The 57,671-nt window shown below is 44.0% G+C and carries 51 protein-coding genes and 3 pseudogenes (2 of these 54 running past the window's edge); 34 read left to right on the top strand and 20 right to left on the bottom strand.

Annotated elements, in window-relative coordinates; genetic code table 11:
• The 5 genes from mpl to trmB form a co-directional block, all read left to right on the top strand.
• Positions 1–970, top strand: partial view of a UDP-N-acetylmuramate:L-alanyl-gamma-D-glutamyl-meso-diaminopimelate ligase gene (gene mpl / locus B1L02_RS14340; RefSeq protein WP_088531564.1) — the 3' portion only. 374 nt of this gene lie to the left of the window's left edge; 970 of the gene's 1,344 nt are visible here — the last part of the coding sequence; its start codon lies beyond the left edge, outside the window; the stop codon is at positions 968–970.
• Between the two features lie 5 nt (positions 971–975).
• Complete coding sequence (locus B1L02_RS14335; RefSeq protein WP_088531563.1) at positions 976–1,599, top strand: flavin prenyltransferase UbiX; 624 nt, start codon at positions 976–978, stop codon at positions 1,597–1,599.
• 6 nt (positions 1,600–1,605) lie between these two features.
• Positions 1,606–2,526, top strand: coding sequence for an ABC transporter ATP-binding protein (locus tag B1L02_RS14330; protein WP_088531562.1), 921 nt, complete (start codon positions 1,606–1,608; stop codon positions 2,524–2,526).
• A 2-nt stretch (positions 2,527–2,528) separates the two neighbouring features.
• Positions 2,529–3,296 carry an ABC transporter permease gene (locus B1L02_RS14325; RefSeq protein ID WP_010605731.1) on the top strand — a complete coding sequence of 256 codons (768 nt, stop codon included), beginning with the start codon at positions 2,529–2,531 and terminating at the stop codon, positions 3,294–3,296.
• Between the two features lie 104 nt (positions 3,297–3,400).
• Positions 3,401–4,066 carry a tRNA (guanine(46)-N(7))-methyltransferase TrmB gene (gene trmB, locus B1L02_RS14320; protein WP_088531561.1) on the top strand — a complete coding sequence of 222 codons (666 nt, stop codon included), beginning with the start codon at positions 3,401–3,403 and terminating at the stop codon, positions 4,064–4,066.
• Between the two features lie 43 nt (positions 4,067–4,109).
• Here the strand turns inward: trmB and B1L02_RS14315 are convergent, their stop codons facing one another.
• A complete protein-coding gene (locus B1L02_RS14315) occupies positions 4,110–6,032 on the bottom strand; it encodes an EAL domain-containing protein (RefSeq protein ID WP_088531560.1) in 1,923 nt (640 codons plus the stop codon).
• A 471-nt stretch (positions 6,033–6,503) separates the two neighbouring features.
• Here B1L02_RS14315 and panP point away from each other — a divergent pair.
• Both panP and B1L02_RS14305 read left to right on the top strand, forming a co-directional pair.
• Positions 6,504–7,765: pseudogene (panP, locus tag B1L02_RS14310) on the top strand (pyridoxal-dependent aspartate 1-decarboxylase PanP); the annotation flags it as partial.
• 567 nt (positions 7,766–8,332) lie between these two features.
• Entirely contained in the window at positions 8,333–9,376 is a 1,044-nt protein-coding gene (locus B1L02_RS14305; RefSeq protein WP_088531559.1) for a sensor domain-containing diguanylate cyclase, read from the top strand.
• Positions 9,377–9,428: 52 nt separating this feature from the next.
• Here the strand turns inward: B1L02_RS14305 and B1L02_RS14300 are convergent, their stop codons facing one another.
• Positions 9,429–10,130: a transglutaminase-like domain-containing protein gene (locus tag B1L02_RS14300; protein WP_088531558.1), complete on the bottom strand. Its 702-nt coding sequence runs from the start codon at positions 10,128–10,130 to the stop codon at positions 9,429–9,431.
• Between the two features lie 336 nt (positions 10,131–10,466).
• Here B1L02_RS14300 and B1L02_RS14295 point away from each other — a divergent pair, with 336 nt between their 5' ends.
• On the top strand, positions 10,467–10,766 hold the full coding sequence (locus B1L02_RS14295; RefSeq protein WP_223191996.1) for a hypothetical protein: 300 nt from the start codon (positions 10,467–10,469) through the stop codon (positions 10,764–10,766).
• Between the two features lie 15 nt (positions 10,767–10,781).
• Here B1L02_RS14295 and B1L02_RS14290 read toward each other — a convergent pair whose 3' ends face one another.
• Positions 10,782–11,471: a helix-turn-helix transcriptional regulator gene (locus tag B1L02_RS14290; RefSeq protein WP_088531557.1), complete on the bottom strand. Its 690-nt coding sequence runs from the start codon at positions 11,469–11,471 to the stop codon at positions 10,782–10,784.
• A gap of 35 nt (positions 11,472–11,506) precedes the next feature.
• On the bottom strand, positions 11,507–12,430 hold the full coding sequence (locus B1L02_RS14285; RefSeq protein ID WP_088531556.1) for a manganese-dependent inorganic pyrophosphatase: 924 nt from the start codon (positions 12,428–12,430) through the stop codon (positions 11,507–11,509).
• A gap of 207 nt (positions 12,431–12,637) precedes the next feature.
• On the opposite strand from B1L02_RS14285, the gene B1L02_RS14280 reads away from it, so the two are divergent.
• Positions 12,638–13,123, top strand: a complete 486-nt coding sequence (locus B1L02_RS14280; protein WP_088531555.1) for a hypothetical protein — start codon at positions 12,638–12,640, stop codon at positions 13,121–13,123.
• A gap of 31 nt (positions 13,124–13,154) precedes the next feature.
• Positions 13,155–13,964: a bifunctional DNA-formamidopyrimidine glycosylase/DNA-(apurinic or apyrimidinic site) lyase gene (mutM, locus tag B1L02_RS14275; protein ID WP_088531554.1), complete on the top strand. Its 810-nt coding sequence runs from the start codon at positions 13,155–13,157 to the stop codon at positions 13,962–13,964.
• 13 nt (positions 13,965–13,977) lie between these two features.
• On the opposite strand, the pseudogene B1L02_RS14270 reads toward mutM, so the two are convergent.
• Both B1L02_RS14270 and B1L02_RS14265 read right to left on the bottom strand, forming a co-directional pair.
• A pseudogene (locus B1L02_RS14270) lies at positions 13,978–15,596 on the bottom strand (DUF342 domain-containing protein).
• Positions 15,597–15,762: 166 nt separating this feature from the next.
• On the bottom strand, positions 15,763–16,656 hold the full coding sequence (locus B1L02_RS14265; protein ID WP_088531553.1) for a LysR family transcriptional regulator: 894 nt from the start codon (positions 16,654–16,656) through the stop codon (positions 15,763–15,765).
• Positions 16,657–16,766: 110 nt separating this feature from the next.
• Between B1L02_RS14265 and B1L02_RS14260 the strand changes: the two genes are divergently transcribed.
• The 8 genes from B1L02_RS14260 to B1L02_RS25185 all read left to right on the top strand — a co-directional run bounded on the left by B1L02_RS14260 (position 16,767) and on the right by B1L02_RS25185 (position 28,779).
• On the top strand, positions 16,767–18,335 hold the full coding sequence (locus B1L02_RS14260) for an NADH-quinone oxidoreductase subunit L (RefSeq protein WP_088531552.1): 1,569 nt from the start codon (positions 16,767–16,769) through the stop codon (positions 18,333–18,335).
• Complete coding sequence (locus B1L02_RS14255; RefSeq protein WP_088531551.1) at positions 18,335–20,767, top strand: YbcC family protein; 2,433 nt, start codon at positions 18,335–18,337, stop codon at positions 20,765–20,767. The genes B1L02_RS14260 and B1L02_RS14255 overlap by 1 nt, the downstream gene beginning before the upstream one ends.
• A gap of 137 nt (positions 20,768–20,904) precedes the next feature.
• Complete coding sequence (locus B1L02_RS14250) at positions 20,905–22,788, top strand: hypothetical protein (protein ID WP_088531550.1); 1,884 nt, start codon at positions 20,905–20,907, stop codon at positions 22,786–22,788.
• Positions 22,789–23,161: 373 nt separating this feature from the next.
• Positions 23,162–23,452, top strand: coding sequence for a helix-turn-helix domain-containing protein (locus tag B1L02_RS14245; RefSeq protein WP_088531549.1), 291 nt, complete (start codon positions 23,162–23,164; stop codon positions 23,450–23,452).
• Positions 23,442–24,791 carry a type II toxin-antitoxin system HipA family toxin gene (locus tag B1L02_RS14240; RefSeq protein WP_088531548.1) on the top strand — a complete coding sequence of 450 codons (1,350 nt, stop codon included), beginning with the start codon at positions 23,442–23,444 and terminating at the stop codon, positions 24,789–24,791. The genes B1L02_RS14245 and B1L02_RS14240 overlap by 11 nt, the downstream gene beginning before the upstream one ends.
• A gap of 615 nt (positions 24,792–25,406) precedes the next feature.
• Positions 25,407–25,622: a hypothetical protein gene (locus B1L02_RS14235; RefSeq protein WP_088531547.1), complete on the top strand. Its 216-nt coding sequence runs from the start codon at positions 25,407–25,409 to the stop codon at positions 25,620–25,622.
• Positions 25,623–25,657: 35 nt separating this feature from the next.
• On the top strand, positions 25,658–26,869 hold the full coding sequence (locus B1L02_RS25190) for a DEAD/DEAH box helicase family protein (protein WP_410477296.1): 1,212 nt from the start codon (positions 25,658–25,660) through the stop codon (positions 26,867–26,869).
• Positions 26,866–28,779: a DUF3427 domain-containing protein gene (locus B1L02_RS25185; protein WP_410477297.1), complete on the top strand. Its 1,914-nt coding sequence runs from the start codon at positions 26,866–26,868 to the stop codon at positions 28,777–28,779. The genes B1L02_RS25190 and B1L02_RS25185 overlap by 4 nt, the downstream gene beginning before the upstream one ends.
• 18 nt (positions 28,780–28,797) lie before the next feature.
• On the opposite strand, the gene B1L02_RS14225 is transcribed toward B1L02_RS25185, so the two are convergent.
• Positions 28,798–29,343, bottom strand: a complete 546-nt coding sequence (locus tag B1L02_RS14225) for a DUF6933 domain-containing protein (protein WP_223191999.1) — start codon at positions 29,341–29,343, stop codon at positions 28,798–28,800.
• Positions 29,344–29,472: 129 nt separating this feature from the next.
• Positions 29,473–30,333 carry a YicC/YloC family endoribonuclease gene (locus B1L02_RS14220; RefSeq protein ID WP_088531545.1) on the bottom strand — a complete coding sequence of 287 codons (861 nt, stop codon included), beginning with the start codon at positions 30,331–30,333 and terminating at the stop codon, positions 29,473–29,475.
• 153 nt (positions 30,334–30,486) lie between these two features.
• Between B1L02_RS14220 and rph the strand changes: the two genes are divergently transcribed.
• Together rph and pyrE are read left to right on the top strand one after the other, a co-directional pair.
• On the top strand, positions 30,487–31,200 hold the full coding sequence (gene rph, locus B1L02_RS14215; RefSeq protein ID WP_010377321.1) for a ribonuclease PH: 714 nt from the start codon (positions 30,487–30,489) through the stop codon (positions 31,198–31,200).
• A 21-nt stretch (positions 31,201–31,221) separates the two neighbouring features.
• A complete protein-coding gene (gene pyrE / locus B1L02_RS14210) occupies positions 31,222–31,866 on the top strand; it encodes an orotate phosphoribosyltransferase (RefSeq protein WP_017217061.1) in 645 nt (214 codons plus the stop codon).
• A gap of 92 nt (positions 31,867–31,958) precedes the next feature.
• On the opposite strand, the gene B1L02_RS14205 is transcribed toward pyrE, so the two are convergent.
• Both B1L02_RS14205 and B1L02_RS14200 read right to left on the bottom strand, forming a co-directional pair.
• Positions 31,959–32,672: a response regulator transcription factor gene (locus tag B1L02_RS14205; protein ID WP_088531544.1), complete on the bottom strand. Its 714-nt coding sequence runs from the start codon at positions 32,670–32,672 to the stop codon at positions 31,959–31,961.
• A 131-nt stretch (positions 32,673–32,803) separates the two neighbouring features.
• Entirely contained in the window at positions 32,804–33,964 is a 1,161-nt protein-coding gene (locus B1L02_RS14200) for a M23 family metallopeptidase (protein ID WP_088531543.1), read from the bottom strand.
• 180 nt (positions 33,965–34,144) lie between these two features.
• Between B1L02_RS14200 and B1L02_RS24045 the strand changes: the two genes are divergently transcribed.
• The gene (locus tag B1L02_RS24045) at positions 34,145–34,306 is read left to right on the top strand and encodes a hypothetical protein (protein WP_167651259.1); all 162 of its coding nucleotides are present in this window, start codon (positions 34,145–34,147) and stop codon (positions 34,304–34,306) included.
• 6 nt (positions 34,307–34,312) lie between these two features.
• Here B1L02_RS24045 and B1L02_RS24940 read toward each other — a convergent pair whose 3' ends face one another.
• From B1L02_RS24940 to yegQ, 6 genes and pseudogenes are all read right to left on the bottom strand, one after another.
• On the bottom strand, positions 34,313–34,525 hold the full coding sequence (locus B1L02_RS24940) for a diguanylate cyclase domain-containing protein (RefSeq protein WP_250644908.1): 213 nt from the start codon (positions 34,523–34,525) through the stop codon (positions 34,313–34,315).
• Positions 34,526–34,569: 44 nt separating this feature from the next.
• Positions 34,570–35,250: a GGDEF domain-containing protein gene (locus B1L02_RS14195; RefSeq protein WP_250644907.1), complete on the bottom strand. Its 681-nt coding sequence runs from the start codon at positions 35,248–35,250 to the stop codon at positions 34,570–34,572.
• A gap of 2 nt (positions 35,251–35,252) precedes the next feature.
• A complete protein-coding gene (locus B1L02_RS14190) occupies positions 35,253–35,657 on the bottom strand; it encodes a response regulator (protein WP_088531542.1) in 405 nt (134 codons plus the stop codon).
• Positions 35,658–35,659: 2 nt separating this feature from the next.
• Positions 35,660–38,347: a PAS domain-containing sensor histidine kinase gene (locus B1L02_RS14185; protein ID WP_088531541.1), complete on the bottom strand. Its 2,688-nt coding sequence runs from the start codon at positions 38,345–38,347 to the stop codon at positions 35,660–35,662.
• Between the two features lie 233 nt (positions 38,348–38,580).
• Positions 38,581–38,826, bottom strand: a complete 246-nt coding sequence (locus B1L02_RS14180) for a YfhL family 4Fe-4S dicluster ferredoxin (RefSeq protein ID WP_088531540.1) — start codon at positions 38,824–38,826, stop codon at positions 38,581–38,583.
• A gap of 2 nt (positions 38,827–38,828) precedes the next feature.
• Positions 38,829–40,186: pseudogene (gene yegQ, locus B1L02_RS14175) on the bottom strand (tRNA 5-hydroxyuridine modification protein YegQ).
• A gap of 584 nt (positions 40,187–40,770) precedes the next feature.
• Here yegQ and ndk point away from each other — a divergent pair.
• The 10 genes from ndk to B1L02_RS14125 all read left to right on the top strand — a co-directional run bounded on the left by ndk (position 40,771) and on the right by B1L02_RS14125 (position 51,820).
• Entirely contained in the window at positions 40,771–41,202 is a 432-nt protein-coding gene (gene ndk / locus B1L02_RS14170) for a nucleoside-diphosphate kinase (protein WP_010377338.1), read from the top strand.
• 214 nt (positions 41,203–41,416) lie between these two features.
• Entirely contained in the window at positions 41,417–42,553 is a 1,137-nt protein-coding gene (locus B1L02_RS14165) for a bifunctional tRNA (adenosine(37)-C2)-methyltransferase TrmG/ribosomal RNA large subunit methyltransferase RlmN (RefSeq protein ID WP_088531539.1), read from the top strand.
• Between the two features lie 141 nt (positions 42,554–42,694).
• Positions 42,695–44,188 carry a type IV pilus biogenesis/stability protein PilW gene (pilW, locus tag B1L02_RS14160; protein WP_088531538.1) on the top strand — a complete coding sequence of 498 codons (1,494 nt, stop codon included), beginning with the start codon at positions 42,695–42,697 and terminating at the stop codon, positions 44,186–44,188.
• A gap of 8 nt (positions 44,189–44,196) precedes the next feature.
• Positions 44,197–45,048: a RodZ domain-containing protein gene (locus B1L02_RS14155; protein WP_223192000.1), complete on the top strand. Its 852-nt coding sequence runs from the start codon at positions 44,197–44,199 to the stop codon at positions 45,046–45,048.
• Between the two features lie 5 nt (positions 45,049–45,053).
• Entirely contained in the window at positions 45,054–46,172 is a 1,119-nt protein-coding gene (ispG, locus tag B1L02_RS14150) for a flavodoxin-dependent (E)-4-hydroxy-3-methylbut-2-enyl-diphosphate synthase (protein ID WP_010377346.1), read from the top strand.
• A gap of 178 nt (positions 46,173–46,350) precedes the next feature.
• The gene (gene hisS / locus B1L02_RS14145; RefSeq protein WP_088531536.1) at positions 46,351–47,628 is read left to right on the top strand and encodes a histidine--tRNA ligase; all 1,278 of its coding nucleotides are present in this window, start codon (positions 46,351–46,353) and stop codon (positions 47,626–47,628) included.
• Positions 47,629–47,637: 9 nt separating this feature from the next.
• The gene (locus B1L02_RS14140; RefSeq protein ID WP_088531535.1) at positions 47,638–48,255 is read left to right on the top strand and encodes a YfgM family protein; all 618 of its coding nucleotides are present in this window, start codon (positions 47,638–47,640) and stop codon (positions 48,253–48,255) included.
• Positions 48,256–48,264: 9 nt separating this feature from the next.
• Complete coding sequence (gene bamB / locus B1L02_RS14135; RefSeq protein ID WP_088531534.1) at positions 48,265–49,446, top strand: outer membrane protein assembly factor BamB; 1,182 nt, start codon at positions 48,265–48,267, stop codon at positions 49,444–49,446.
• A gap of 74 nt (positions 49,447–49,520) precedes the next feature.
• Complete coding sequence (der, locus tag B1L02_RS14130) at positions 49,521–50,990, top strand: ribosome biogenesis GTPase Der (RefSeq protein ID WP_088531533.1); 1,470 nt, start codon at positions 49,521–49,523, stop codon at positions 50,988–50,990.
• Positions 50,991–51,433: 443 nt separating this feature from the next.
• On the top strand, positions 51,434–51,820 hold the full coding sequence (locus tag B1L02_RS14125) for a VOC family protein (RefSeq protein WP_088531532.1): 387 nt from the start codon (positions 51,434–51,436) through the stop codon (positions 51,818–51,820).
• A gap of 43 nt (positions 51,821–51,863) precedes the next feature.
• Here the strand turns inward: B1L02_RS14125 and B1L02_RS14120 are convergent, their stop codons facing one another.
• From B1L02_RS14120 to B1L02_RS14105, 4 genes are all read right to left on the bottom strand, one after another.
• Positions 51,864–52,220 carry a DUF2750 domain-containing protein gene (locus B1L02_RS14120; RefSeq protein WP_167651280.1) on the bottom strand — a complete coding sequence of 119 codons (357 nt, stop codon included), beginning with the start codon at positions 52,218–52,220 and terminating at the stop codon, positions 51,864–51,866.
• Positions 52,221–52,231: 11 nt separating this feature from the next.
• Entirely contained in the window at positions 52,232–52,810 is a 579-nt protein-coding gene (locus B1L02_RS14115) for a glutathione S-transferase family protein (RefSeq protein ID WP_088531530.1), read from the bottom strand.
• 99 nt (positions 52,811–52,909) lie between these two features.
• Entirely contained in the window at positions 52,910–53,191 is a 282-nt protein-coding gene (locus B1L02_RS14110) for a peptidylprolyl isomerase (RefSeq protein ID WP_010377362.1), read from the bottom strand.
• Between the two features lie 64 nt (positions 53,192–53,255).
• On the bottom strand, positions 53,256–53,807 hold the full coding sequence (locus B1L02_RS14105) for a glutathione peroxidase (RefSeq protein WP_174694558.1): 552 nt from the start codon (positions 53,805–53,807) through the stop codon (positions 53,256–53,258).
• 67 nt (positions 53,808–53,874) lie between these two features.
• On the opposite strand from B1L02_RS14105, the gene B1L02_RS14100 reads away from it, so the two are divergent.
• From B1L02_RS14100 to B1L02_RS14090, 3 genes are all read left to right on the top strand, one after another.
• Complete coding sequence (locus B1L02_RS14100; RefSeq protein WP_088531528.1) at positions 53,875–54,363, top strand: GNAT family N-acetyltransferase; 489 nt, start codon at positions 53,875–53,877, stop codon at positions 54,361–54,363.
• 154 nt (positions 54,364–54,517) lie between these two features.
• Entirely contained in the window at positions 54,518–56,485 is a 1,968-nt protein-coding gene (locus tag B1L02_RS14095) for a sensor histidine kinase (RefSeq protein WP_088531527.1), read from the top strand.
• A 156-nt stretch (positions 56,486–56,641) separates the two neighbouring features.
• Positions 56,642–57,671, top strand: partial view of a response regulator gene (locus B1L02_RS14090; RefSeq protein ID WP_088531526.1) — the 5' portion only. Its footprint extends 104 nt past the window's final position; only the first 1,030 of its 1,134 coding nucleotides appear in the window; its start codon is at positions 56,642–56,644; its stop codon lies beyond the right edge, outside the window.

Below are 57,671 nucleotides of genomic sequence, written 5' to 3'. Positions count from 1 at the left end.
ACTCGAATACGCAGGATTACGCCCGGGCTTTTTGATTGGTGGCATAGTGCAAAACTTTGGTGTGTCGGCGCGCACGTCAGATACGCCATTCTTTGTTATCGAAGCCGACGAATACGATACGGCGTTTTTCGATAAACGCAGCAAGTTTGTCCATTACTTACCTCGCACGTTAATACTTAATAATCTTGAATATGATCATGCTGATATTTTTCCAGATTTAAATGCCATTCAAACCCAGTTTCATCATTTAATTCGCACGCTACCCAGCCAAGGTAAAGCCGTATATCCAGCGGATGATACTGCGCTACAAAACGTTATTGAACGCGGTTTTTGGAGCGAGCAGGAATCGCTTGGTAAAGAATGGTCGTATAACTTGCTCAAGGCTGACGGCTCTCGCTTTACAGTGTTATTTGAAGGCGAAGAAAAAGGCGAAGTAAATTGGCAAGCGATTGGTTTGCATAATGTCAAAAATGCCATGATGGCGATTGCGGCGGCAAGACATGTGGGCATTTCAATCGAGGTGAGTATCGAAGCGCTAGGGCAATTTATTTCTCCCAAACGCCGGATGGAAGTCAAAGGGGAGGTCAATGGCGTTACTGTCTATGATGACTTTGCGCATCACCCCACGGCAATAGCAACGACCCTAGCAGGGCTTAGAGCCAAAGTTGGAGATGCACCTATCATTGCTATTTTAGAGCCGCGCTCAAATACGATGAAGCTGGGCATTCATCAAGAAACCTTATTGCAATCACTTGATGTTGCAGATGAAGTGTATCTATTCGAACCAGATGGCTTATCTTGGTCTCTTAAAGCACAAGCCGAAGCCGCGGGTCGTCAGTGTTTTGCAAGCGTAGATGAGATTGTCGCACAGGTTGTGACAAATCAAGCACCAAACCAACATGTGCTGATCATGAGTAATGGTGGTTTTGGTGGCATCCACGACAAACTTTTAACTGCATTGAAAAAGTAATCATTATGTCAGAACAAACATTTAATGGGCCAATTACGCTGGCCTTTAGTGGTGCGTCGGGTGCCCCTTACGGACTGAGATTACTCGAGGTATTGGTGTCGTTAAACTATCAAGTTTACGTGCTAATCTCGAGCGCAGCCAGAGTGGTGCTGGATACTGAGTCCAATCTAAAACTCTCTGGTAACGAACAAAAAGCAACAGAGCAACTACAGGCGCTTTTCTGTGCTAAAGAAAAGCAAATTCAGGTATTTGGTAAAGATAACTGGTTTAGCCCTGTGGCATCTGGCTCGGCTGCACCAAAGCAGATGGTGGTGTGTCCGTGTAGTGCAGGAAGCGTGTCAGCCATTGCACTTGGAGCATCTGACAATTTGCTTGAGCGTGCGGCAGATGTGGTGATCAAAGAACGTGGCCAATTAATATTAGTGCCGCGCGAGACACCCTTTAGTCCAATTCATCTTGAAAACATGCTCAAGCTTAGCCGCTTGGGGGTGACTATCATGCCTGCAGCGCCTGGTTTTTATCATCAGCCACAAAGTATCGACGATTTGGTCGACTTTATGGTGGCCCGTATTTTAGATCATCTACACGTCGAGCATACCTTAGCTAAGCGCTGGGGTTATGGAGAATAATAAAATATGAGAATAGCACTGAACATCAAAGGGTTAAAAAAAGTTTATAGTAACGGCGTTGAAGCCGTTAAAGGTATTGATCTCGAAGTTCAAGAAGGGGATTTCTTTGCGTTGCTTGGGCCAAATGGGGCAGGTAAATCGACCACAATAGGGGTTATTGCCTCACTGGTGAATAAAACCCAAGGCAGCGTAGAGGTTTTTGGTCATAGTATTGACACTCACTTGGAAGACGCTAAATCGAACTTAGGTTTAGTACCACAGGAGTTCAACTTTAGCCAATTCGAGACGCTTAACCAAATTCTAGTCACGCAGGCGGGTTATTATGGTGTGCCAAGAGATGTTGCCCATCAGCGAGCCGAGAAGTATCTTAAGCAGCTTGGACTATTTGATAAGAAAGATAAGCAAGCTCGCACGTTATCTGGCGGTATGAAACGTCGCTTGATGATTGCAAGAGCATTGATGCATGAACCTAAGCTTCTTATTTTGGATGAACCTACGGCAGGCGTGGATATTGAACTGCGTCGTTCCATGTGGGATTTTTTGCGTGAAATTAATAAACAAGGCGTAACGATTATTCTCACAACGCATTACTTAGAAGAAGCAGAGCTGTTGTGCCGTAACATTGCGATTATCGATAAAGGCACAATTGTTGAGCACACGACCATCAAGGCATTACTCGCAAAGTTGGACAAAGAAACGTTTATACTTGATCTTAAACCACCCATGCAGCCAGTGGCACTCGATGGTTACCAATATAGCACCGTCGATGACCATACTATTGAGGTTGAAGTCGCTAAGTCGCAAGGGCTCAATGGAGTGTTTACACAGCTCACAGAGCAAGGTAATCAAGTATTAAGTATGCGTAACAAAGCTAACCGCTTAGAAGAGTTGTTTGTTGGCTTACTGGAGCAGGGGAGAGGGGCATAACTGTGTTGAAATATGGCGTCGCGTTAAAAAGTATTTGGATAAAAGAGTGTATTCGTTTTTTGCGTATTTGGGTGCAAACCTTAGTGCCGCCAGCGATCACAATGACACTGTATTTTGTGATCTTCGGTAGTTTAATCGGCTCGCGCATTGGTGATATGGGTGGCTTTAGCTACATGGAGTTTATTGTACCGGGCTTAATCATGATGTCGGTGATCACCAACTCTTATTCTAATGTCGCTTCGAGTTTTTACTCCACCAAGTTTCAAAAGAGCATTGAAGAGCTGCTCGTTGCCCCAGTGCCTAACTATATTATTGTACTTGGCTATATGGGCGGTGGTATGGCGCGAGGCATGTTAGTCGGGCTTATTGTTACTATCGTCAGCTTGTTTTTTGTGGATATTCAAATTCACAACTTAGCGGTTATCGTCATTACGGTTATTTTAACGTCTGCCGTGTTTGCATTAGGCGGTTTGATCAATGCCGTGTTTGCCAACAGTTTTGACGATATTAGTATTATACCGACTTTTGTGCTGACACCCCTGACTTACCTTGGTGGTGTATTTTACTCAATCACATTGCTACCAGAGTTTTGGCAAGGCGTGTCGCAGGTAAATCCGATTATCTATATGGTAAATGCGTTCCGCTTTGGCTTTTTAGGTGTATCGGATGTTGATATTGGCGTTGCCTTCACGGTATTAGGTGTATTTATATGTGGTCTATTTTGGTTGTCACTGCACTTAATTAAACGCGGTGTTGGACTAAGGCACTAGCGTAAATAGTCTGAATTTAGAAAAATAAGCGCTGTCATCAATTGCAGCGCTTTTGCGTTATTTCAGGTAAAATCCCTACCATTCCTCCTTAATAACGACTGGTTATGACAGAAGCAAACTCTCGTAGTATCACCACTAATCAACAAGGGCTACACGAAAAGCTCGATGAAATAGTTACTAAGCATCTAACCGCTGAGTTTAAAAAGCCCATAGCGGCACATACACAAAGCGCTTTCGATGAGGTTAATGCGCGAGTACAGGCCTATAATGGACCGATTATTTTGGACTCATGTTGTGGTGTTGGTGAAAGTACGGCAAATTTGGCGAAGCGACACCCTGATGCGTTGGTAATTGGCATCGACAAGTCTGCGTATCGACTAGATAAACACGATGTTGAATATAAACAAACGGAACAAGGCCAATATATTTTGGTGCAGGCCGATCTTAATGACTTCTGGCGACTAGCGCTGGAAGCTGATTGGCAGCCAAGTCATCATTATTTGCTTTATCCTAATCCGTGGCCGAAAGCTAAGCACATTCAAAGACGCTGGCATGGTAGCGCCGTGTTTCCTTTTATCGTCAAGTTAGGCGGTCAGTTGGAGCTGCGCAGTAATTGGGATATTTATGTACAAGAGTTTGCTAGAGCTTTAGCGCTTAGCGGCGTTGATGCTGAAGTGGAAGCCTACGAAAGTGATGAGGCCATTACGCCCTTTGAGCGCAAGTATTGGGCAAGTGGTCAATCAAGTACCCGCCTAGTCGTAACGCTTTGATTTAACTCATTGTAAATCTAGCCTTCAGGTTGGGATAAGCGGCTTAAAGATGGCCGCTTGCTTTCCCTATCCAACTCCCTTCTAATCTAGCTACGCCTGCAGCTTCCAATTGTTTTGCCTGTTTGCTGGTGGCAACACAGGGCACAATCAAGTCGATCCGCTTGGCATTGCAATGACTTGCAAGATATTCAATGGAGCTCAGTAGCATCTCATCTTCATCCAAGTTTTCACAAATACTGGCTTCTAAACAGATGGCATCAAGTGGGAGTTTTAAGATCCGGTTGATGGTAAGAAAACCGCTATTCACACCCGTTACCGCAACATTTGCACCTTTTGCTTTTAACGACTGCATCATCAAGTTCATATCGCTAAAGTTTTTTAGCACATCGGCTTCATTAAACTCAAATGTGATGAGCTGCGGCTGCGGGTAACGGCGTAGGATTTGGCTAATATATTCAAAATACTCTGCATCCGCGATTTCACTGTGGCTTAGTTGCATGCTCCAAGCATGGTTCGATTTACGAAAACGCGTAACGCATAACTCAAGCAGCTTCATGCTAATTTGTGCGCGGAGTTTTGGCTGCTTCATCACTGGATAAAAATGTTCGGCATCGATGATAGCGCCGCGCTCGTTAAGGACGCGTGCCGTGCAGTGGTATTGAATGTCAGTTTGGTCATGACAAGCTTTACGTGGAGTGAAAAAAGGAATGATGCGGTCTGACTCACACGCGCTTTGCAGCAAGCGAGTGAGGTGGAGGTTTTTTGATTGTTGCTGAGGATTTATTTGCAGCTGAGAATCAAAATAACATACTTGCGTGTTTTGCTGTTGAGCCTGACGTAGCGCGAGAAAGGCATTCTCAAGTAACAGCGCACAATTACCTTTAGCAACACCCGCGCACAAATTAACGTATAAATGCGGCGCGTCGTATATTGGTTTTGCACAAGGGAATGACTCTGTTAAGTTCGCTAAATAATGTTCACCATTTTCAATACTGGTAACTAGCGCGATTTTAGAGGTCGTAAGGCGATAAACCTCAAACGGATGAGTAAATTCGCTAAAGTAACTCATGACTTTTGCCATAACGTTGTCGCCGACTTCCGTGCCATAGAAGCTAATTATATCCTCAAGCTCTTTAACCCATACCACGCTTAAGCATAGGTGTTGCGACTTAGAATATTTAAGTGTTTGCTCAAGGGCGATACGATTGCCAAATCCGGTGCGACTATCCGTTGTTAAGGTCTTCTTGTAGTACATAAAGTACAAGCTCACGACGACCAAAAACATCACAAAGAAGAAGCTCGCGTCAATGGCGGCATCCATTACACTTTCTTGTAACCGACTTTCTAAATCGTGAATGGTTAAGTCAGCACCTGCTATATAAGTAGTGCCATCGGGTAGCACAAAGGGAATAAACACACTTTTAAAGTGGCCCCATTTGTCTTTGGCTATTTCAAATACTGGCTCGGTAGAGTGAAAGGCACTTTTTAGGGTAATTGAGGCTTCGGAATAAACATCTTGATAACGTGTTAGTCGGTTGAGTTTAAGATCTTCTCGGGTGTAACTGGACGCGGTAAAGTGCACGTAAGGTGGTTTAAGCACCATGGTATAGACGTATTCAACATTTAAAGCACGGGCAAGCTCGGTGAGGGCATGGCTTTTTTGTTTAAACTCGGCTGGGGTTATTTGCTCTGGTGACTCGTGATACTTTTTGCCTACAATGACGTTGGCGCTGGTGGCTGCATTGATTAGCTGGGCGTCGATCCTCGCCATGATATCGCGACGCGTATCATAATAGTTGGCGATAACATAAATCGATAGGGCAGCTAAAAAGATAAAAGAGGCTAAAACGAGCCAAGCAACGGGGAGTCGGGAAGTATAACCTGAGAGCCCTAAAAGCGGCGTTGCTTTTGCCGTAGGCTGCTTAGATTTAGCTTTGAGGGGTTGAGCTATACTCCGAGTATTCATGATAATCCTTTATCCACAATATCGTTATTTAACGACGATAAAATTGCCTAACAGGCGTTAGCGTGGTGGCTGCTTTGTTACATAATATAAACAATACAACATAAATTGACGACTTGAGAAGAAATAAAGCAAAAAACTTCTTCACCAATGATCAATAAAATGCATTGTTGCGGGTAAGTCGGTAATATACTGTTTTTCTGGGTTTATGTTCCCATTTTATACCTTATTTTTGACGAGAATGTAAAATAGAAACGTCAAAATACTAAGGCTATTTTTCACTGAACTTTCGTTGGGTTTTCATAAAATTGTCAATGTTTCATGAATTTTAACTAGACAAATAGAAGACAATTCCCTTTCTTTACAGTAAAGTTAGCCATTTCATGTATCACAATCTCTTGTGCAATTTGTATCTACTCAATCTCTAAAATGGGTAGATAGGCTACTGCACCGTTTGATGTTTAGGTAGTATTGATGGGTCCAAAGCGTTGCGCCGTTGCGTCTGAAGAAAGCTTAATGCGTATATTTACCGTGCCTGAGGCGCCTGATTCAACTTTAAGCAGAATCGAGCAAGAAATCTCGAGCAATCTGGCTGGCTTTTTAAATGAGAATATTGCGGCAATCGAAAAGCCACTGCACGAAGTCGAAAAAGACTTTCAGTCGGCGGTGATCCCCGAAGTGCCAATGTTCGTTTCCGACTATGCGCAAGACATAATGGAGCAATTAGTTGCCCACTCAGTGCATACCGCAGCCCCAAGTTTTATTGGGCATATGACTTCAGCATTACCGCATTTTGTGTTGCCACTGTCTAAGTTGATGGTGGGACTCAATCAGAACCTAGTCAAAATTGAAACGTCAAAAGCCTTTACTCCGCTTGAACGTCAAGTGTTGGGAATGATGCATCACTTGGTTTATGGTAGCGATGATGCTTTCTACGATAAATGGATGCACAGCGCAAAAACGTCACTCGGTGCTTTTTGTTCAGGTGGCACAATTGCAAATATAACCGCGCTTTGGATTGCAAGAAACCGTTTATTGAAGGCAGATGGTAAATTTAAAGGCATTGGTGCATCGGGTATTGTTGCCGCGATGCTACATTATGGCTACCGAGGCTTAGCGGTCTTGGTTTCTGAGAGAGGTCATTACTCACTAGGTAAGGCCGCGGATGTGCTAGGCATTGGCCGCGATAACTTCATTTCAATCAAAACGGCTGGCAACAATAAGGTGGATGTTGATGCCATGCGAGCTAAAGCTCATGAGCTTGAAGCGCAAGGGATTAAAGTACTGGCTTTAGTTGGTGTTGCCGGGACGACCGAAACAGGTAATATTGACCCGTTAGAAGAGATGGCCGATTTAGCTGAGGAGCTCAATTGCCACTTTCATGTCGACGCGGCTTGGGGTGGGGCAACACTGCTGTCGAATAACAATCGCCACCTTCTAAAGGGGGTGGAACGAGCAGATTCAATAACTATAGATGCGCACAAGCAAATGTACGTGCCTATGGGGCGGGCATGGTGTTATTTAAAGATCCAGCAGCATCTGATGCAATTGAGCATCACGCCGAATATATCCTACGTAAGGGCTCTAAAGACTTAGGTAGTCATACCTTAGAGGGGAGTCGTCCGGGTATGGCGATGCTAGTTCACGCCTGTTTGCGCGTTATTGGTCGTCAAGGCTATGAGATGCTCATTGATAAAGGGATTGAAAAGGCGCGGTATTTTGCTGAACTCATTAAACAAACCCCTGATTTTGAGCTGATCTCTGAACCTGAGCTATGTTTGCTGACTTATCGCTATGTGCCTGAGCAAATAAAAGCGGCAATCGCACAAGCGGATGAACAAGAAAAGATAGAGATTTATGCCGCACTTAACCGTTTTACTGCGAGCATGCAAAAGCGTCAGCGTGAAGCAGGCCGCTCTTTTGTTTCTCGAACACGCTTAACGCCAGAGCAATATGACCGCCAACCTACGGTGGTATTCCGAGTGGTTTTGGCCAACCCATTAACATCGGAATCTTTACTTAAAGAAATCATGGATGAGCAACGCCAATTGGCAATGTCAGATCCGGTATTTAAAAAATACCTCGCAAAATATATTAAATAACTAACGAATAAAGTGGCCTCGTGCCACTTTATTATCCTCAGGTTCACTACCTTTTAGCATTACCCTCTTTATGATTTTCTCTACTTATATTCTTATTTCTTACATAATCGTGTGATAAACATAGGTTAATTCTAGTATTTAATACTATGCTTAAAAATCATGGCGCGTTATGCTAGCAGAAAAGAATAAAATCTTCGTATTATGTTGAAGAACTTTAGCAATGTCACTCAGAGGCTTAGGCGGCTCAGCTCGCAAGAGCTTGATGTATCGGGAACATTTCAAAGCTTCCTGATTGATTTACTTGATGAAGGTAAACTTACCTTAGACGTCACTCGGGTTTCTGTTTGGTTGTTTGACGATCTCGATAAACCTTCTGAGCTTATCAATGTTGCTAATACGGATTGGCAGGTGGACGAGTTACCTGTGCAATTGCCCGCCTTAAAGTATGAAAATTTCCCCGCTTATTTTTCAGCAATCAACAGTGGTCAATCGATCGATGCGAGCGACGCTGCAGCCGATCCCAGAACGTCTGAATTTCACGAGTGTTATTTAACGCCGAATCACATAATGACCATGTTAGATACGGTGATCTTTAAAAATGGTATTCCACACGGAGTGGTGTGTTGTGAGGGAAATCATGGCGTACGTACGTGGCACAAAGATGAAATTGCTTTTGCGGAGATGATTGCGGACTGCTGCAGTCGCCGATTACTGGTTAAAGAGTTATGGCAGTTACAGCTGCAACTCACTGATATGGCGTTTAAAGATCCGCTCACTGGATTGAGTAATCGACGTTTTTTAATGGATAACGCAAAACGTGAGATCAGTCGTCATGCACGCTTTGATCATCCATTTAGTATGATGATGCTAGACATAGATCACTTTAAAAAAATCAACGATAGCCATGGTCATGAAACCGGTGATTTGGTGCTTAAGAGCTTTGCCGAGATCTGCGTGAATACCTTAAGGTTAGAAGACTGCATGTGTCGCTTAGGAGGCGAAGAGTTCATTGTGCTGTTGCCGAATACACCAGTAAACTCAGCGATGGTGATAGCAGAGCGCCTGCGACAAGAAATAGAGCAATCGGTTATCTCAACACCGTCAGGGGAGATCACTATTACATCAAGCTTTGGGGTTGCCGAAATCAATACTAACTTGCCTTTTGGTCATTCATTAAAAGCAGTTGACCACGCGGTATATCAAGCCAAAGCCGCGGGCCGTAACTGTGTGATCCCGGCGCAGTAATAGTGGCGTTGAATATGGCAACTTTAATTACTGTCAATTTTCTATTTTGAGCTCAGTTGAACCGTCCAGCTCTGACGCGCTTTACTCTTTGGTTTATCCAATGTCTAAAGCCGTGTGCATAGAGCCATAGCGTGATGCCGGTGAGATTTTTGTGTTGCTGATACAGCGCATCTGGATTTGTAAAAACCCCCAAATCGCGTGTGATACTTTGCTTTTGAATATATGCACCATTTAACGAAAAGCGATTATCGGGTTGCTGTAAACAGGGAGTGGAAATACCAAATCCCGTAAAGCCTTTTGCCTTCGAGAACTGTTGCTGAACCTGTTTAAGGTAGCCGTCATCAATTATGTAACCTTCAAGCTCTACCCAGCGCTCCTCTAAATAAACCTCAACCCAACTATGGATAATACTTTTTGGGGCAAACCATGTCAGTAGGGTAGGAATTAACCCTTGTTTAAGACTGTTGGCTATCTCAAATCCATGAACTCGGGTGGGAATATCACAAGCCCGTAGCAGTGCAACCAATAATGTTCCTTTGGTATTACATTGTCCATAGCCTTGCTTAAGTACTTGGCTTGCAGTTAGTGTATCTGTCTTACTATAACCAAACTCTATGTCGTCTTTGACGAAGTTATAGATTTGCTCCGCTGCCGCGATGGCGTCAAGTTGCTGCCAACCTTTTGCTTCTATTAAGCTTTGGATCTCTGAATGTTGATAATCAACTAAAAGGGTAGTTACTAAAAATTGCTTCATGGTTATGCTCCTATTTTGGTAGCAGTGTGATGCAACTTAGGTAACTAAGCTTGAATAAACTGGCTAAGTTCATGGTTAGTTAATGGGTATACAATTAGATTTTTTTATTTTGTATTTAGGGAAGGAGCCTATGAGAAAAACAACAAAGATTGTTGATAAGGTATGTACTGAGAAAGTACTGAAGCAGAGACCAAGTGACCGCGATGACATATCTTACGGTTATGGAGGGTCGCTTGCATGAAATGGAAAGTCTAATTTTATTTCTTACTACTGACGTTTACTGCCTCAATCTATGATGCATTTACGCTACCGGATCATTTAGCAATAGAATCGAGCATGTTTACTGGGATTGTGTTATTGGTCGCGGATCTCTTAAATGTATTTGGTGCCTTTTGCGTCGCTTATGGCAAGCGTCCTATCACAGATGTGTGGTTTTGGAGCGTGTCATTAGCACTATTTATTGCTGCCAATGTTTACATTCAGATCCAGGCATTTATTCAGTTTCGTATTGGCTATACGGTCGATGAGATGATTGTTCATTCGATTATTTTTCTCGTCGTATTAATCATATCGTCGCTACCTATGGTCAAGCTGATTGATGAAGCTTATAAACGAGGTAGTAAACAGACGGCTTAGTTTAGTCCAATTTGCTTAGTTTATAGCGCTTTGTGTTTTTAATGCCTCAGTCGGTGTAATACCAAACTGCCGTTTAAACGTACGGCTCAAATGAGCACTATCTGCAAACCCTGCGAGCATGGCTGCTTGTGTAAGGTTGTTGCCTTGTTGTATGGCGACAACTGAGCAGATCAGCCTGCGCCACAGCACATAAGGTCGCCACGCTATCCCCACTTGCTCGGTAAACAGATGTAAAAAGCGACTTGGTGAGAGATAAAGTGACTCGGCAATCGTATTTGCGCTGAAGTGACTGGGTTTCAGGCAAGTTTGTGCGTTAAAACAAGCATCTAACTGCGCCAACACACGGCCAATTCTTGGATCTAAATCCGTCGTCGGGAGTTCGGTCAGCTCTACTGCGCGTAATAACTCGGCAAGCTTGGCATTGCTCTTTGGTGCGGTATTTATCTTGATTGCTGCGCAGCTATTGCCTTGTAGTTGCTTGCCATACAAGCTTTTTGGTTCGACTAATATCACCCAGCCTGAGGTCATTTTTAAGCTATGTTCTACGCCACTCGCAATTACGCTTGGGCCAAATAGCGTCTTATCACCGACTTGTGCGAGACAGTCGCTCAAGGGCAGATTAATTTGAATAAGGTGATGTGAATGGCGCGCGGCATTCAAGTCTTTGACAAAGGAGGCGAATATACCCGGAGTGAGGTGCAGCATAAAAACAGCCGAGGCTTTCACCTCGGCGAGCAGTATTAACCAGCGAATGCGTCTTGCAATGGTGGTACAACTTGCTTTTTACGGCTCAGTACGCCGTCTAACCATACTTTGCTTGCTTCAGGCTCAACGTCGTATGCTTTTGCGATGATCGCTTCATCATCAGAAGCGATCAGCATTTGTGAGCCTTCTTTCATGATATCAGTAAGTAGTAGCATCACACTGTGGCGATTACCTTCTTCTTTTAATTTTGCGATATCGGCATGTAGCTCATCTTTGATTTTATCAAATACAGCAAGATCAACCACTTCAAGCTGGCCAATACCAACAAGGTTGCCATTCATGTTAAAGTCTTTGAAATCACGCATGACCAAGTCACGAATTGGTGTGCCTTCAACTGCTGATTTCACCTTGAACATTTCCATGCCAAGCGCTTTAGCATCATCAACACCCGCGATTTTTGCAAGCGCTTCAACACATTTGATATCCGCAGTGGTACAAGTTGGTGATTTGAAGATGACTGTGTCGCTTAGGATTGCACACATCATGATGCCAGCAATGTTTGCTGGGATTTCTACATCGTAGAAGTCGTACATCATTTTAATAATCGTGTTACTACAGCCAACAGGACGGATCCAACACTCAAGTGGTGTTGAGGTTGTAAGGTCGCCTAGTTTGTGGTGATCAACTACACCAACCACAGTTGCTTTATCAATGTCGTCTGGTGCTTGTGTTTTTTCGGTGTGGTCAACGATATACACATCTTCGCCAGCATAGCTCATCTTAAGCTCTGGTGCTTCAAAACCAAAGCGGTCAAGAATAAACTGAGTCTCAGGTGAGACTTCACCCAAACGTGTAGGGATTGCTTCTTCACCAATTTGGTTTTTTAAATAAGCAAGTGCGATTGCACCGCAGATTGAATCTGAATCAGGGATCTTATGACCCACTACATACATTGCCATTGACGGAACTCCTTAAAATTTTGCCCACATTCTAGCAAAATAACTTGTCATTTAAATAGTGTAAATGCGCAATTTGGCGTAGATAGGGTGCGGTTATGACAGATTGTTGAATTAGGCGAAATAGCCTCGGCGTGCAAGGGCTAATTGAGCATGTATAAATGCAAATTAGTATTATACACTAACCGTTCAAACGCTTAGGAGATGGGTATGATTCAAATGAGCCGTAAGGCCTGGAATAATGTGGTGATCTTTTCCATGTTACTGATGATCTTTTTTCTCAACGGCCTTCACTATAAATTGGATCCCAGTGACGACAAAGCAAAGATACAAGCCGTGCTACCAGAACAAAGCTTTGTCCTAACCGTGGCATTTCCTGGCTATAAAATTGAACGTATTGGGACAAGCTGGCGTATAGAGTTACCGCAAGGCTCAAACCAGACCTTTGGTGAAAATGCCTTACGCGCGCTTGTCGCCAAGTGGCAAAATTTACAGCTATTGGTTGTTGAAGCGCCAAAGCTGTCGGCGCCCGCGCTGAGCGCTGCGCAGTTTTGGCTGGCAACTCAAGAGCTTCCGCTTAGCTATCAACTGTATCCTAGCGATGATGGCTTTGTATTATTTGATAAACAACAACAGCGTTGGTTTGAACTTGATACCGTGCAAGCCAAAGCATTATTTCTACCCATAGAATTGTAATACCACCAACCACACAGTAATAGAGTGAATTATGCCTGAGTTACCAGAAGTCGAAGTGAGCCGTTTAGGCATTCAACCGTATTTAGAGCACCACATTATTCAAAACGTAAAAGTACACAATGGTAAGTTGAGATGGCCTGTACCAGAGGAAGTACAATTGCTTGAAGGTGAGAAGGTGCTTGCGGTTAAGCGACGGGCAAAGTATTTGCTTATCGAATCCAAGTATGGCACTGCGATTTTGCATTTGGGAATGTCAGGAAACTTACGTGTTGTTGATAGCACAGAGCCACTAAAAAAGCATGATCATGTGGAGATCATTCTGGCCTCAGGTAAGTCGCTCAGACTGAACGACCCGCGTCGCTTTGGTGCTTTTTTATGGCAAGGTGCGGGCGAAGCTCATAGCGTTTTTGAAAAACTGGGTCCTGAGCCGTTGACCGAGCTTTTTACCGCAGAGTACTTATTTGAAAAAAGCAGAGGCAAAAAGCAGCCGATTAAACAATTTGTTATGGATAATCATGTGGTGGTTGGGGTGGGTAATATTTATGCCAATGAATCTTTGTTTAAAGCGGGGATCCATCCCAAAAAAGAAGCAGGTAAAATTTCACTTAAACGCTACCAATTGTTGACGCCGATCATCAAGGAAACCCTAAGTGCAGCTATCAAACAAGGGGGAACGACACTCAAAGACTTTGCCCAAAGTGATGGTAAACCGGGTTATTTTGCCCAAGAATTATTGGTGTATGGTCGCAAAGGTGAGCCCTGCGTAAGCTGCGAAACACCATTAAAAGAAATACGTCTAGGACAACGCAGCACAGTGTATTGCTCTGAATGTCAGCGCTAGAGCAAAGTGCAGGCTAGGAGCCTGCGGTTTTAAAGTCTATCTTAACTTGGTTTTCTTGCAGTGTTGCTGAGCAAGGGGATAACTGCGGGTTGTTTTATACACGCGGTCAAAAATATGGATTTCAACCCCTGAATGAAGCGCTTTGTTTGCCGCAAGTTTCGTGTTGTCGAGCAAATCGTGTAAGTCGTGATCAAGCTGGCTGAGCTTTTGCTCAAGGTGCTCGGCTTGCTGGCAGTAGTGCATTTGTGTTGCGCCAATTTTAGTTTTGAGTTGCTGCTTTTTAGCGGCGTCTTTTACTAACTCTGCTTTTTCAATCGCTTGCTGTAGTTGATCTAAAGAATCATTGGTGGCGGCGACTTCTTTGAACAGGGTGTCGGTTTCCTGGGTGATTTTGAGACCTTTGCGTGCCAGATAAATCATCATCTTAGCGCCAGACTCACTGCCAATCTCTCCCGCAACCACCATCTGCGCATCGATAATTGAGCCGCCTATCAGCTTGCCACTTGGATGATCGCCAGTGCCAACTTGTATCAGCTTTTGCGCTTTAATATCGCAGTGGTTGCTTTGCTTATTGATAATAATGCTATCGCCTTCAAGGTAAGTATATTGTCCATGGGCAATCTCAACATTGCCTTTGGCGATAAGCTTGCAAGTTAAGCCTTGCTCATTATTTTGATGGTCGACGTGACCTATCACGCCACCTCGCACTTCAATATGACCACCAGCGATAAGTTCCCCAGATTCCACTGTGCCGAGTACTGTAATATCGCCTTGCGCCGTTACGCGCATGCCCGGTTCAATGTTATGGGTGACTACAACGCTGCCATTAAAGTCGACATGGCCACTTTTTACTGTGACATCGGCAATCGTAAATACATCATCCACGCGCATACCGTTGGCGATATCTGAGGGGCAACCCGCGATGGTTGCGATAAGCTCTAGTGGGTTGTTGGGGTTGATCTCTGTGCCTTCACCCGCCATAAGCTGAAATGAGTCGCCGGGCTTTGCTTCAATGCTCTCGCCGGTAACCGTAAAGCCTTCTTTACCCGGCGTTGCGGGCTTTTGAGTAATCAGTAAATCACCCGGTGCAACGCTTGCAAGCTTGCCAAAATCACGCATGTCAACGGTGCCATCTTCACGCATTTTAGGTTGCTTGAGTCTCTCTTTTAAAGTTTGTACATGCGGCAGTAATTTCGCAGACTGGCCGTCTTGTGGTGGCCGGCCTTGGGCGATTAAGCCAGATGCTTCTTCACCAGGGGGAAGTTCAAATTGTTTGCGCAGGATATTTTCAAGGTAGGCTTGCTTATAACCACGGCTGACGCCCGCTTTAACAATGGCTTTTTTCGCTTCTTCTAACGATATCGCTTTGCCGCCACGAGCTGTTTTCAGTTGCCCAAAGGCCTGCATTTTATCGTCACTTAGGGTGACTTCAAATTCGGCATCATGTTGTTTAGCAACGACAATTTGGCTCTCGGGGAAGTCGCTTTGGAAAAAGGCATTAATCGAGTCGTGATCAATTTCGCAGTCTGCAAATTGCGACTTTTCAAGGGCTTCAATTACAAAAGCTGCACTCGGCGGTGAAGCTGACTTCACATCCATTAAGATGTTGCCATTGTGCGCAAGCTTGAACACGATAACTGCCTCGTCGAATTTTTTTATCCTATAGTTTCAGCTTGCTAAATAAACATCAATTGGTCAAGTGCTTAGTCCAATTTTCTTACGTTAATATGCGTTAAGTAAAAAAACAGCAATAAATCGCGACTTTCCAATACTTTCGGGCGAATAAAAATCAGTGTGCTTAAAATTGTGCGTCCTTATCACGCGCTTCTTGCAACAGGATTTTTATCGCTTCAGGAACAACCTTTTTTTGCGTTGAAATCGCATAAAAATACTCATAAATATTAGGCAGTTCCTGATATTGCTGTAGCACCCCTTGGGCTATTTCGTCTTTTACTACTACGGCTGGTAAAACGGCCACCGCGCCACTATCCCGTGCCAGCAGTCGCATCATCGCCATATCGTCGACCTCTGCTAAAATGTTGGGAAAATACTGAAACTGAGCGCATAGTGCATTAAATGCGGTGCGTAAATCTGAGTTGGCAGGTGGCAAGATCCAGCGTGTTTTTTCAAAGCCTTGTGGAAATGACGTGCTTGGCTTGAGCGCTGGTGGGCCAATGATCGCGAGCGGTTGCTTGGCAACCAGTTGGCACTGCCAATAGGGATCTGAAGTGTCTAGGTTTATTGTTCGGTTGGTAAGCACTAAGTCCAGCTCATAATTGGTTAAGCCGTTGAGTAGCTCAGAAATACTGCCTGACTTTAACTTAAATTGCACATCGCTGCGTCGCATCAAAGGACTAATAAAAGCTTCTACAAAGTTACGTGACAATGTGGTCAACACCCCAATAGTCACATGGGTAGTCGACTGCACTCCCTTACTTAGCAAGGCTTCGAGCTCTTGCCCCGTGGTAAAAATATCATCGGCATAGCTCAGCACTTTTTTACCCTGATCGGTGAGCATTAGGCTACGGCCGACACGTTCAAATAGCGATACTCCGATATTATATTCCAACTGTTTGATTTGCGCCGAGAGCGCAGACTGCGAGACATGTAATTCTTTAGCAGCTTGAGTCAGGTTCCCGAGCTTGGCAACCTGCCAAAAGTAGTAAAGATGGTGATAATTAAGTCGGCTCATCTATGTATAAGTAAAACAGAACGAATAGTTAAATTATATCTATTTTTATTAAATTAAAAAGGTTGGAATAATGACCTAATTCAAGACTTAGGTGAGAAGCATAGAAAGTGATGATTAATATCTTAGTGGTGTTGTTGCTATTACACTTTTTGATTGCTGCGTCTTTCATGAGCAAAGCGTCTCGTAGTAACGCAGGCTTATTTCGTATCGCGAACGGTTTTGCCATCGGTGTAGCAGTTTGTATCTCTCTTGGCTGGGGGAGTTGGGCAAGGCAAGGTGATATCGCCAGTAGCTTGTTTGAAATAAACTTTTTACGGCTTAGCGTGGTGTCATTGATTGGCTTTATGAGCTTTATATTACTGCGTTACTCTATTCACTATTTACATGGTGAAAAACACCGTGGCCGTTATTTTCACTATTTACTCACCACATTACTGAGCGTGACTGTCGTGGTGCTGAGTAATCACTTAATCCTATTTTGGTTGGCTTGGATCGGCATAAGTTTGAGCCTGCATCGTTTACTGCTGTTTTATCCTAATCGCCCGAGAGCGGCATTGGCTGCACACAAAAAGTTTATTTTGGCGCGCTTGGCAGAAAGTGCATTACTGGGGGCTTTTATTTGTATCTACCTCAGCACTGGTATGCTTCAGCTTAATGACATCACTGCCTATTACTTAACTCACTCAACGACACTGACTGTGCTAGAACAATTGGCAGCTGGCTTACTTGCAGTTGTGGCGCTGATAAAGTGCGCGCAATTACCTGTGCATGGCTGGTTGATGCAAGTCGTTGAGTCACCCACACCGGTGAGTGCTTTGCTGCATGCAGGGATCATTAATCTGGGTGGTTTTTTAGTAATGGTTTTTGGCCCGTTGATTTTACGCGTAGAAGCAGCGAAATGGTTGCTTTTGATTGTGGCAGGAATTACGACATTATTGGCTGCGCTTATCATGACAACGCGGATCAGTTTGAAAGTACGCTTGGCATGGTCAACCTGTGCACAGATGGGACTGATGCTAGTGGAGTGTGCTTTGGGACTATATGAATTAGCGCTGCTGCATCTATTGGCGCATTCAGCCTACAAGGCTCACGCATTTTTAAACTCAAGCCAGTGGATCCATGAAGATTTAACTCGTCGCTTGAGCGACCAACTCGAATCGCCTTTGTGGCAATGGCTTATTGCACTTGTCGTGGCAACAGGTCTTACTACAGCAGCTGCAGTGGTCATTGAATATCAAGGTCCTATCAGTATTTGGGGATTAATGGTTGGCGCATTAACGGTGTGGCTAGCGCTGCGTTTTGAGGCGCAAACCCCTAGTAGCTATTTTAGAATTATCACCGCAGCCGTGGTGTTATTGGCAGCCTATAGTGCGCAAAAGTGGCTATTGCACTTGGTGGTCGCGCTACCGAATGATCTCAGGGCGCAAGCACTCGATGGCGCCGATATTTGGCTGCTCGCCTTAGTGGTGGTACTCATCGTCGTAAATTATCTGCTCTATTACCGCGCACATTTGGTTACGGTGCAAAAACTCTCTCGGGTGTTGTATGCCGGCCTGTACTTAGACGAGTGGATGACGCGATTAACCATATTACTTTGGCCCGTCCATTTGCCAAGTATTAAAAAGCAAAAACACCTAGCCATTCATCGCTATGCTGCAGGGCACGAGGAGCAGAAGTAATGATCGACACACAAGACAACAAACAGACTCAGTTATCCAAGCCGCAACTGCAACAACTACTGAATGCTGAAACACGTATTGCGCCAACTTGGCCGCTCGATCAATTGATCGCAGTGAATCCGTTTTGGGGGATGCGCGATCTGCCTTTTGATGCTGTGGTCAATAAAATGAGTGCGTTGGCACAGGTTAGAATGCTGATGCCCGTGGCATTTTATCTAGAAAAATGGCAGCAAGAGGCGATTTCAGAGCAAGCGTTGCAGCAGTCTGCGGCACATTACGGGGTGGATCGCAGCACCAATGCACTACTTAATTGGCTCAAGAAAAGTCACTGTGGCGAGTTGCCACATTGGCATACATTAGCCGACCTGCTTGACCGCTATCGCTCTGAGCACAAGATGCCATGGCAAGAGGAGATCAGCCACCAAATCAGTCAATTTTGCGCTGCGCATTATCAGCAGGTACAGCCTATTCTCAAACAAACCCAAGGTGAAGATAGACTCTGTTTATATCGTCACTGGCATGAAACCGTATCGCGAGATTTGGGAATAAGCATCGTCATGGGGGAGTCGGGTTTAGTTGATTACTTTAAGGCTTTGCCAACGTCTCCTGAGTCTTTAATTGCACTTGCTGTTGACACCTTAGAGATTGGTTTTAATGAGCTGAGTGATTATGCACACATGCTACTGTTAGATATTAATGGTTGGGCATCTTGGGCGGCTTATGAACGCTGGCAAGCAGATCTTGCTCAGCATCCGGCTTCCGATATGCGTGCGTTATTGGCCATTCGAATGGCGTGGGAGCTGGTGATTTGGCGTTATGTGAGTGAGCGCCATCCAACGACCTTTACCCGAATTCAATACCATTGGAGCAAGCAAAAGCAGCAACTTGCTGAGATTGTGCTTGAACATAAAAAAGCATTGTTGCCGCGCCTGGTATTTCAGCGGGCACTCGAGCTCAGTTATCAAGCCACTTTAGTGGGGCAGCTAAAGACTCAACAGGTAAAATCTGACGGGGCTCGTGAGCAAGCCACACCGACCTTACAAGCGGCTTTTTGTATTGATGTGCGCTCAGAGGTGATCCGCCGTGCGTTAGAAACTCAAAACGCAGGCATTCAAACCATAGGTTATGCTGGATTTTTTGGCCTACCGATTGATTATCATGCGACTAACTGCCGTTTTAGTCGGCCACAGTTACCCGGATTATTAAAAGCACCAATCACCGCAATACAAACGCCCGCACCCCAGCATCTTGCCACAAAGCGTCAGCAAGCTGGCCGTTGGCATAGCTGGTCTCATTCTGCCGCGGCTTCATTTTCGATGGTGGAGTCGATGGGGATGAGTTACTTTTATCAGCTATTTAGCAAAGTGTTTTCACTGCAAAAAACCCAGCACCCCGTCGATAGCCATATTGATTCAAGGAAGTGGCAATTAAAACAAGGTGAATACGAAGTTACTGTTTTGGAGCAAGCTAAACTCGCAGCAGGCATCTTAAAAGGGATGGGACTGACTGAATTTGCTGATACAGTCCTATTGGTTGGCCACGGAGCACATACCACCAATAATTTACATGAAGCCGGACTGCAATGTGGTGCATGTGGCGGGCAGTCGGGAGAAGTGAATGTTAAAGTACTCGCGCAACTTCTTAATGACCAAGCGGTACGCGCAGAATTAATTGCGCTGGGCATCACTATTCCGTCGCAAACGCGGTTTGTTGCAGCGCTACATAATACTACCACTGAAACAATAATCCTTTATAGTGAAGTAGATATAGAGGTAACCGGCTGGTTAAAGCAGGCAGCGCATCTGGCTCGAGCAGAGCGCGCTCATACACTCGCGATAACTGGTAAGGAATTATCCGAGCAGCAATTAGAGCAGCAATTTATAGCCCGGACTAAAGATTGGTCTCAAGTCAGGCCTGAATGGGGCCTTGCCAACAATGCAGCATTTGTGGTTGCGCCGAGACAAGTTACGCAGGGAGTTGACTTGCAAGGCCGAGTCTTTTTGCACGAATACAGCGCCGAGCAAGATCAAGACTTTAGTCAGTTAACTGCTATTTTAACCGCCCCTATGCTTGTCACTAACTGGATCAATATGCAATATAACGCTTCGGTAACCGATACCCACAAATACGGCAGTGGTAATAAGGTGTTGCATAATGTAGTGGGGGGCAGAATTGGAGTGTTTGAAGGCAATGGCGGAGATTTGCGAATTGGTCTGCCAATGCAATCCGTTCACAATGGTGACAAATGGATGCATACCCCACAACGCTTAAGTGTAATTGTACAAGCACCAACCGAAGCGCTTGAGCAAATTATGACAGCACACCCAGTTGTAAAACAATTGGTAGAAAACGAGTGGCTTTATCTTCTGTCTATTTCGCCTAATTGTAACGAAGTTAGACGATTTGATAACAGTAAGTGGGAACTTCTTTGAATTCAAACGAAACTCGTTGCAACTTAACAAGTTATTGTGCAGAGTATTGCAGAAATTGAAAGGTGTGGCTGGACGCTACGTAAACAAGACGACCTCCTAGCCACCGACATTGGACTGTTTATACAAGGAGGCTGCTAGTGGCTTTTGATTATGGCTCTATTGATTTAGGGCTTAAAAACCCATTTAAAACGGAAGGTAAAATCACAGCTATTCGTGGTGCAATACAAGCTATTGCGGGAATTGCATTATTGGTGATTGCCGCAAGCTCCGTTAAGAGCGATGCAGGTATGGGTTGGATCGTCATGCTATTTGGCATGTTGATTTTAGGCCTTGGGATCACCTCTCTTGCGAAAGGGATATACGCAACGCTGCGCTTCTTTGTGGGTCGTAACCACCCCACCTCTTTAGCTTATAACTTTAGCAAATCAGAAACTTCAACCGCCCAGCAAGAAAAAGCCGATGTGGCTTATCGTGCTAAAACGCTAGAAGAAATGTTGATTGGCCGAAAAAACAGCACATTTGTAGAGCCTAAGGGCTTCTTATCGCGTTTACTCCATAGCATTGCACCTAAATTACTTTTTCTCCCTTACCCCATCAGAAATATGAGCCAGCGCTTATTTGGTGCATGGGTGAGTACATTAACCGCATTAGTACTTTATGGTGTGGTGGCGTTTGTATCACTATCGGGCTTTGCCGGTGATGCTGGGGAGCTTTCCTTTCCAATCTATAGCACCTTATTGATGATATATATTTTGTCATGCTGGTATAGCGCGGCTAAACCGATTTCACGCAAAGCGGAACATGCTATTGAATCTTTGGGGAGCGCGACCCTCACTAAAGTGATTTCGCTCTCTTTTGTGCTACCAATCCTGATAGGCTTAACCTTGTCTTACATCATGGATGACGGAAAGTTAAGTAAAGCCGATATTGAGCTCTTTTTTGCGCCGTTGCCTAGTCTTCATACTTGGGCTTATCTCACTGGCGTTATCGTGCTTGCACTTGGCTGTAGCGCCATTATTGCTGTTATGCTTAAAGCGCGTTTAGACAAAGTAAACCCAGTGGTTGAAGTGTCTGAGTTAAGAGAGAACTGGCAAGAATCAGTACATCCAAACGAGATATTTATTAACCTCGACAACTTGGTGATGGCTAATCGCCGTTATAAGGAAGTACCAAACCGGGTTTATCGTGAGCTAGATCCCAGCTTGCAAGAACAAGTTGATGGTAAAGGTGGCTTTAAAGGCGAAATGATCCAAGAAGTACAACCTAAAGTTCTACCCCTAGATTTAGGTCAATCATTTGAACGCTTTAGGTTTTTATCCTTGCTTGGCGGTAATTTGCTACTGCTAGTAACCCTTGGATTAAGCGTCTTTTTTGCTTATGCCGTAGTAGATATTTACCACTATGTAATGAGCGCTAATATCAGTAATTTTTCTAATGCCTTCAGCGAAGAAAACATCGCGTCATTCAGCGCCGTTGTGATGGTAGCCGTACATTTACTGCTAAGTGGCTTATTGATTAAATCGTTTGCGTCAATGTTAACTAATGCTGCGCACGTATTCTATGCCGAGATGCAGTTTGAATCTCTGCTGGTTTATTTTAAATGTGAAGGTACATTTACTGAGTCTAAAATATCAACAGGTACTGGCATTCACGATTCCACACGATCTGAAAACACACTAGTACGCAGTAGTATTACCCCTTGGGTAGTGGTGTCGAGAATTGTATCAACGACCTTTGCTGCCACGGGCATGAAAAACCTAGAGCACCCAAGACATATTTTAGAAATGCATAAAGACGATGCACAGCTAAGTGACATCCGTAAAGATGTGATTAGCTTCTTAAAAGACCGAGAATCCATCGCCGCAATTACCAGCGAGCGTGATTTAGGCAATGCCTCACAAGTATACCAACTCAATCAGCAAACGAGAGCGGTGGATAAAAACCATCAACTGCGTACAAGTAGTGATGAAGCAGGTGCTTACCTGCGCCGAGAAGAAGCATTCGAAAACAAAGAAGAGTAACAGATAAGTGCCACCCTCGGGTGGCAATTTTGTTGAAGCTAGTGAGCTTTATTCAATATATTTTTTGAATTTGCTCATTGAGTGGTAATCTAAAAATTAAAAAATTCAAAAGCTTACTGAAAATAAATCGCTCAAAAATGCCTGTTTTTCCACCAAACTGCCCACCACTTGTCTATGGCTTATACTAAATCTAAGTGGTTAGCAATGGAAAAACAGTGCCGTTTTTATGCTGCTGTTAGGACTTAAAAATAGCAGTTTTGAAGGGCTTTATCGAGTGATTTTCAACACTCCATTTATTTATGGATACAATAGTGTCCACTTTCTGCTTTATTTCGCTATAATAGATATAACTGTATCCATTTGGTCTTTGCGGATGAATTTTACCTTACTTGATGATACCGATGTAAGCCAAGCTTATGCGGCTTATTTGCGTGAGTTACGAAAGCAGGCAAAACTGTCACGATCTGCATTGGCTGAGCGAAGCTGTGTACCTGCGGCCACCATTAAGAAGTTTGAGCTAACAGGGCAAATTTCATTTCGCCAATTGCTGTTGCTATGGCAGACTCTCGACTCTTTGGATAGGCTTTATCAGCTGACACAGCCGAGTAAAGAACGCACTGCTATGCCCACCAGCATTGACGAGGTACTAAAAGATGAGTTTTAAGCCCATTCAAAAACTCGTGGTAACTCGTACGTTAGGCTCAGGTGAGCAGGCTGCTGTAGGGGTCTTGGCGCAGAATCGGCAAGGCGTTTTTTTTCAGTATGCAGACAGCTATTTGCAGCAGTTTGGCAACTTATCACCTTTTACCTTGCATGCGAATGCGCAAGTTCAAGTCGCACCTAAAGCGCCGCATCAAGGTGTACATGGCGTATTTGGAGATTGTTTGCCCGATGGCTGGGGCATGCTGTTGCAAGATCGTATTTTCCGGCAAAAGGGCATACTGCCTAATCAATTAACAGCGATGGACCGGCTGGCTTTTGTTGGTGATAAAGGCATGGGAGCATTGTCTTTTGCTCCGGTGTCGGAGTTTTCAACCACGACGAACGCTGGCATTGATTTAGCTACTTTAGGCTTAGAAGCGCAAGCGCTGTTCGATGCTTCAATGTCAGATTATATAGACGACAACCACGATGAATTAGATGGACATACTCAGCAGGTGCTGGCTGCATTAGTCGCGGGTGGTAGTTCGGGTGGGGCAAGGCCAAAAGCGCAGATTTATATGCCTGCTGGGGAAACTCAGCATTGTCGAACCTTTGCTCAGCCTGGAGATGAGGCTTGGCTGATTAAATTTACCTCGAAGAATCTCGCGCTCGGTCATGAAGAAGGTTTGTGTGAGGCGGTTTATTTACAAATGGCAGAACTTGCTAAGTGTCAACCGCCGCAATGGCAACTCATTGAAGCACCAACTACAAGCGGTGCGTCTGCTTGGTTGGCGCTTAAGCGTTTTGATTATGTCACGGAGCAGACCAATTTAAGCGGCAATCGCAGTTCAGGTCGCCTGCATATGCACAGCGCTTGCGGGCTGCTGGATGCAGACTTTCGAACGCCAAGTTTAGATTACATTGATTTAATTAAAGCCAGCCGTCAGTTGTGTAAATCGCCAGCGGCTGGACAACTGCAATTTCGCCGTGCCGTTTTTAACCTGCTGTCGTCTAATCAAGACGACCACAGTAAAAACTGGGCGTTTTTGCAAGTGGATGACGGTCAATGGAATCCTGCACCTTTTTACGATGTTACCTACAGCCCACATCCATTTAACGAGCATGCCACTGCGTTCGGAGGTTATGGCAAAGCGCCACCGCTTAAGGTGATGCAAAAACTAGCGACCAGTGCTGGCTATGGGAGTTGGTATGATGCAAGGCAAGTCATTGAAGAAGTCGCAGAAGCCATCAGCCAATTTACTTATCTTGCACAGCAGCAAGGGATCAGTAAAACAACATTGTCTACGATTGCTAAGACATTGGAGCAGCGCAAACAGGAAAATACAGCGCTGTTTCTATAAATTGCCAATCTCTCGAAGTAAAGTGAGCCAAGATCTCAACAGGTCATGTCGATTTTTTACTGTTTTTTCGATATGATTTTCTTGTATGTCGATACACTCGACATATCAACACTCAATCCATACGACTCACCAAAACTGGGTTTTGGGTAGGAAGTTTCAAAGTAATACGCCATCCCTTGGGCTTTTGGGGCAGTTTGGGCAAAGCCTTAATTCACGCTATTTAGCCACACACCAACCCTGCCCACACGGCATTAATTACTTGGGGCATTATGCCAATTCTGGGGCAGGTTGATAGCAATACCCTCAGAAAGCTGCACGATCTGGGCATTTATCTGCCTACTGCGTCCGTTTAACTCTTTAATACTAGTGGGGCAAACTCCTAAATGAACTCAACAGATCAGTGAGGCTTATTTTGAAAAAAATAGAAACGATGAACCCAACCACACAATCACCCACAAACTCAGTACATCCAGCGCGTCAGCAGCGGATTTTGCGCTTGCCTGAGGTAAAGGCCAAAACTGGCTTTGGCCGCAGTTCATTTATGTTCTTTACTTATTTGCAGAGATACGTGCAGAGAATTTCCGCGGTACATTCGTATTGGCGTGCGGCGTAGCTGTGATTTTAGTTGTGGTAACGCCATTATCCTTAGAAGTAATTTTAAGCTTGTTTATAAATATTAAGAGCCAGGTTGGAGAGCTAGCTATTAGCTTAATGCATGACTACGATCGCTTAATTGGGTTGGTTTTAAACGTGCAGGTGGTAGAGGTGTTAATGGCTAAAAATCGCTTCAAAAATCAAACCGCACTTTTAACTGAAGGCGAGAGCGTGTAAATTTATCTTTCATAATTAAAGGAATAGCAGTACTTATGAATCAAACCGGCATTTACGAGCAAATGATCACTAACTTGATCTCGGGTCGCCTCAATAAAGAGCAATTCTACATTGGGGAGCGTGTGCTTGAACAAGCCGAAGCTGCAATATGGCTATCTCGGTTTCTAAGTAGGATCATTGAGTATGCGGTTAATTGCTTGCCTGCCGGAGACGACCAATTACAGCGTCAAATTGAGTTATCAAATCAATTGATATTATGGCTTAAAGATAGGGTTCAAGAAGATGAATTCTTCGATGAAAACTTACTAGCAGGACAAGGAAAAATACTTACGGCTTTATACGAAATTGAAAATCCTGTCGCCGCCGATTTAAAGAAGTATGTTGAAGATATATTTCCGCTAACGGGCTTAACACAAAGCGAATTATTTTGTGGCTGCAATGCAGGTTTATCTCTCGAGAGTGAGTTAAAGCGCGAAATAAGATCGTCAGACAAAATTTATTGGCTGGTCTCATTTATAAAATGGGCGGGGATCAGGATTTTCAAAAATGAGCTAGAAGAATTTACCCGCAGCGGTAAGCAGCTCAAAGTCATCACCACTTCTTACATGGGCGCAACCGATGCCAAAGCGGTTGAGTTTTTGACTTCACTGCCCAATACAGAGGTTAAACTCAACTACAATACTCAGCGTGAGCGACTGCATGCAAAGAGCTATTTGTTTCTTCGAGATACAGGGTTTCATACTGGTTACATTGGTTCGTCTAATTTATCGCACTCCGCTTTAACCAGTGGCCTTGAGTGGAATTTAAAGATCACGTCACAAGAAATTCCGCACATTATTGAGCGTTCAATTAATACATTTGAAAGCTACTGGAATTCGAGGGAATTTGAAGTTTTTGATGGTCAAGTTAAGGCACGAGAAAAGCTCAATATAGCGCTCAAAAATGCCAAAATGGGCGGCGTTCAAGAGCCAAACCATTACTTTGAAATTAAGCCATTTACACATCAGCAAGAAATCTTAGAGCAATTAGAGGTTGAGCGAGCTTTACACAAGCGCTTTAAAAACCTAGTTGTGGCAGCAACAGGCACTGGTAAAACGTTAATTTCGGCCTTTGATTTTGCAAAGTTTCTCAAACACAAACCCGATGCTAATTTTTTATTTATTGCCCATCGAGAAGAAATTCTTAAACAGGCGCGTCAGGCTTATCGAGGTGTTTTAAAAACTCGACCTTTGGCGAGCTTTGGGTGAGTAACTACACGCCTGAGCGCTATGAACAATTGTTTGCATCGGTGCAAATGTTAAATAACCAACTTAACAACTTATCCCTTTCTAGTGACTACTTTGATTATATTGTCATTGATGAAGTGCATCACGTTGCTGCCAGCTCTTATTGCAGTATTTTAAATAAGTTTACGCCGAGTATTTTGCTAGGATTAACAGCAACGCCGGAGCGTCATGACGGTGCAAATATTCTTGATGACTTTTGTGGCGTGATTGCAGCTGAAATCCGCTTACCAGAGGCGATTAACCGTCGCCATTTATGTCCGTTTCAATATTTTGGCGTTGATGATGATACCGATCTCAGAAGTGTCAGTTGGAGTAGAGGGCGGTACGACATAGCTGCGTTAACCAATTTGTATACGCATAACCAGCAACGAGTTGAGAAGATTTATCAAACATTAAATGAGCTTATAACGTCTATGTCTTGCATGAAAGCATTGGCATTCTGTGTCAGCAAGGAGCATGCAGAATTTATGTGTAAGCAGTTCCTGCTTAAAGGTATATCTTGCGATTACTTGACCAGTGATAACAGCCAAGGTAGAACTCAAAAGCAACAAGCGCTTCGTTCAGGCAATATTAACGTTTTATTTGTAGTGGATATCTTTAACGAAGGAGTCGATATTCCTGAAGTCGACACTTTACTATTTTTACGACCTACAGAAAGCTTAACGATATTCTTGCAGCAATTGGGGCGTGGCTTGCGCTTAGCCGACGGCAAAGAGGTGTGCACGATTTTAGACTTTGTCGGTAATGCCAATGCTGAATATGACTTTGCTCATAAGTTTAGAGCTTTGGTTGGCAAAACCGATGGGGCAATAAGTGATGAAATTAAAAATGGCTTTCCTCATGCGCCTTTAGGTTGTCGCATTGAGCTCTCGAAACAAACGCAAGACATGGTGCTGCGTAACATTAAGCAGGCGACCTTGAGTAGACAGAGGTTAATTGGTTTAGCTGGTTCGTTTTCTCGAGACTCAACCTTAGAAATGAACTTGGCAAATTTCATAAAGGTATACCCACAAGTTGAAGTAGAAGCTTTGTATAAAAGACTATGCTGGACTGAGCTTTGTTTAGAAGCTGGTTTGTTAAACGATGTGGATCTTGAGCTTGTTCGTAACTTTTCCCGAATGGTAAAGACAAGGTTGCTAGTGTGTGATGATCATGACTACCTAAGCAAATTAAAAGAATTCGCTACTAATGGAGCGATAACTTCAGGTTTACACCAACTCATGTTGCATTATGATTTCTGGCAACAATCAGGCGAAAAGCTAGGCTTCCAAGATATAAACGACAGTTTAAACCGACTTGAGCATCAGTGGTTAAAATCGGAGTTAGCGAGTCTAACCTCGTTGTTAATTGACCGTATACACCATAATCAAGAAACCATGCCTATGATGGGCAATCACCCGATAAAGCTTCATGCTCGTTATGCCAGAGAGCAAATATTGGTTGGCTTTTGTGTGTCTACTTTTGAAAAACAGCCAAATTCTCGAGAAGGTGTATTTAACATTCGAGAGCAAAATATTGAGCTGTTATTCGTTACGTTGAATAAAAACGAAAAGCAGTTTTCGCCCACTACCATGTATCACGACTACGCGATAAATGAACAGCTTTTCCATTGGCAGAGTCAAAACTCAGCAAGGCCCGATAGGGGCAAAGGCTTAGACTATGTCACTCACAAAGAAAAGGGCAAGCGACTTTTCCTGTTTGTAAGAGAGCAAGCAAAAGACGAATTTGGCAAAACCATGGGATTTGTTAATTTTGGTGAGGTAGATTATGTATCGCATACAGGCAGCCAGCCCATGAATATCACTTGGCAACTGCGTAATACCATGCCGACATTTATGTGGAAACAGGCGGCTAAGTTAGCAATGGCTTAGCAGGTTGATATTGGAGCGTTAGCTTAATAAAGCGAGCATTTCCTTAATTGGCCAAATACAGTCTTTTTGTCCTTTAACCATGCAAGGGCGCTCAGCTAACCAAGCAGCAGTTCTACAAGGCGAACAATCCATGATGTTTATTTGGTCGAACCAAAGTTGATGTTCTATATCGCCTTTCATTTGGTTCATCGTCCCTTGCACACTACGGTTATTGGCTTTGGCGATTGTTAGCGAGCCGAGTAATGAGGCTGCTTTTTGTAATTGCCGCTCATTTGCACCTAAGTTTAGCAAGGTATTCATAAAGCTATCAGCAAAGAACAAATCTAATTTTGCAAAATCTGGTTTGGTGAGACCAATAATAAATACCGGAAAGCGGGTTTGATTATGTATTAGGAGCACACAGTTTCTGCGTTGTATTGTGAGCAAATTAGCATGCCAATCTGACAAAGGGTGAGTGTCTGGCGTGCTTAAATCAGTCAGTTTTGCACCGGAACAAGCAGGTATAACTCCTTCATTGACAGGGAGCTTTGCAATGAGTTTTTGTGTACAGAACAGGTTAATCATGCAGTTGCCTTTTTGTTCTAATGACAGTTGAAGTTTAGCGAAACTATGGAGGTTAATATACTCCATAAAATGAACCCAATAAAAAACCGCCGAGAGGCGGTTTTTCAAAGCTGATAGAATATCGGCGTATTATTCTATGTTTTGGATCTGCTCGCGCATTTGTTCGATCAACACCTTTAGTTCAACGGCGGCGTTGGTGATATCGCTGTTGATTGACTTTGAGGCTAGGGTGTTAGACTCGCGGTTGAATTCTTGCATCATAAAGTCTAAACGGCGGCCACAAGCGCCTCCTTTTTTGAGGATTTTGTGGGTTTCTTTGACGTGTGACTTGAGGCGGTCGAGTTCTTCTGCGACGTCTTGCTTTTGCGCAAGGTAAATCAGTTCTTGCTCTAGGCGACCTTCGTCGATGTCGGTTTTTAGTTCTTCTAATTTTTGTGAAAGTTTTTCACGTTGCCACTTAGTGACTTCAGGCATGTAGCCTTCAACGATGTTAACTTGTTCTAGAATACCGTCAAGACGGGTGGTGATCATAGTCTCTAGGTTTTCGCCTTCACTTGCTCGTGCGGCTTTAAAGTCTTCTACCAGTTCATCAAAGCCACCTAACAGTTCGCTGTTTACGGTGTCTAAATCGACTTCTTCGGCTTCCATTACGCCTGGCCAGCGTAGAATATCTACAGGGTTAATATCACCGCCGCTTTGTGATTGTAGCCACTTTGCGCTTTCAACAAGTTGCTTTGCGAGCGATTCGTTAACGGTTAGTTGACCAACGTGCGCAGGATTTGCGGTGAACTTTAGGTATACTTCAACTTTGCCGCGTTGTAGGTGTTTACGCAGGCGTTCACGTATTACTGGCTCTAAGCCTCTAAATTGTTCTGGTGCGCGGATAAAGGTTTCGAGGTAGCGTTGATTAACTGAACGAATTTCCCAAACCCCAGTGCCCCAGTCACCTTTCACTTCTTTGCGGGCGTAGGCGGTCATACTATGGATCATATAAAGTCCCTAAATTAGCTTGGTTTAACCGGAGCATTATAGCCGAATTTCCACACAGCTCTAAAGTGAATTTTATTTTTAGTCGGATCGCGTGGCATAGTCTCTATGATCCCTTTATAATGTACGGCAAATTTTGATGATGGGGGAACGTGGATGCGTCCAAGCGAAAGAACTGCAAATCAGATCAGGCCGGTTACATTTACTCGTAACTATACAATGCACGCTGAAGGCTCAGTAATGGTAGAGTTTGGTAACACCAAAGTGTTATGTACGGCTTCTGTAGAAGCGGGTGTGCCACGCTTTATGAAAGGTCAAGGCAAGGGCTGGATCACCGCAGAATACGGTATGCTTCCGCGCTCTACACATACGCGTAACAACCGTGAAGCGGCGCGTGGCAAACAAGGCGGCCGTACCATGGAAATTCAACGCTTAATCGCGCGCGCATTACGTGCCGCAGTTGATTTAAAAGCGTTAGGTGAGAACACCATTACTATCGACTGTGATGTTATTCAAGCGGACGGTGGTACACGTACGGCATCAATTAGCGGTGCTTGTGTGGCATTGGTAGATGCATTAACGCACATGCGTGCCAAAGGCATGATCAATGTAAACCCATTGAAGTTTATGATCGCGGCAATCTCGGTTGGGGTTTATAAAGGTCAGCCAATTACCGATCTTGAGTATCTTGAAGACTCAGAAGCTGAGACAGACATGAACGTGATCATGACTGAAACTGGCAAGCTGATTGAAGTACAAGGGACAGCTGAAGGCGAACCGTTCTCGTTCGACGAGCTAGATGAGTTACTTGGTCTTGCGAAACACTCAATTCGTGAAATCATTGATCTACAAAAGCAAGCGTTAGCGTAATCAACACTCAGTAGGAAAAACATGAAACCGTATCAAAAAGAGTTTATTGAATTTGCCTTAGAAAAGCAGGTGCTGAAGTTTGGTGAGTTTACGTTAAAGTCTGGCCGTACTAGCCCTTATTTTTTCAATGCAGGCTTGTTTAACACGGGTCGTGATCTGGCTCGTTTAGGTCGTTTCTATGCTTCGGCATTGGAAGATGCTGGCATTGAGTTTGATGTGTTGTTTGGCCCAGCGTACAAAGGTATTCCTATCGCGACAACGACTGCCGTTGCACTTGCCGATCATCACAATAAAGATGTGCCTTACTGCTTTAATCGTAAAGAAAAGAAAGAGCACGGTGAAGGCGGTAACTTAGTGGGTTCAGCGCTTGAAGGTCGTATTATGCTTGTTGATGATGTGATCACAGCTGGTACTGCTATTCGTGAGTCGATGGAAATTATTGCTGCTAATGGTGCAGATCTTGCTGGTGTATTAATCGCATTAGATCGCCAAGAAAAAGGCAAAGCTGAGCTTTCTGCTATTCAGGAAGTGGAGCGCGACTTTAATACTCAAGTGGTGTCTATCGTGAAATTGGCTGATCTGATCACATACCTTGAGCAACAAGGTGGTATGGATGCGCACTTGGATGCAGTTAAAGCATACCGTGATAGCTACGGTGTAGCTTAAGCCCTACGATTTTCTGCTGATGGCTAGCACCGCGCTAGCCATTCTCTCACTGCTCTTTTATCTCGGTTTTATTGTGCGCTCGTACACAAATCTTAATTCAAACTCACTATCGGGATATGGCGTAGCGCCCAATTAGCGAGTTCAATCCGGTTGCGTGAATTGGTTTTTTTAAATGCGCTATAAATATGCGTTTTAACTGTGTGACTACTGATGTTTAGTCTATCTGCAATATCTTCATTTTTAGCACCCGCAGCAATAAGCTTGATCACAGACTTTTCTCTGCCAGTTAGCATGTTTAACTCTTCACTACTAAGTACAATATCACTATCTGGTAATGCTTGCGGCATGGCGGCGATCAGTTCGCTAAATGCCTCTGAAATAGCACTACGACAAAACCATAGCTCGCCTTTGAGCACGCTGCTTAACCCTTGAAATAGGGTCTCTGGTGGGGCGTTGCGATAGAGTATGCCTTTAACATTGCCAAGTAGCGCTGTTTTTTCATTAACGCTATCCTCATTGGCATTAAAGAGCAGGACTTTATATTTAGCCGCCAATAGTTTTACTTCAGCACTAATGAGTTCGTTACAATCTCGGTGCTCTGTATCTACCAAAAATAATGCGATTTGTTCGCGTTGCGCAGGCTCTGGTAGTCGAGTATCAACTTTTACCGTATGTCCTAGCGTCTCTAGCACTTTGATAAGCACAGTATAATTGGTGGAACTGGTATTCGCTCGAGCATGAGTCAGAACAAAAAATGCTCGATCTTGCCATGCTAGCGAGTTGTTGGAATATTCCTTTGCAAACATAGAAGTATTAAATCCTTTTTTTATTCCTGATTAAATTTAATATACATTTGTTTTACAAAAAATTTAAGTTATTTATTAGGCTCAAACGAAAAAGTTGAGCCTAATAAAATGCTTGTTAAAGCTAAGGCTGCTTACTTGTATAATGCACGCCACGCACAGGTACGATAGCCGTTCTTCTCAAAGAAGAAGCGATTACAGTTATCGTCATAATTGTAGTCACCCACATCTATACGATAGCCACTGATGTACCAGTTATGTAGTGAAATATGCCCACCGTTGTACAGTAAAGAAAAGTGAACGTGAGGACCGGTCGATTGACCACCTTGGCACAATGCTGTGGCTTTATCATCTGCATAACGACCAAGCCAAGCACCTGCAGAAATAACATCGCCAGTGTTATATTGCAGACTTTCCATATGGTAATACTGAGTCGAATAGCCGCTTGAGTGAGTCACTCGAATGTTACAAGCTGAGTAGCGAGTAACGGTGCCGCCATGCGCTGCTTGAACCCAAGGCGTATTACTTCCCCAGCCACCTGAGCCGTTATTAAAGTCAAGCGATGAATAAGGGTAGCCAGAGCCCGTATTTGAGTGTGCACCACCGCTATACCAAGCGTAACCTGACGGCCATGGAAAGCTCATGCTAAAGCTAGCAGCTGACACCGCTTGTGTTGAAGCTTGCTCACCAAAAGCGATGTTGTTGTCCGCTTTTAATGCCAACGACTCGCCGTTAAATAACGTTTGGTAAATATTGAATAGGGCATCTGCAGATGCGTGTGTCAGATCAGCAAGTGCGACAGTTGCCTCGTTTAACGCAGGTAACTTTTTAGCTTTGCCTTCATCACGAAGTTTTTGGAATGCGTAGTATCTCGCACTCAGATTAAGTGCTACATCTTTTACTTGCGCATCAAACCCTTGTTCATGAGAGAGTTTACCAAACGGTGCTGATAGCGATTGTTTATTTGGGTTGCTGATCACGCCTGACTCAAGTTCCATTAGTGCCAGCAATAACTTAGGATTAATACTGGCATATCCAGCATAGTGCAAGATCACTTCGAGCTTATCGCTCAAATGCGGTGCTGTGCTGTCAAGCACTTGCTGCCAATCTACTTGTTGTAAAGCATTACTGAAAAGGAATAGTTCAGGGTCTACTGCCATTACACTAGAAACGGGTAAGGCACGGATGTGCTCAGCGGTAAATTCGGGCATCGCTACAGTATCATGCTGCCCCGCAGCTGTTGCCTGATGTGAGAGGAGTGCGATTAAGCACGCTGATAGATAGTGGTGTTTCATGTTGTATCCTTTCTGTTTGTTTTTTGTTCAATTATGTTATACCTAAATGTGATTATTTTGTAAAATAAAAGTTTAAAATATGATTTTTATTGATATGGATCATGTGTTCCTGATCCGATAGATTGGGGTTTAGTGTAAAAGCGACTATAGAAAAGAAAGTAATGTGGTGTGGAGGTCGCTATGAAAAGGCAAGTTACCCTATCTCAACTAGAAGAATTACTGGAAGAAAGGCAAGGTGGAGAGCGCCGAAAACAGCGAAGTAATGTTGTGCCTTTCATCGAAAGGCGCAACCATGTTAGACGCAAGTCTGATAGGCAATACTTACACAATAGAGTTGAATAGCCCTCTCTATTCCTGTTTTGTCGTGAGTTCTGCATCCGAGTACAACGCGTAAGGTAGTTTATTAGTTTTTGCGTGGTACATGGCTTTGTCGGCTTTAGCAACTAACTCTTCAGCAGATGTTGCGTCGGTTGGATAAATCACAGCGCCGATACTTAAATCCAGTTTTACTTCACGGATATTTGCGCTCTCATCCTGTAGACAGTAGTTATCACTGAGCAAATTATATTTATGCTGAGCAAGTTTTCGTAACTGGTTTTTTTCTGTTAGGTGGGGGCTATAACAACGAACTCATCGCCACCGTAACGCGCTACAAAATCCGAAGCACGTTTATACATTTTAAGTTTTGCCGACAGTATTTTTAACAATTGATCGCCTGCTTGATGGCCCAGCTGATCATTGACTGGTTTAAAGTTGTCGAGATCGATAAACAACACGCCAAACCCGTGACCATATCGCTCTGATTCAGAAATTGCTCTCTCTAGTTCGCTGTCAAATGCGCCGCGGTTATGTAGCATGGTGAGTCTATCCATAACCACTAGGTTCTCTAGATTCCGTTGCATTTCGTAGCGTTCTTTTGAGAAGGTGATTGTACGTGCCAGTAGGGGGCCGCTCACTTCGTGTTTTGGGATATAATCTTGAGCACCAAGTTGAATTGCCTTTTCACCAAACAGCGTTTCAGATACTCCAGTTAGCACAATTATTGGGGCGCTTACGGGTAACTGTTTCACTTTAATCAGTGTGGTAAGGCCTTGACTCTCATCGATGTTCAAATCGATAAGGATCGCTTCTGGCTTGACTGTGTTTAAGGCGGTTTCAAGTTGCTCTAAATGTTTGAAGTGTTTAACGTTAAACTTTTGTCTACCATCAGTACTTGCAAGTGTGCGCTTCACTAAGTAAGCATCTTCATCGTTGTCTTCAAGAAGATAAATCAGCCATGTATTCATAGTTACCCTTGCACGACACAGTTATTGTCAAACCAATACTGTTTGATTAATTTGATCAACGACTCTAAATCACTCAAGCGTCCGGGCTTGGTAATGTATGACTTAGCACCCAATTGATATGCCTTACGAATGTCACTGTGGTGAGTGGAAGTGGTATAGCATACCGTTATTAATTTATCGGCAACCTGTTCATTTTTTAAAGCTTCCATGACTTCAAAGCCACTCATTTTTGGCATGTTTAAATCCAGTAAAATAACTTGGTTATAGGTTGCGATAGAATTGAGGTAATGCAGCAGTTCATGACCGTCAGAAAAAACCTTAAGCTCTGGCGCATTGGTAATACTGCTATATGCTCTTTTAAAAAAGTAGACATCATCTGGGTCATCTTCAACTAATAGAAGTTCCATGATTACTCCTTAACTTCTTTTGGCAGTATGATTTCAAATAAAGCGCCATCATCACTTTGCAGGCATTTTATAGTGCCACCATGTAGCTTAACGATTTGTCGGCACAGCGCGAGTCCAATACCACTGCCATACTCTTGTGTGGTGCCAAAACGCCTAAACGGCTCAAAGATTTGCTGGCGTCGGGATTTTGGGATCCCAAGCCCATTATCTTTATAATGTATCACCGTTTCATGACCCGTTTGGCTGGTGTAAATTTGGATCACGGGCATCAGTTCTGGTGACTTAAATTTAATGCTGTTACTGATTAAGTTTTGCAGCACTTGAAGAAACAGCGAGGGATCAAGTTCGATAGGTAAATCACCGTTCTCGAGTTTAATTTCTGCGCCGCTTTCTTCGATGCTAAAACTCATCACCTCACTGACATCTTCTAGTAATAAGGTCAGGCTGGTCATTTGTAACTTCAGTTCATGGGAATGCAAGCGTGATAACTTGAGTAGGTCCTGGATCATGATCCGCATTCGTTGACTGGCATCTACCAAGCGTTCTATTTCAAACTTTGCATCGTCGTAATCTTTTAACTCTGGCGTAATTCTTTGCGCCAAACTGTCTGAAAAAGCGGTGATCTTTCTGAGCGGCTCCTGTAAATCATGTGACGCAATATAGGCAAAGTGTTCAAGGTGAGCGTTGGATTCTTGCAACTGTAGTAGCAGTTCGGTGTGCTCGGTCATATCGACAAAAGTACCCAGCATCAACTCAGGCTCGCCATTGTGATCTCGAGTGATCACGGTATCGACTGAGTAGCACCAGACCCAATGCCCTTCTTTGTGTCTAAAGCGATATTTAATAGGGATTAGTTCACCGTCTTGACTGGCTCTCACTTCATCTATGTGCTCAGAGACGAGTGCGCGTTCACTTTCATGAAAACACAGTTCTAAATTTATATTTTCTAATTCTTGAATTGTATAACCAAGGAGTTGAGTATAACGTTTGTTTATGCGCGTGTTCTTGTGGCGTTTTAAGTCGTAGAGATAGAGGCCACATACCGCTGAATCTATCATTCGCTGTAAAAAGCGTTGGTTGTCTTCAAGTTCTTTCTCCGCGAATTTTCGCGCCGTAATATCGACGGCGATACCGACTATTCGCTCAACTTGGTTATTACCATCTTTAAGTGGATAAAGGGTCGTTTGGTACCAATGCTCTTCATTTTTGAAAGGCACCATTTCGGTATAATCTACGGGTTTCGCGATCTCAACGCAAAGTTGGTAGTTTTTTTTGATTCTGTCTACCAGCTCAGCTTCAAGTGCTGTACCTCTGAGTTCATGGAGAGTTTTACCGAGTATTTGCTCGAGTTTTACGCCTGTACGCTGACAGGCAAACTTATTGTACTCAAGAAACCGGAAAGTTTGATTTTCTTCTACTTTTAATAGCCAAATAGCCTGACTTGCGCCTTCGTATATGGCATTGAGTATTTTGTTCTTTTCCGCGATTTGCAGCTCAAGGGATTTTTTCTGATGGATATTTCTAAGTGCCCCAGACATCACTAATGCTCTACCGTGATCGTCAAACTGGCTGTTGCCTACGGCGGAAAACCAAGCGTATTCTCCTTTGTTGTCCAGTCCTAAATACTCGACAAAATATTGCGCTTTGGTGGCAAAGTGATGGTCAATGGCGTCTTGCACTTTATCTTGATGGTCTGGGTGGATATGTGCAAACCAATCGTTAAAGGTCACTTTTTCGTCGTCGCGTTTACCGATCATGGTTTTTAGACGAGATGAATAGCTGACGCTGTTGTCGACAACGTTCCACTCCCAAATGCCATCTTCGGTTGCACTGATTGCACGCTTCATTTGTTCGGTGGATTCCGCGAGTGCTTGTTCGGTGCGTTTTAGTGACGATAGATTATTAAATACCGCTAAAATGAGATTGGCACCGTCATGGGGCTCTTGTACTAAGCGCATCTCCATTGGGATTTGATTGCCAAATTTGTCTTTCACATGGCACAGCGCTTCTTTACTGTAATCGTTTTGATTGAGTAGAGATTGGCTAATGGACTCTAAGCTATCGAATGGGTCGTCCAAACTGACGATATCATGTAGTCTCAGTCCGATTAATTCATTAGGCGTGTCGTATCCAAGCTCGCGATAAAAATAAGGATTGCATTTACTCACGGTGAGTAGCTGGTCAAGTAGCAAGGTACTGGTAGGTAAAGCATCGAGCATAAACTCGGTGACTTTGTGTTGGTCTAGTTGCGAATGAAGCGCCCGCTTTTCATCGGTAATACGTTTGAGCCTTGCGGTTATGCCATGGAATTGATTAGGGGTTGGAATTGCGACGGCGCTTGGGATCAGTCTAAAGAGATAAACCGCAGTTACCATTGAGACAAGGGCGGTGAGCGCTTTTGAAATACCATGGATACCATAAGCACCATGCCAAACAGTGTAAACGCCAATTAAATGTGTCAGTCCACACAAAGTAATAAAGCTACAAAACAACACGAAGACCCAATTTTTGCCGACGTCAGGGCGCTGTTTTGCATAGATCATTATCGCCATGGGAATAGAAAAATAGGCGGCGGCTATCAAGATATCGGAGATAACATTGGTCCATAGCAGGTGAGGTTGCCACAAATAGCAATGGCCATGTGGCATATACGCGCTATTAAAAAACGACTCGAACGAGTTCAAATCCATGTTATTTCCTTACCTCAACATTATGCCAATTCACACAAAGATCTCCGCCGTTAAGGCGGTAACAGAGCATTCAAACTGCGAAAGTAAAATACGCGTTAAAAGTCCTAACACTCTGCTTTAACTGTAGTATATCTATTTGAAATATCGACAAGAGACGTGAGAAATCTTTCTCGCGAAGTCGGAAAGAGATTTGTTGATAGGTATATTAAGGTGAAGCGTGTGGCTTCACCGGTTTATTCTGTGAGTCGAAGGTACTTTTCGGCTAACTGATCTAAGCTTTCTTTGTGGCTTGGATTTGGTTTGATGCAATCAATGGGGCAGACACTAACACAAGTTGGCGTGTCGTAGTGGCCGACGCATTCAGTGCATTTATCAGGGTCAATTTGATAGATTTTATCACCCATATAAATGGCCTGATTAGGACACTCAGGGTCGCACATATCACAGTTGATACATTTATCATTGATCAGGAGCGCCATTATTATGCCTTTTTAAAGGGGTTACGGGTGTCCTCACTTTGGCCTAAGTTACGCATTAAAATGGCGTGACTTAAATCGATGTCTTCCGGTAATGGAATTTTGACGATATGACCAGAGCCCTTCGCGTCATCTATCGCTTCGCCTTTTTTATTTTCCATGTGTTCGAGATTAAAGTGAATATTGCCCTTAGGCGTCATCAACTCCAAGCTGTGACCAGTACAGAACTTATTTTTAACATCAATTTCAACGAAACCATTGTTAGTGCGACCTAGTACTTCACCAACAAACTGCTGTTGGTCAGATACCGAATGACCGTATTCGTAGTTTTGATAATCTTGATGTACATGACGTTTCAAGAAGCCCTCGGTATATCCTCGGTGCGCTAGGTTTTCTAGGGTTTTCATTAAACTTGGATCAAATGGTTTCCCTGCAACGGCATCATCAATAGCTTTACGATAGACTTGAGCAGTGCGTGCCACATAATAGAATGACTTGGTACGGCCTTCAATTTTAAGGCTGTGCACGCCCATGCGAGTCAATTGATCAACATACTGGACAGCCCGTAAATCTTTGGAGTTCATGATGTAAGTGCCATGCTCATCCTCAAATGCTGGCATGTATTCGCCGGGACGACCTTGCTCTTCGAGCATAAACACTTCGTTGGTAGGTTGACCTTCCCCTAAGGTTGGAATAATTGCTTTAGGATCCACCTGATGGACAACGTCGCCGGTTTCGTTTTCTTGACCCGGTTTTACATCATAGCTCCAGCGGCAAGCATTGGTACAAGTACCTTGGTTTGGATCGCGCTTGTTAATATAACCTGACAATAAACAGCGACCAGAATAGGCCATGCACAAGGCGCCGTGAACGAACACTTCAAGCTCAGTGTCTGGGCACAATGTACGAATTTCTTCGATTTCTTGTAGCGACAACTCTCGAGAAAGAATAACGCGCTCAACCCTTGTTTGGCCCAAAATTGCACCGCAGCATAGTTAACAGCATTCGCTTGTACGGATAGATGAATTGGCATGTCTGGCCATTTATCTCGCACTAGCATAATTAGCCCAGGATCGGACATGATAAGCGCGTCTGGTTTCATCGCGATAACGGGCTCAATATCACGTAAGTAAGTTTTCACTTTGCCGTTGTGCGGCGCAATATTTGATACGACATAGAGTTTTTTGTTTTGCTGGTGGGCTTCGTTAATACCGATTTCGAGATTGCTTAGGTCAAATTCGTTATTGCGTACGCGTAGACTGTATCTTGGTTGTCCAGCGTAAACAGCGTCGGCACCGTACGCAAAAGCGTAACGCATATTCTTTAAACTGCCGGCAGGAGAGAGAAGTTCTGGTACAAACATGGTTTACCTCATACATTGAACTAGGGCCTGTTGACCTTTGCTGTTTGATTTTTGTTCTCCTGAGTGTGTTTTGGTCGCGACGCTCGACTTGCCGCCTAGTAATCTAGGCAAAAGTTGAGCAACAATGAACAAAGCGCACTCAGGAGAACCCAAAGGGCAGCGCTTGATTGGCATTTCTACTGTGTTCTCGCCTGACTCACATAGAACAACTATGCTACGCAGGCTCTGCCTTGTATAAATACCAATCAAACTGCTGCAAAAACAAACTTGAAAGATAAACAGGCCCTAATTACGGGTCAGCTGTTGAGTAATTTCGCGTGCTGATTCTAAAAAGCGGCGCAGTATAGAAGAAAGTTAAGTAAGTAATTTTGATGTAGATCAGGTTTTTCGACATTGTGCAAGGAAGGGCAAGTGACCTTACTGTTAAGGCTTCTGCAGGCAATTCTGCCCATTTAATCGACAAACAATTCGCCAAACTTTCGTTTCTTCGAAAAGAAAGCGGCGTGAGATAGTAGGTTTTTTCTACCAAAACACGTATAATTCGCGCCCGTTAATATTCACAATAATATTTTGGAGCAAAAAAGATGGCTTTAGAGCGCACTTTTTCAATCATCAAGCCTGATGCGGTAGCTAAAAACCACATCGGTGCTATCTACAACCGTTTTGAGTCTGCTGGTCTTAAAATCGTTGCATCAAAAATGGTTCACCTTTCTCAAGAGAAAGCTGAAGGTTTCTACGCAGAGCACAAAGAGCGTCCTTTTTTTGGTGCACTAGTTTCTTTCATGACTTCTGGTCCAGTAATGGTTCAGGTGCTTGAGGGTGAAGACGCAGTTCGTAAAAACCGCGAAATCATGGGTGCGACTAACCCTGCTGAAGCGCTAGCTGGTACGCTACGTGCTGACTACGCAGATAGCATCGACGAGAACGCAGTACACGGTTCTGACGCGCCAGAGTCTGCTGCTCGCGAAATCGCTTACTTCTTTGCTGAAGAAGAAATCTGCCCACGTACTCGTTAATTCGAGACTTGGTGCCAAAGAAGGGCTTTCGAGCCCTTTTTTTGTCCCGTAGCTAAGTTTAGCGACAAAAATGAGCTTGAGGGATAAGCGTGCTTTGTAAAGTAATCACACTACTTCACAAAACACGTTACATTATTTGTGATGCTTGCTGCTTTTTTGTACAATGTATCGTTGGCAATTTAGCTGTTCTTACCGTCTTTAACCGAGGTTGTTCATGACCACTATTGAGAAAAAAATTAACTTACTTGATTTAAATCGCGAGGGGATGCGCGAGTTGTTTGCATCATATGGCGAAAAGCCGTTTCGCGCGGATCAGGTGATGAAATGGATTTATCATTTTGGTATCGACAACTTTGATGACATGAGCAACTTAAACAAAAAGTTGCGTGAGCGTTTGCAGGCTGAGTGCGAGATTAAGGCGCCTGAAATTTCAGTAAAGCAAGTGGCTTCTGACGGCACAATTAAATACGCTCTATTACTTGAAGGCGGCCAAGAAGTTGAAACCGTGTGGATCCCAGAAAAAGACCGAGCAACATTGTGTGTGTCTTCTCAGGTCGGTTGTGCTTTGGAATGTACTTTCTGCTCAACGGCGCAGCAGGGCTTTAACCGTAACTTAAAGGTGTCTGAGATCATTGGTCAGGTTTGGCGCGTGGCAACCGACATTGGTTTACATAAAGGCGACAGCACGAAACGTCCAATTACGAACATCGTTATGATGGGGATGGGTGAGCCCCTGTTAAACCTAAATAACGTTGTACCAGCGATGGAACTGATGATGGACGATTGGGCGTTCGGTTTATCTAAGCGCCGCGTGACGCTAAGTACATCGGGTGTGGTACCCGCACTTGATATCTTGAAAGAAAAGATCGATGTGGCACTGGCGATTTCGCTACATGCACCAAACAATCCACTACGTGATGTGCTTGTACCAATCAATAAAAAGTATCCGATTGAAGAGTTCTTAGCTGCATGTCGTCGCTATATCGATGGCTCTAAGGCAAATAAAGACGTCACCATTGAGTATGTGATGCTGCAAGACGTCAATGACAGTACAGATCATGCCCATGAATTAGTACAAGTACTCAAAGGCACGCCGTCAAAAATTAACTTGATCCCATTTAACCCGTTTCCGGGTAACGAATATGGCCGCTCAAGTAATAGCCGCATCGATAGGTTTTCTAAGGTGTTACAAGCAGCAGGGCTAACCTGTATTGTTCGTCGTACTCGTGGCGATGACATTGACGCGGCATGTGGACAGCTTGTGGGTGATGTTGTAGACAGAACCAAACGTTTAGCTAAGAAAAAGCAGCGTGACGACAATGCCATTGCTGTCAATGTGAGCGCACAATAATTATTATGAGCTGGGTTTACCTAGCTCATTTCATCTTAACCACAGATAAGTTCTGACTATCTGGTAAAAAATAGATGAATCTCTTAGCCTTTTGGGTAATATAGGGCACACATAGAACCCAGTGGCATTCAAAGGTGAGTGATGCAATCGCGAAATTATCGCAAAACAGGATTGGCTGCATCCATTCTCGCAGGCGCGAGTTTAGTTCTGTCAGGTTGTGTGACGGAGAGTAGTTATCGCTCTGACGGGCGTCCTGTGGCCGAACAACAAGTCAATAACACCAATGCCGCAAGAACTCGCATTGCACTTGCACTTGAATATCTCAACTCCGGTAACACCACCTCAGCCAAATTTAATTTAGAGCGTGCATTACAGTTAGCACCAAAACTGGCCGAAGCCCATTACACATTGGCGTATTATTACGAGCAGGTGGGTGAGCAACAACGCGCTGATAATGCCTACCAGACAGCTTTGGATATTGAGCCAAACAATCCAGACACACTGAACAACTATGGCACATTTCTTTGCCGAGTAGGGCAGTATGATAAGGCGAGCAAATATTTTTTCAAAGCGATAGACGTACCTAGTTATTTACGGGTATCGGCAAGCTATGAAAACTTAGCGCTGTGCGCGCTGAAGCAAAACGAGTATTCCCTTGCGGAGGAATATCTGCAAAGCGCGATTAAGCATAACGCTCAGCAGATGTCGTCGCAACTCGCGCTTGCGGGCTTATACTATGCTCGGAGTGATTTCTTAAGAGCCGAAGATGTGCTTGATAACGTTGCTAAGCGCGGATTTATTTCACCAAGAAGCTTAATGCTTGGGCACTTAGTGCATATGCAAATGGGCCACTTACAGAAGGCCCAAGACATCGCGACGACGTTGGTGCAAAGTTACCCTAAATCTGCACAAGCGGGGCTTATTCTAACGAATAATATCGCAGCAAGTGAATTTGAACGGTTGCGCAATCGTTACCGAGAAGCGCAGTTAAATAAGCTTGCCGAGGCGTCGCCCAGTCATATTGTTGCGAATCCAAAAATTAAAATTAAACGTAAGAAAACGCAATCGAATTCAACGCAATCATTCACCGTTGATTCACCCGCTGAGGCTAATAATTTTGCGCCTTCGGCAAAACCTGTAGTGGCAAAAAGCACGTCTTTTGTGAACGTTAGCTCGGACTCTGAAGCTCGGGTTGAGTTTTATCAACCAGACCCATCGGAAGTCACATTTAGTCCTCGCTCACGTGAGCCTCAAGTGTCAGCGAGTACATTATCAAACGCTACAAGTGTACCGTTATTAAATCGTGACGTTGCGCCTCCTCAGGTACCTTTTCATACTGTTATTGCAGGTGAAAACCTATTTAGTATTTCCGTCAAATATGACATTAAAATAGCTGAATTGATGGAATATAATCAAGTGCGGGAATCTGCAAGATTGTACGCAGGTCAAAAGGTGTATCTTAACAATCCCAATGTCGTACATGAAATTGTGACGGGAGATACTTTGCTCAGTATTGCCGATCGATATGGTGTGTTGATCGATGAAATTATGCGATGGAATAAACTCACTCCTGATGTGGCGCTGCAAGCAGGCCACGGATTATTAATTGTAGACCCAACAAATTACGTTTTATGAACCAAACAATGAAAGAGCAGGAAGCACCTGAACAAGAGCAGCCTTCACTCGGGCAAACTTTAGCAACGGCAAGACAAAATGCCGGGATCAGCTTTGCTGAAATTGAATCGCGCTTAAAGATGACTCATGCCCAACTTACCAAGCTCGAGCAGGATGACTATCAAGACCTAGGGCCTGAAACCTTTGTGCGTGGCTATATTAAAAATTACGCTGCGCTACTGGGGTTGAATCCGACTGAAGTACTGGCTAGATATCAATCTCCGGAGTTGTCGCCACAGAAAAAGCGGATGCAAAGCTTTTCTCGTCGCACTCATAAAGAAGCCCACGATAACCGCTTAATGATGGTGAGCTACATCGTGCTGGCTATCGTACTAGGGTCGTCGGCATTTTGGTTTTGGCAGACCAATAGCTCAGAGCAAGAAGTGGTATCTGAAACGCCTGTCATTCAGCTTGAGACGCCAGCTGCAAATGTCACAACACCAGCGACTGATGAGTTAGCATTGCCTACTGAGCAAAGCAATGATTCAGCCCCGCAAAGCGAGCCGCAGGCGAGTGAAGCGGAAGTTTCAGCGTCTGTTGAAGCGAAACCGCAAGCGGTAAAACGAGATCCTGCATTGAGCACGGTAGTTATGCATTTCAACGAAGAGAGTTGGGTTGAAATGTTTGACGCGACGCAAGAACGTGTTGCGTTTGGTGTTAAAAAAGCAGGATATACCATGACAGTTGAAGGTAAGGCTCCTTTTTCTGTTATACTCGGCAAGCATCAGGCCGTGGAGGTCACGCTTGACGGCAAACCAGTGTTATTACCTGCGTTTGCTAAAAACCGTCTAGCTAAATTCAATTTACCGTTAACAGAGTAGTCAGCATGTTTTCAGAACCACCTATAAAGCGTAGAAAATCAACAAGGATCTATGTCGGTAATGTGCCTATTGGTGATGGTGCACCGATAGCTGTACAGTCTATGACGAACACGAACACTTTAGACGTTGATGCGACGGTGGCACAAATTAGAGCTATCCAAGACGCCGGAGCGGATATTGTCCGTGTCTCTGTGCCGACAATGGATGCGGCTGAAGCATTCAAAAGTATTAAAGAGCAAGTGGATATTCCACTCGTCACGGATATTCACTTCGATTATCGTATTGCATTACAAGTGGCTAAGTACGGTGCCGATTGCTTGCGTATAAACCCTGGTAATATCGGCAGTGAAGACCGTATTCGTGCAGTGATTGATGCGGCGGGTGAACACAACATCCCAATTCGTATTGGCGTGAATGGCGGCTCACTGGAGCGCGATTTGCAAGAAAAGTATGGTGAACCAACACCTGAAGCTTTGCTTGAGTCCGCGATGCGACATGTCGAAATTCTCCAGCGCCATAACTTTGATCAGTTTAAAGTCTCGGTAAAAGCTTCCGACGTATTCTTGGCCGTTGGCGCTTATCGATTACTGGCAAAAGAAATAGACCAACCCCTGCACCTTGGGATCACCGAAGCAGGTGGCTTTAGAGCCGGTTCGGTGAAATCGGCAGTTGGTCTAGGGATGTTACTTGCTGAAGGGATTGGTGATACATTACGTGTTTCTCTTGCGGCTGATCCGGTGCAAGAAATCAAAGTGGGTTTTGATATTCTAAAGTCACTGCGAATTCGTTCGCGTGGCATCAATTTTATTGCTTGCCCAAGTTGTTCACGTCAAGAGTTTGATGTAGTGAATACAATGAATCAGTTAGAAGAGCGATTAGAAGATATCGTCACACCAATTTCGGTGTCTGTGATTGGCTGCGTGGTCAATGGCCCCGGTGAAGCACTCGTCAGTGACTTGGGTCTTGCCGGAGCAAATCGTCGTTCAGGGCTTTATATCAATGGCGAGCGCCAAAAAACACGGATTGATAATGATGATATCGTCGCTCAATTAGAGTCTCAGATCCGAGAATATGTAGAGAAAAAAGAAAGCGAAGAAAAAATCGATGTAAAAATCATCGACTGACACCAGCGTAATCGTTAAGATAAGCGAATTTTCGCGCTTTCTCACGGCGTGCTACACTGCACGACGATAAATGGCATTAAAGAAATAAAACCAATGCGATGAAGCTATTCGAGCGTATTTAGTCAAAGGTTCAAGCAGCAATAAATCGATTGGTGACAAATTTAAGTTAGGGTTTTCAGTGACTAAACAACTTCAGGCAATCCGTGGAATGAATGATTGTCTGCCAGGTGACACGCAAGTCTGGCAGAAAGTAGAATCGGTATTAAGAGATACAGTAGCGGCATTTGGCTACCAAGAGATCCGTTTTCCAATCGTTGAGTCGACCGATCTATTTAAACGCTCTATCGGTGAAGTCACCGATATCGTTGAAAAAGAAATGTATACCTTTGATGACCGTAATGGCGATAGCTTAACGCTACGTCCTGAGGGCACTGCTGTGTGCGTCCGTGCGGGTAATCAAAATGGTTTGTTATATAACCAAGAACAGCGCCTTTGGTACATGGGGCCGATGTTCCGTCATGAAAGACCGCAAAAAGGTCGTTATCGCCAATTCCACCAGTTTGGTGTGGAAACTTTTGGTGTTGCAACGGCAGACATTGATGCAGAAGTGATCTTATTGACAGCGCGTCTTTGGCAGCAATTTGGTATTCAAGAGCATGTTACGCTTGAGCTGAATTCTTTGGGGTCAAATGAAGCGCGTGCTGAATATCGAGATGCGTTGATTGCATACTTGGAGCAACACAAAGAAGCGCTTGATGAAGACAGTTTGCGTCGCATGTATAGCAATCCACTGCGCGTGTTAGATAGCAAAAATCCAGAGGTGCAAGCTGTACTTGTTGATGCGCCAAAGCTTTCTGAACATTTAGATGAAGAATCACGCGAACATTTTGCTAATTTGTGTGAACGTTTAGACGCAGCTGGCGTCGAATACCAAGTTAATGAAAAGCTGGTACGTGGCCTAGATTACTACAACCGCACTGTATTTGAGTGGGTGACGACAAGCTTAGGTTCTCAAGGCACAGTATGTGCTGGCGGCCGCTACGACGGCTTGGTTGAGCAACTTGGCGGCAAAGCAACGCCAGCCGTAGGCTTTGCTATGGGTATCGAACGTTTAGTGTTGATGTTACAAACGCTAGAATGTGTGGGTGATATTCGTCGTAATGCTGACGTATACGTAGTTGCGATGGGTGATAAAGCGGCGATTCAAGCTCCAGTGGTTGCACAGCAATTACGAGATGATATTGCTGGCCTTCGCGTGATGGTTCATTGTGGCGGTGGCAACTTTAAGAAACAATTTAAACGTGCAGATAAAAGCGATGCTGTTATTGCGCTGGTGCTAGGCGAAGATGAACTCGCTGAAGGCAAAGTGACAGTGAAGTATCTGCGTGAAGAGAAAGAACAAATCACCTTACCACTTGCAGAAGTAAAAACGCTATTAGCAGAGCTGGTAAGCTAAGAGGTTAGAATGGAAATTTATTCAACAGAAGAACAACAAGCAGAAGCAATAAAACGATTTTTCCGTGAAAATGGTACAACGATTGTAGTTGGTGCCGTGCTTGGTCTAGGTGGTCTGTATGGCTGGAAAGCATATAACCAAAGTCAGATCGATAGCGCAGAAGCGGCATCAGAAGCATACACTCAGGTTGTTGAAAGTGACGATGTACTAGCAAAAAGCGATGCTTTTGTTGCTGCAAATGCAGATTCTAACTACGCCGTGTTAGCGGCTTTCGTTGCTGCTAAAGAGGCAATCGACAAAGACGATCTTAAGCTAGCTGCTGAGAAATTAACTTGGGCTGCTGATAATGTTGCCAATGCTGAGCTTAAAGCAACGGCTTTATTAAGACTGGCACGTGTACAAGCAGCTCAGTCTCAATACGAGCAAGCGCTTGCAACACTGGCTAAGCCTATGCCTGAAGCGTTTAAGGCACAGCTTGCTGAGATCCAAGGTGATATTTACCTTGCTCAAGGCGATAAAGATAAAGCACGTAGTGCTTATCAATCGGCATTAGAGGCGGCGAAAGGTAATAGCAATCCTATGCTGCAAATTAAACTGGATGATCTTGCACAAAAGACAACGGTTTAAGGAGTTGCCATGAAGAAGTTAACGATGGCCTCATTGGCTTTATGTGTTGCAGCACTCACCGCTGGTTGTTCTTCTAGTGATGATGAAGAAGAGTTAAAGCTCCCTGAGATCAACAATCAATTCGACGCCGCTGTTGTATGGCAAGAAGGGATTGGTGACGGGGTTGAGCACTACTTTTCACGTTTATCTCCAGTAAGCTACCAGAACACTGTTTTTGCCGCTGCCCGTGAAGGTATAGTGACAGCGTTTGATACTGAAACAGGTAAAGAAAAGTGGCGAGTTGATGTTCGTGAGAATAAGAACTTTTGGCCATGGGAAGACAACGACAGTGCGAAGCTGTCAGGTGGGATCACACAAGCTTATGGCAAACTATATGTTGGCTCTGAGCACGGACAGGTTTTTGCGCTTGACCGTGAAACCGGCGAAATAGTTTGGCGTAAGTCGGTACCGGGTGAAGCGCTGTCTGCGCCAGCTGCAGGCGATGGTCTTCTTTACGTTAACTTAGGTTCTGGCAAGCTGGTTGCGCTACACCCAGATACAGGTGAAGAACGTTGGCACTATGAACAAGAAGTTCCTGCGCTGACATTACGTGGTTTAAGCTCACCAACCAGCGCGAATGGTGGCGTATTAGTTGGCGAAGAAAGTGGTAAATTAACTGCACTGATCGCTGAAAACGGTTTTACCGCATGGAGCTCGGATGTTGCAATTGCAAAAGGGGCTTCTGAGTTTGAACGTTTGGTCGATGTCGATACTAAACCCGTTGTAAGCGGCGCATATGTGTATTCTATCGCCTATAATGGTAAACTAGTCGCCATTGATGTGCGCAGCGGCAATGTGGTGTGGGATCGTGAGTACAGTAGTTACCGAGACCTTACACTCGATCTTGACGTCATTTATTTGGTTGATAGCGATGGCGTGTTGTACGCACTAGACAAAAACTCAGGTATTGAACGTTGGACGCAACCAGCACTGCGCGGTTGGTATCTAACTGCGCCAACGGTTGCTGGCAACTACGTAGTGGTTGGCGATCAGGAAGGTAACTTACATTGGCTGGATAAGAGCTCTGGTGAGTTGGTATCGCGTACCGAGTTTGATAGTTCAGGTTTTTTTGTAGAACCGATTGTGGTTGATGGCAAAGTATTTGTTTACACGCGTGATGGTGAACTTAGCGCAGTTCAAATTCCGCAGTAACTTTCTGAATTTTTAGATATTTTATGGGGCTTCGCTTTGGCGAAGCCTTTTGTTGTTTTTAAAAGAGGTAGTCTATGCTTCCTGTGATCGCTCTGGTTGGGCGACCTAATGTGGGTAAATCCACACTGTTTAATCGTTTAACACGTACTCGTGACGCGTTAGTTGCTGACTTTCCGGGTCTGACTCGCGACCGTAAATACGGCCAAGCAAACTATGAAGGCTACGAGTTTATTGTGGTAGACACGGGTGGTATCGATGGCTCTGAAGAAGGCATTGAAACTGAAATGGCGGAGCAGTCGCTACTGGCAATTGAAGAAGCGGATATTGTGCTATTTTTGGTGGATGCGCGCGCAGGTATGACGGTTGCTGATCAAGCTATCGCACAGCACCTTCGTAAACAACAGAAGAATTGCTTTGTTGTCGCCAATAAAACGGATGGCATTGATGCTGATTCCAACTGTGCTGAGTTTTATCAGCTGGCGCTAGGCGACGTTCAACAGATCGCCGCCGCGCATGGTCGTGGTGTTACTCAATTATTAGAGTTGACGCTACAACCGGTTATCGCTGAGCTCACGGCTCAAGATGAAGAACTTGAGCATGACGATGAAGATATCGCCGAGCTTTACCTTGAAGGTGAAGAAGCCGAAGAGGGCAAAACGGGATTTGAAGACAAACCTGTTAAGCTTGCGATTATTGGTCGTCCAAATGTAGGTAAGTCAACACTAACTAACCGTATTTTAGGTGAAGACCGCGTTATCGTTTACGATATGCCGGGTACAACGCGTGATTCAATTTACATTCCAATGACGCGTAATGATAAAGAGTACGTGCTAATCGACACCGCAGGTGTACGTAAGCGCAAGAAAGTCAGTGATGTTGTAGAGAAATTCTCGGTAATCAAAACACTGCAAGCGATTGAAGATGCAAACGTGGTATTGCTCGTTGTAGACGCGCGCGAGGGGATCTCTGATCAAGACTTGAGTCTGCTTGGTTTTGCACTAAATGCGGGTCGCTCGTTGGTTATTGCGGTAAACAAATGGGATGGTCTTGATGACTATGTCAAAGAGCGTATCAAAACTGAACTAGACAGACGACTGGGCTTTGTTGATTTTGCTCGTTTGCACTTTATCAGCGCATTACATGGTACAGGCGTTGGTCACTTGTTTGAGTCGATTGACGAAGCTTATGAATCAGCGACTAAACGAGTAAGTACGGCAATGTTACGTCGTATCATGGATATGGCTCAGGCGGATCACCAGCCACCACTGGTTCGTGGACGCCGTGTAAAGCTTAAGTACGCACACGCAGGTGGTTATAACCCGCCGCGCATTGTTATCCACGGCAATATGGTGCACGAACTGCCAGATAGCTATAAGCGCTATTTGATGAACTACTATCGTAAAGCGCTTAATGTAATGGGTACGCCGATTAAGATTGAATTCCGCGAAGGGGACAACCCTTACGCTGGTCGTTCAAACAAAATGACGCTATCGCAAAAGCGTAAGCTTCGCGCATTCGCAAAAGAAAACCGCAATAAGTCGTAAGGCTGTTTGCGGGAATTTTAGCTCGACGCCATCTGGTCAGCGCGTCGAGCTGAACATAAGTTCCATACCGATCCAACCAACTCCTTTTCCACATCCGACTATATTTAATGCAGTGCTCTCTCGCTTTGTTTTACCTTGCCCAATATTTGTGCTTAAGTTATATATAACCTGAGCTTCGGATAATTAATGCCTTTCTAGCAGCTAGTTTCAGCGCTAACTTTGTTGAATTTACTTCCAATAGCCAGCTATTGGTGCGTAAATTCGCCTTGCCTACAGGATGTAGGTACTAGGGCGGTAGCAGGACGCGAGAGCGGAGTTATCCTTAAAACTCTCTGGCTAGACAAGTATATGGTTTAGACAAGCTTGAAAAATAAAGAGTTAGCTCATTCCTTACCCAAAACTCAGGTTAAGTTACATTAGGTTTTATTGATAGTGAGGCTTAGGTGTTTGCTAAAACGGTGATTTATGTAGAAAGTGTTGAGGAAGTGCTGGATTTTTACTATCAAGCATTTGGCTTGAGCACTTTTGATATGACCGATGAAGGGGATTATGGTGAGCTAGATACCGGAGAAGTGAAACTCGCTTTTGCCAGCCACCCGCTAGCCCAATCACAATTTAGGCAAGACTACATTCGTTGTCATCCCAAACAACCTGCACTTGGATTTGAAATTACCATCGGCTGTGAAAATGTGCCCGAATGCTATGATAAAGCGGTAGCCGCTGGGGCTGAACCATTAAGCCCGCCAAACCAAAAAGGTAGAGTGACACAAGCTTATGTGAGAGCCATTGAAGGGACTTTAGTTGCTTTGGTGTCAAAGCCGAGTGAATAGTGGCACTCACAAGAGATGAGCGCCACTTAGGGGCGATTTGCCTTTATTCGATATCCACAAGTAGTCTAGCAAGACCAACGGGCTCGATTTCAACACAAACGTTGTCATCATTCCAGTTTAGACCAACGAGTGCATCATCTTCTTTTAGGTCGAGTACCCATTCGTCAAGAAAACTCTCAACATCAATACTCATCGGCGAGAACTCACTCCACTCGTCGCGACATTGAGCTTGCGCTTTTTCTTCACTATCCCACAGCAATAACACATCAATCTCGTCAAACTGGTTTGAGTCAACCACAACCATACCGCCGTCATCAGAGCTAAGTGCCCAAACGCTTTCAGTATTTTTTACTTGCTCAATAAACTCACTGACTTCTGAGCCAATTTCTTCTTCATTCATCATAGGTGTTCTCAATTTCGTGGATCAGTTTGCTGGGCGATCGTTTGGCTTTGCCAACGGCCATGAAATGCCATCAGGTTGGTGTAATCGCTCAGGTCGACGAGCTCTCTAAATAGAACCCAATCAATAAGGCAGTATAAACTGATTTTGAGATAATCACAGTGTAAAAACTCTTCTGTCACACACTCTTCATTGAGATAGTGCAAGGTATGGCCAATTCGTTCCCGCTGTAGATTAAAAAAAAGTTTATCTTGTTCAATATCAAAACCAGAGCGCTTACTAAGTAATAACTCCACCAAAGAATCATTACAGGCATTGATAAGGACCAGCCAGTTCTCTTGATCCCAACTGGGAAACGGAAGTTGATGTTTTTCACGGAGGTAGCGAACAATCAGATTAGAATCACAAATAAGTTGTGCGTCGTCGATTAAAAACGGGATCTTACGAGCAGGATTATGGCGAATAAGTTCGTCATGACCTGCTTCTGAAAATATATCTATATGCTGATAGCTCATTGGGAGCTGTTTAGCCGCGGCCCACATTCTAATTCTACGGGCGTATGGACTGGTATTTGAACCGATAAGTTTCATGCCATCATTCCTTCAACTAATTATTATTCGCTCATTAAGCAAATGTAGCGAGTTGGTATTAAGGAATGATGGCGAAGCTATTAACTTTTCGCAAGCGAATTAATCGCTACGGCTGGTTACCTCAAGCAAGTGAAAACCAAACTGCGTTTGTACTGGCCCTTGCACTTGATTGATTGGGGCTGAAAAAACCACTTTATCGAATTCAGGCACCATCATACCTGGTCCGAACTCACCTAGCGCACCACCATCTTGGCCCGATGGGCAATTGGAGTACTGCTTTGCGATTTCTGCGAAATCTTCCCCTGCTGCAATGCGTTCTTTGAGCTCCATGCATTGCGCTTCACTATCTACTAGGATGTGTCTTGCACTAGCGATTGCCATAATTTCTCCGATGATTATTTATTATTCATACTTTATTCTAATCTAGCTGCGTTAAAAAATCAGCTTATCTAGGCAAGAGTTTTTCAATTTCGCTAGTCAGTTCGTCAGACATTGGTTTAGTGCGGCTGTTAAAGCGCTTAATTGTTTTACGATCAGCTGACACTAAGTATTTGTAAAAATTCCAGTTTGGAGAACTTGTTACTTCGTTCAAATGTTGAAATATGGGGTTGGCATCTGAGCCTCTGACCTCCGATGTCGCAAACATATTGAATGTTACACCGTAGTTGATAAAGCATACTTTGGCTGTTTCCTTTTCGTCATCTTCTTCTTGGAAAAAATCATCAGAGGGAAAGCCAAGTACAACAAGGCCTTTATCTTGATATTTTTGGTGTAGTTGCTCAAGGCCTTCGAACTGACCGGTAAATCCACAGTTACTCGCCGTGTTCACGATAAGGAGCGGTTTGTCTTTAAATTCACAAAGGTTAAGTGAGTCATCAGAGCGCAGTTTTCGCAGCTCGACATTGGTAAAGTCATCACAGCTAGCTGCCTCAGCATGAGCGTTACTTGAGATTAGGAAACCAAGCGCTAAGCTCAGAATCGAAAGACTTTTTGTCATCAGTGCTTTCCTTTTATTTATGTTATCTCTTATGATACGAAAATATTCGTTACCTTGATCAGCTTTCATGAATATTAGACTCGCTAAACCGCAAGATCTTTGCGCTATTGTTGCCATTTACAACGAAACGATACCGAGCCGCCAAGTCACAGCGGATACGGAGCCCGTAAGCGTAGCACAAAAGCAAAGTTGGTTCGCCGCACATACGAAAAATCGCCCAATTTATGTGGTAGAACAAGGGGGAGAGGTTATCGGGTGGATGAGCTTTAGCAGCTTTTATGGTCGTCCCGCCTATGATGGTACGGCTGAGGTGAGTATTTATCTTGCAAAAGCGGCGCAAGGCCAAGGGTTAGGCAGTAAACTCATGGATTTTGCCGAGCAGCAAGCGCCAAAACTACTTATTTCAACCTTACTTGGCTTTATTTTTTCTCATAACCTCCCCAGCATCCGCCTGTTTAAAAAGCATGGCTATGAAAAGTGGGGAGAACTACCAAATATTGCTGTCATGGATGGTAATCACTATAGCTTGACGATTTTGGGTAAGTCACTCGCTTAACCTTATGTGCTGTAGACCTTTGCGGCTAGACCTTTTGTTCCTCAGCGTGGGTTTTGGTCTGCTGCGCTGAACATATCAAAATAGTGCTATTTTTTAGCGTCTTGTGATTCTTCTACTAAACTGGATCTCAGAATTATCGGTAAAGGATCTGGTTATGACGAGTCGAGTGCTGATTATTGACAGCAGCAGTGTGCAAGCGATGCGAGTAAAGGTATTATTTGAGTTACTCGGTGGTGAAGTAGAGCATGTGCATTACCGGAGTCTGGAAGCAAATCTCGATTTTGATAAATTTGATGTTGTTGTTATTGCTCATGGGGTACCCGCCAATAAGCTCCAAGCGTTATATCAACTGAGGAATCATGATAAGTTAGTGTTGCTGGCACCTAAGCCTGACAATGCTGAGCACTTAAAGTCTTTTAGTGAAATCAATCGTGCCTTGCCAAATGGTATTGTTATCTATCCCTTCTTTGCTAACAAAGATATTACCGGCTTACTTGAACGCCTACTAGAAATTGGTTCAACCAATACTTTGGTGCTACCCAAAGTGTTGCTGGTTGACCATCATACGCCTCGCCTTGAGAGCCTGGCTAATGGCCTACGAGGTGCGCAGCTTGCAGTGACCACCGCAACGACACTTGATGAAGCAATGCGAGTTGCCGAGCGACATCCGGTTGACCTCCTGATTTGTGACTTTAACTTAGAAAAAGACACTGGCTTAGATGTGTTTAATAAAGTACGTCAAGTGCATCACAATTGCCGCTGCTTATTGATGACTTCCCGAGTTAATCAAGTGGATATGCTAGAAGCCGTGCGTCAAGGGGTTGAGGATATTCTGATTAAACCGTTTGATGAGAGCGATTTATTACAAAGCCTACATAAATTATGGCAAACAGAGCTCTTAAGACGTCATAACCAAGAGTTAGTTGAGCGCCTACAGGATACGGTAGATGCCTTGATTGAACGCGACAGCCTATTGCGCGTGATTTATAAACATACCCCAGACCCGATTATGCTGTTCAACCGTCAAGGTCATATTATTGAAGCAAATGACGCGTGTTGCGAACTATTTGATTTGACGGAAGAAGAGCTGCAACCGCTATCAATTTTTGAGCTATTTGATGAAATATCCGTGTCGCAATTACGCGATTTGATGAAACATGTTGGTATGTTAAAACACTTTAACTGTGAGCTGAGTCTGCCAAAAGCGGGTGAACGTAGTATTCCCTTGATGGGAACGTTTAATGAAATCGATCATCATGGTGACATGGCATTTGCGGTCATTTTTAAAAATGTCTCAAAGCTTAAAGAGCAGCAAGAAGTACTAGAAGAAACCAAAGAGTTGCTAGAGTTTGAAGTGCAAGCTCGAACCGCACAGTTACAAAAAGCCAAGGAGGCAGCGGAAGCGGCCAACTTATCAAAATCTGAATTTTTAGCCAATATGTCCCATGAGTTACGCACGCCAATGCACTCCATTTTAAGTTTTGCGCGATTTGGTTTAGATAAGCTAACGGCCCCTGAAGTGCCAGCGGATAAACTCAAAAAGTATTTATCTCGTATCGAAACCAGCGGTGAGCGTCTGTTGGTACTACTTAATAATCTGCTTGATTTATCAAAGTTAGACGCAGGTCGCTTTCCATTTAATCCAAGCTTTCACAATCTGGTTAATGTGATCCAAAGTGGTATTGAAGATGTATCGGGTACCGCGCTTGAGAAAAAGATAAAAATCCGCTTTGAAAAGCCTGAACAAGGAGTGGTGACGTTTTGCGATCCGGAGCAAATGAACCAAGTGATCAGAAATTTATTGGGTAATGCGTTAAAGTTTAGCCCCGAAGGTAGTGAGGTGAGTGTGCTGTTAAGCTGCAAAGATCAAGATATTCATATTAAGATTGCCGATCAAGGGGTTGGTATCCCAGATGACGAATTGGAGCAGGTCTTTGCCAAGTTTGTGCAAAGCAGTAAAACAGACAGTGGTGCCGGCGGCACGGGTTTAGGTCTTGCTATTTGTAAGGAGTTTATTTTACTGCATAAAGGGCAGATTTACGCCGAGAATAATCCCGAGGGCGGTGCATGTATAAATGTGAGCCTGCCTTTAACAGAGCATCTTGAGAGTAATGCGGTGTAATTGTTGTGATTGGAAAGGCGTTGAGTAAGCGTCTATAAATAATAATAGAGCAAGTACTTATACAATGTGATTGGGAGCTGTTTAAGCATTGGCTTTAAGTTACCGTATTTCCCCACAGTGCCTTTCCCATTGTGAACCGACGAAGGATATTCATTTATGGCTTTACGCAGAATCTTAGCAGTTGACGACGAACCATTTAATCTAGAAATCATTGAAGAGATTTTAGAAGACTTAGACTTTGAGTTAAAAACCGTTGAAAGCGGCCATGAATGTCTAGCTGTAGTCGAAGATTTTGATCCTCAAGTTATCTTACTTGATGTAAGTATGCCAAAAATGAGCGGATATGAGGTATGTAAGGCAGTAAAAGCCAACCCAAACACGCAGCATATTATCGTTATGTTTGTCTCAGCAAGAGGTTCTGTTGAAGAGCGAATGGAAGGCTACTCGGTGGGTGCTGAAGATTATATTGTTAAGCCGTTTGGCCAAGGTGAACTAAAAGCCAAACTAACGCACTTGAACCAAATGCTACTAGAAAAAGATATTCTGGCTCAGCAAATTGAAGATGCAACCTCCACAGCATTTAGCGCCATGGCGAATAGCAGTGAAATGGGGCAAATTGTTACCTACATTGAGCAGATAGGTGAAATAGAAACGATCCCACGGCTCGCAGAAGCGTTATGTCAATGTTTAAAGGGGCTGGGGCTTAACTGCAATGTTGAGGTTCGACTCGAGGGGCAAAAGCATCACTTTGCAACGACGGGTATTTGCTCGCCTATCGTCATTGAATTATTTGAGATCTTACACACCAAAGGGCGATTACATGAATTTACTAACCGTATATTGGTTAACTATCCATTTTTGAGCATTTTGATCCTCAATATGCCGGGAGACGACCCTGATAAACACGGTAGATTACGGGATCATATTTGTTTTATTGCCAGTGTAACGGAGCAACAGTTAATTGCCATTTCCACTAAACGCAAGCTGGTACAGCAACACGAAGACTTGGAAGAAGCGATAAAAATGGTGCAAGGTAAGTTTAACAGCATGGTGTCGCTGCTTGATAAAAATCGTCAAGAAAACGAAAAAGTGTTCCGCTCATTACAGGAGCTATTCGAAGAGCGAATTCCTACTATGGGCCTAGACGAAGATCAGGAGATGTTTATCTATCAAAACGTCGATAAAG

Origin of the sequence: Pseudoalteromonas piscicida (assembly GCF_002208135.1) — a bacterium.
In the GTDB taxonomy this organism is placed as follows: Bacteria; Pseudomonadota; Gammaproteobacteria; order Enterobacterales; family Alteromonadaceae; genus Pseudoalteromonas; species Pseudoalteromonas piscicida_A.
This window is presented reverse-complemented; position numbering and strand designations above follow the sequence as displayed.

What these genes read in the sequence shown, in the direction of transcription:
- B1L02_RS14335 (WP_088531563.1), top strand. Translation starts at nt 976, where the DNA reads ATGTCAGAACAAACATTTAATGGGCCAATTACGCTGGCCTTTAGTGGT.
- B1L02_RS14330 (WP_088531562.1), top strand. Translation starts at nt 1,606, where the DNA reads ATGAGAATAGCACTGAACATCAAAGGGTTAAAAAAAGTTTATAGTAAC.
- trmB (WP_088531561.1), top strand. Translation starts at nt 3,401, where the DNA reads ATGACAGAAGCAAACTCTCGTAGTATCACCACTAATCAACAAGGGCTA.
- B1L02_RS14315 (WP_088531560.1), bottom strand. Translation starts at nt 6,032, where the DNA reads ATGAATACTCGGAGTATAGCTCAACCCCTCAAAGCTAAATCTAAGCAG.
- B1L02_RS14305 (WP_088531559.1), top strand. Translation starts at nt 8,333, where the DNA reads ATGTTGAAGAACTTTAGCAATGTCACTCAGAGGCTTAGGCGGCTCAGC.
- B1L02_RS14300 (WP_088531558.1), bottom strand. Translation starts at nt 10,130, where the DNA reads ATGAAGCAATTTTTAGTAACTACCCTTTTAGTTGATTATCAACATTCA.
- B1L02_RS14295 (WP_223191996.1), top strand. Translation starts at nt 10,467, where the DNA reads ATGTTTACTGGGATTGTGTTATTGGTCGCGGATCTCTTAAATGTATTT.
- B1L02_RS14290 (WP_088531557.1), bottom strand. Translation starts at nt 11,471, where the DNA reads ATGCTGCACCTCACTCCGGGTATATTCGCCTCCTTTGTCAAAGACTTG.
- B1L02_RS14285 (WP_088531556.1), bottom strand. Translation starts at nt 12,430, where the DNA reads ATGGCAATGTATGTAGTGGGTCATAAGATCCCTGATTCAGATTCAATC.
- B1L02_RS14280 (WP_088531555.1), top strand. Translation starts at nt 12,638, where the DNA reads ATGATTCAAATGAGCCGTAAGGCCTGGAATAATGTGGTGATCTTTTCC.
- mutM (WP_088531554.1), top strand. Translation starts at nt 13,155, where the DNA reads ATGCCTGAGTTACCAGAAGTCGAAGTGAGCCGTTTAGGCATTCAACCG.
- B1L02_RS14265 (WP_088531553.1), bottom strand. Translation starts at nt 16,656, where the DNA reads ATGAGCCGACTTAATTATCACCATCTTTACTACTTTTGGCAGGTTGCC.
- B1L02_RS14260 (WP_088531552.1), top strand. Translation starts at nt 16,767, where the DNA reads ATGATTAATATCTTAGTGGTGTTGTTGCTATTACACTTTTTGATTGCT.
- B1L02_RS14255 (WP_088531551.1), top strand. Translation starts at nt 18,335, where the DNA reads ATGATCGACACACAAGACAACAAACAGACTCAGTTATCCAAGCCGCAA.
- B1L02_RS14245 (WP_088531549.1), top strand. Translation starts at nt 23,162, where the DNA reads ATGAATTTTACCTTACTTGATGATACCGATGTAAGCCAAGCTTATGCG.
- B1L02_RS14240 (WP_088531548.1), top strand. Translation starts at nt 23,442, where the DNA reads ATGAGTTTTAAGCCCATTCAAAAACTCGTGGTAACTCGTACGTTAGGC.
- B1L02_RS25190 (WP_410477296.1), top strand. Translation starts at nt 25,658, where the DNA reads ATGAATCAAACCGGCATTTACGAGCAAATGATCACTAACTTGATCTCG.
- B1L02_RS14225 (WP_223191999.1), bottom strand. Translation starts at nt 29,343, where the DNA reads ATGATTAACCTGTTCTGTACACAAAAACTCATTGCAAAGCTCCCTGTC.
- B1L02_RS14220 (WP_088531545.1), bottom strand. Translation starts at nt 30,333, where the DNA reads ATGATCCATAGTATGACCGCCTACGCCCGCAAAGAAGTGAAAGGTGAC.
- rph (WP_010377321.1), top strand. Translation starts at nt 30,487, where the DNA reads ATGCGTCCAAGCGAAAGAACTGCAAATCAGATCAGGCCGGTTACATTT.
- pyrE (WP_017217061.1), top strand. Translation starts at nt 31,222, where the DNA reads ATGAAACCGTATCAAAAAGAGTTTATTGAATTTGCCTTAGAAAAGCAG.
- B1L02_RS14205 (WP_088531544.1), bottom strand. Translation starts at nt 32,672, where the DNA reads ATGTTTGCAAAGGAATATTCCAACAACTCGCTAGCATGGCAAGATCGA.
- B1L02_RS14200 (WP_088531543.1), bottom strand. Translation starts at nt 33,964, where the DNA reads ATGAAACACCACTATCTATCAGCGTGCTTAATCGCACTCCTCTCACAT.
- B1L02_RS24045 (WP_167651259.1), top strand. Translation starts at nt 34,145, where the DNA reads ATGAAAAGGCAAGTTACCCTATCTCAACTAGAAGAATTACTGGAAGAA.
- B1L02_RS14195 (WP_250644907.1), bottom strand. Translation starts at nt 35,250, where the DNA reads ATGAATACATGGCTGATTTATCTTCTTGAAGACAACGATGAAGATGCT.
- B1L02_RS14190 (WP_088531542.1), bottom strand. Translation starts at nt 35,657, where the DNA reads ATGGAACTTCTATTAGTTGAAGATGACCCAGATGATGTCTACTTTTTT.
- B1L02_RS14185 (WP_088531541.1), bottom strand. Translation starts at nt 38,347, where the DNA reads ATGGATTTGAACTCGTTCGAGTCGTTTTTTAATAGCGCGTATATGCCA.
- B1L02_RS14180 (WP_088531540.1), bottom strand. Translation starts at nt 38,826, where the DNA reads ATGGCGCTCCTGATCAATGATAAATGTATCAACTGTGATATGTGCGAC.
- ndk (WP_010377338.1), top strand. Translation starts at nt 40,771, where the DNA reads ATGGCTTTAGAGCGCACTTTTTCAATCATCAAGCCTGATGCGGTAGCT.
- B1L02_RS14165 (WP_088531539.1), top strand. Translation starts at nt 41,417, where the DNA reads ATGACCACTATTGAGAAAAAAATTAACTTACTTGATTTAAATCGCGAG.
- pilW (WP_088531538.1), top strand. Translation starts at nt 42,695, where the DNA reads ATGCAATCGCGAAATTATCGCAAAACAGGATTGGCTGCATCCATTCTC.
- B1L02_RS14155 (WP_223192000.1), top strand. Translation starts at nt 44,197, where the DNA reads ATGAAAGAGCAGGAAGCACCTGAACAAGAGCAGCCTTCACTCGGGCAA.
- ispG (WP_010377346.1), top strand. Translation starts at nt 45,054, where the DNA reads ATGTTTTCAGAACCACCTATAAAGCGTAGAAAATCAACAAGGATCTAT.
- B1L02_RS14140 (WP_088531535.1), top strand. Translation starts at nt 47,638, where the DNA reads ATGGAAATTTATTCAACAGAAGAACAACAAGCAGAAGCAATAAAACGA.
- bamB (WP_088531534.1), top strand. Translation starts at nt 48,265, where the DNA reads ATGAAGAAGTTAACGATGGCCTCATTGGCTTTATGTGTTGCAGCACTC.
- der (WP_088531533.1), top strand. Translation starts at nt 49,521, where the DNA reads ATGCTTCCTGTGATCGCTCTGGTTGGGCGACCTAATGTGGGTAAATCC.
- B1L02_RS14120 (WP_167651280.1), bottom strand. Translation starts at nt 52,220, where the DNA reads ATGAATGAAGAAGAAATTGGCTCAGAAGTCAGTGAGTTTATTGAGCAA.
- B1L02_RS14115 (WP_088531530.1), bottom strand. Translation starts at nt 52,810, where the DNA reads ATGAAACTTATCGGTTCAAATACCAGTCCATACGCCCGTAGAATTAGA.
- B1L02_RS14110 (WP_010377362.1), bottom strand. Translation starts at nt 53,191, where the DNA reads ATGGCAATCGCTAGTGCAAGACACATCCTAGTAGATAGTGAAGCGCAA.
- B1L02_RS14105 (WP_174694558.1), bottom strand. Translation starts at nt 53,807, where the DNA reads ATGACAAAAAGTCTTTCGATTCTGAGCTTAGCGCTTGGTTTCCTAATC.
- B1L02_RS14100 (WP_088531528.1), top strand. Translation starts at nt 53,875, where the DNA reads ATGAATATTAGACTCGCTAAACCGCAAGATCTTTGCGCTATTGTTGCC.
- B1L02_RS14095 (WP_088531527.1), top strand. Translation starts at nt 54,518, where the DNA reads ATGACGAGTCGAGTGCTGATTATTGACAGCAGCAGTGTGCAAGCGATG.